The following is a 55652-nucleotide window of genomic DNA, read 5'->3' as shown; positions in this document are numbered from 1 at the left end:
CTCGACGGTCAGGCGAGCGAGGTTATCGACGACCTCACGAATCGCATGCAGGCGGCGGCGGAGCGCCTCGCCTTCGAGGAGGCCGCTGCCTGCCGCGACCAGGTGCGCGTGCTGCAGGCGGTGCTGCACAAGCAGTTCGTCGACAGCCGCAAGGACGAGGACGTCGACATCCTCGCCGCGATCGAGGCCGACGGCCTCACCTGCGTCAACATCGCCATGGTGCGTGGCGGCCGCCACCTCGGCGACCGCCCCCAGTTCCCCAGCGGCGCGGCGGTGTCGGGGGCGATGGACAGCCTGCTCGCCTTCGTCGAGCAGCACTACAGCCAGCACCCGATCCCCGCGCGCATCCTGGTCAACCTGCTGCCCGACGCGGTGAAGGAGACCCTCGCCGAGATTACCGACCGACCGCCGGGCGTGGTGTTGCCGCGCTTCGAAGCCGAGAAGGCCTGGATGGAGATGGCCGAGAAGAACGCCCACCTCGCCATCCAGGCGCGCGCGCGCGACACCGGCCGCATCGAGCAGCGCCTGGAGGCCTTGCGCAGCGCCCTCGACATGGACGAGGCGCCGCAGCGCATCGAATGCCTCGACATCAGCCACACCATGGGCGAGGCCACGGTGGCCTCCTGCGTGGTGTGCGAGGCCGGCGCCATGAAGCGCGCCGAATACCGCCGCTACAACATCACGGGCATCACCCCGGGCGACGACTTCGCTGCGATGCGCCAGGCGCTGGAGCGCCGCTACGGCAAGGTCGCGGCGGGGGAGGGCGTGTGCCCCGATCTGATCCTGATCGATGGCGGCAAGGGGCAGGTGAGTGCGGCGCGCGCGATCCTCGCCGAAGTGGGCCTGGAGTCGGTGGCGATGGTCGGCGTGGCGAAAGGGGAAGGGCGCAAGGCCGGGCTGGAGACGCTGATCTTCCCCGACGGCCGCGAGGGCCTCGCGCTCGGCGGTGAATCGGCCGCGCTGCACCTGATCGTCGAGATCCGCGACGAGGCCCACCGCTTCGCCATCACCGGCCACCGCGCCAAGCGCGGCAAGGCGCGGGTGGGCTCCAAGCTGGAGGATATCCCCGGTGTGGGCCCCTCGCGCCGCCGCAACCTGCTGGCCGCGTTTGGCGGGCTCGATGGGGTGCGCGAAGCGACGGTGGAGGATCTGTGCCGCGTCGAGGGCGTTAGCCGCAAGCTCGCCGAGCAGATCCACGCTGCGCTGCGTTGAGCGGCGGGGGGGGGCGTCTCCCTGGTGCGGGCGGCACCCGCGCCGCAGCCTCGCGGCGCAGTTTCAACAGGCCGGCGATGCGCGGCTCAGCTCAGCGCGTCCTTCACCCAGGCGTTGGCCTGCTTGGCGTCGAAGCTGCTGCCGTACTTCGCCTTCAGCGCGCCCATCACCACGCCCATCTGCTTCGGCCCCCGTTCGGCGAGGCCGGCCACGGTGTCGGCGATGAAGGCCTTGACCTCGGCTTCGCTGGCCATCGGCGGCAGGTAGGCGGTGAGGATGGCGGATTCCTGCTCCAGCACCGCGCGGCGCTCGGCATCCTTGATCACGCCCAGCGCTTCCTGGTTGTTCTTCAGGAACTTGCGGATAGTCTGCTGCACTTCGTCGTCGGTGCTTTCGCGGTTGCCGGCGTTCTTGCCGACCATCTCGGCTTCGCCGATCAGGGTGCTGAGCAAGGTCGCGCGCACGCCGTCGGCGGCCTTGCGGGCGAGCAGGGAATCCTTCTTCAGTTGGGCCATCAGGCTCATGGGTGACTCCATCGGGTTCGGTGGTGGGGCGCGCTGGGCGGAATGTGGGCCGGGCACGCGCTGGCAGGGGGCCGAGTTTAGCGCAGGGGTGGCATGGCCCGAACACCGGGACGCAATTCAGGCGCCTGCCGGGACGTGCGTCAGTTGCAGGGGGCATTCGACACGCAGCTGAAAGCAGCCGCGCGTGGTCTTCTCGATACGGATCGGCGCGTTGCGCTCGACCAGGCGGCGGCCGAGCAGGATCAGGCGGGCCTCGAGGTTGTCACTGATGTCGGGCAGCCGGATGCGGGGGTCGAGGCGCAGTTCGCGGTTGCTGAAGGCGGTGCGGCCGGTGTCGGCGTGGTCGCGCAGCAGGGCCCACAGGATGGAGCCTGCCACGCCCTTTATCAGGTAGTCGGTGTCGAGGAAGATGCTGTCGTTCTCGGCATAATGACGCACCTGCAGCGGTGGCCCCGACGCCGAGGGCTGCGCCGGTGGCGGGCGGGAGGCGGGGCGCGGCTCGTCGCGGTGATCGGCCGGGCCATGGTGCAGGAGCTGGATGGCCGCGCCCAGGCCGCCGGCGAGGGAGACCATGACGTCCTCGTCGTCATAGCCGAAGCGCTGCTCCTGTGCGCTCTCGAGGTAGAGGACGCCCAGCACGCGTGTGCCGGCACGGATCGGCACGGCAAGCTGGCTGTTGGCGCCGGGCAGGCCGGGCAGCGGGATCTCCGTGTCCATCTGGAGGGCGAGTCCACTGCGTTCGAGGTTTTCGCGGATGGCCTTGCCGTAGCTGTACTCCGCTGCGAAGTGGCCGATGCGGATGGGGGTGCGCTCGCGCGCGGCGACCCCGATCACGCCGTCGCCGAGCGTGATCTCCGAGCCGATCCCTGAGGTCTCGTAGCCCCGGCTCGCGATGGTGTACAGGCGACCGGCTGCCGCATCGAGCAGCAGGATCATCGCGTGATGGACGTCGAAGTGGCGCTCGAGGCAGTCCAGCGTGCCGCACAGGAGGGCGTCGAGGTCCATGCACAGGCACAACTCCTCCACGCTCGCGCGCAGGGCCGCGAGCAGGTTGGCGCGCGGCAGGGCAGGCGTCAGCGTGCGGCTGGGCACCTGGTCGATCTCGAGCACGCGATAGACGTCGGCGCCGAGCAGGCGGAACACGCCCGCCATGCCGGCATGCGAGGCGATCCCGGCGAGCTTGGCCTTCATGATCTCGAACAGCGGCCCTTCCTCCTCGGTGCGCAGGTACTGCAGCAACAGCCGGTAATGGCCTGCCGTGCTCGGATCGATGAGGGCCACGCGGGCCAGCGGATTGGCCAGGATGTTGCGGCGCGTGGTGTTGAAGAACTGCCACGACAGCGCCACGTGCTCGGCGTCCACATACTGCACTTGCGACAGGTAGGCCGCATTGGGCACGCCGTCCGCCGCACAGGTGGCGATCGTGCCGGGGATCGCGCCATCGAGACAGGCGCGGATGGCGTCGAGCTTGAGCTTCATGATCGCAGCACGTGGCCGGCCTCGGGCCCCGGGGTCTGCAGGCTGCCGAAAGTCGGCGTGAAGCGCACCGCCACGAGATCGGCGCCGTCGGCGTGCAGCACGCCGCGGATCACCGCGCCGGAGTAGCCGAACGCCTCCAGGCCGGTGGCGAAGCGATCGACGTAATCTGCCGCCAACTCGGGGTCACTGGCTTCGATGCCGGTAATGACCGCGTCAGTACCCTTGAACTGCAGGGTGCGGTGTGTGCGTGGCAGGCTGAACACCACCGCGATGCGTGCGTTGCGGCCGATGTCGGCGAGCACCTCTGCGCTTGCCGGTGCGGCGAGCAGCACAGTGAGCTGGCGCTGGTCGGCGGAGACGCGGCATCCCGTGCCGCGGGCCAGGTGGGGGATGCGACCATCGTCGCAAGTCGCGACCGTGATCGACACCTCGCTGCGCACGAAGTCGGCGAGGGCGTCATCAATCAGCGGGGCAGCGGCGAGGTCCATGGTGTCTTGATCATAGACACCATGGACCGGATCTCAACTCTCTCGCAGGCGGGCGGTGTGGGCTCAGTGTTGATCGGCGGGAAAGACGACGGCCATCCCCTGCGGCTGGGCACCGGGCGGAACGTAGGCCGGCGCAGGCTCGCCGGCCGGGCCGAGGGCACGCACGAAGCGGTAGAAGGCACGCAGGTCCGCTTCGTCCATGTCGCGCAGCGCAAACCAGGGCATCGGCGGGCGATAGCTGATCGTGCGCGCGTTGCGCACCCAGTCGTCCTCGCTCAGGCGAGCGAGCGCCAGGCGCAGGTTGCTGGGGTAGGTCGTGCCCCAGGCGCCACTCCAGCCGAGTCGGTCGCCGGTCAGCCACTGCTGCTCGGGGACCGCGCCGCCCGTCATCGCGTAGTTGGGCGTATGGCAGTCGTTGCAGCCTGCGATGCGGGCGATGTAGCGGCCGCGCTCGATCATCGCCTGTTCGGCTGCCGGCTCGGCGGCGCTTGTCACCGTGGCGGCGGTGGCGAGGAGGAGGGTGGCAAGGATGGGGGTGCGCGCTCGTTTCATGGTCGTTCGTCTCCTGCTGGTGGAAGCCCGCTGCGGGAAGCGTCTCCAGCGCGGGCAACTGCAGTGTGGCGACAAGGCTGAAACCGTGTTCCTAAAAAGCCGCTGCGAAGATCCTAAGTTTTTCCTAAGCGGGCGCACTCGGCAGCGTTAGGCCAGGCTGGTGGCGATGTAGTCGACCAGGCGGCGGGTCGCCTCGCTTTCGGTTTCGGTGCGCGTGTGCAGGCGCAGGTCGAGCTCGCCCATTGACGGGAAGCCGTCCCGCTCCTCGAGCACACGCACGCCCTCGGGAACCGTGGTCGCGGCAAGCAGCGTCACGCCGAGTCCGGCGCGCACCGCGGCGATGATGCCGCTGTAGCTGGAGCTCGTGTAGGTGATGCGCCAGCCCCGCTCGAGCCGGCCCAGGGTCTGGAGCACGCGGTTGCGATAGATGCAGGGTGCCGGGGCCAGCACCAGCGCGAGCGGCTGTTGCTGGTGGCGCGCGTGGTCCGGGCTGGTGATCCACAGCAGGGGTTCGGTCAGTACCTTGGTGCCGCTGCTTGCCGTCGGATCGTCGTGCAGTGCGATGACGAGGTCGAACTCGCCCTTCTCTTGCCGCAGGAGCAGGTTCTTGCTGAGATCGCAGGTCACTTCCAGCATCACGCCCGGGTGGGCCTGGGCGAACTTGCCGAGCACGACGGGCAGCAGCGAGGCGGTGTATTCATGCGGTGCGCCAAGGCGCACGCTGCCTGCGACCTTGGGCCGGCGGATGCTGCTCACCGCCTCGTCGTTGAGCGCGAGTATGCGCCGCGCGTAGCCGAGCAGCGTCGTGCCCTCGTCGGTGAGCTTGACGCGGTGGCTGCCGCGCACGAAGAGCTCGGCTCCCAGCAGTTCTTCCAGCCGTCGCACCTGCAGGCTGACGGCCGACTGCGTACGCCCGACCGCATCGCCGGCGCGGGTGAAGCTGCCCAGGTCCACGGCCTTGACGAAGGTTCGCAGCAGTTCGGTCGGGATGTTGCTCATCGGGATGGGGTATTTAGGGTTTAAATAATTTCATTTCAACTATCAAATCTACAAATGTCAAGGCAGCGCTAACATGCATCCCGTCATGCCTTCCCGGCCTCGCCACAACCCGCCCCACACCAAGGAGACATCATGAGCATTGTCAAATTCACCGAAGATCACGAATGGCTGCGCGTTGACGGCGACATCGTCACCGTCGGCATCACCGACTATGCGCAGAACGCGCTCGGCGACATCGTCTTCGTCCAGCTTCCCGACGTGGATACCCACTTCGATGCCGGCGACGAGGCTGCGGTGATCGAGTCCGTGAAGGCGGCGGGCGAGCTCAAGATGCCGCTCGCCGGCACCGTGGTCGAGGTCAACCCGGTGCTGACCGACGCCCCTGCGACGGTCAACGAGGATCCGCTGGGCACGGGCTGGTTCATCCGCATCCGCCTCGACGATCCGGCTGCGCTGGATGGCCTGCTCGACCAGGCTGCCTACGACAAGCTGACCACCTGACCGACCTGCCTCCGGATTTCGCCGCCATCATGAACATGAACGACACCCGCCTGTCCGCGACGCTCGCACAGCTCGAGCAGCGCGATGATTTCGTCGGCCGCCACGTCGGCCCGGACCAGGCCGAGACCCAGTCGATGCTCGCCGCCCTCGGCCTCGACTCGCTCGATCAACTGATCGAGAAGGTCATCCCCGCCTCCATCCTGTCGGCCGCGCCGCTGGCCTTGCCCGAAGGACGCACCGAGCCCGAGGCGTTGGCAATGCTGCGCGCGATCGCGGACAAGAACAGGGTGCTGCGCTCGTTCATCGGCACGGGCTACCACGACACCTTCACGCCGACGGTCATCCTGCGCAACGTGCTCGAGAACCCGGCCTGGTACACCGCCTACACGCCCTACCAGCCCGAGATCTCGCAGGGCCGCCTGGAGGCGCTGCTGAACTTCCAGACCATGGTCACCGACCTCACCGGCCTGGAGATCGCCAACGCCTCGCTGCTCGACGAGGCCACCGCCGCGGCCGAGGCCATGGCCTTCTGCCAGCGCCTGTCGAAGAGCAAGGCCAAGGCCTTCTTCGTCTCGCGCGACTGCCACCCGCAGACCATCGAGGTCGTGCGTACCCGCGCCGAGCCGCTCGGCTTCGAGGTCATCGTCGGCGACGCCGCGACCGATCTGGCCGCGCACGAGGTCTTCGGCGTGCTGCTGCAGTATCCGGCGAGCACCGGCGAGGTGGTGGATTACGCCGCCATCGTCGCCGCCGCCCACGACAAGAAGGCGCTGGTGGTGGTCGCCGCCGACCTGCTGGCGCTGACCCTGCTCAAGCCGCCGGGCGATTTCGGCGCCGACGTCGCCATCGGCTCGACCCAGCGCTTCGGCATCCCGATGGGCTTTGGCGGCCCGCACGCGGCCTACTTCGCCACTCGCGACGAGCACAAGCGCGTGATGCCCGGCCGCGTTGTCGGCGTGTCGATCGACAGCCACGGCAAGAAGGCCTACCGCCTGGCGATGCAGACCCGCGAGCAGCACATCCGGCGCGAGAAGGCCACCTCCAACATCTGCACCGCGCAGGCGCTGCTCGCCATCATGGCCAGCATGTACGTCTGCTACCACGGCCCGGCCGGCCTGACCACGATCGCGCGCCGCGTGCATCGCCTGACCGCGACCCTGGCCGCCGGCCTGCGCCGCCTCGGCGCCGACGTGCCGACTCAGGCCTTCTTCGACACCATCACCGTGCGCGTCGCCGATGCCGCCGCGGTGCATGCCGCCGCGCGCGCCGCGGGCATGAACCTGCGCGAGATCGACGCCATCACGGTCGGCATCGCGCTCGACGAGACCACCCGCCGCGCCGACGTCGAGGCGCTATGGAAGGTGTTTGGCGCGGGCGCCGCGGCGCTCGATTTCGATGCCGTCGAAGCCCAGGTGCAGGAGGCGCTGCCGGCCGCGCAACTGCGCAGCTCCGCCTTCCTGACCCACCCGGTGTTCAGTGCCCACCAGTCCGAGACCAAGATGCTGCGCTACCTGCGCAGCCTGGCCGACAAGGACCTCGCGCTCGATCGCACGATGATCCCGCTCGGCTCGTGCACCATGAAGCTCAACGCCACCACCGAGATGATCCCGGTGACCTGGACCGAGTTCGGCGGCCTGCACCCCTTCGCGCCGGCCGACCAGACGCAGGGCTATGCCCAGCTCACCGCCGAGCTCGAGCAGATGCTGTGCGCCTGCACCGGCTACGACGCGGTGTCACTGCAGCCCAATGCCGGCTCGCAGGGCGAATACGCCGGGCTGCTGGCGATCCGCGCCTACCACGCCAGCCGCGGCGAGGGCCACCGCGACGTGTGCCTGATCCCGAGCTCGGCGCACGGCACCAACCCGGCCACCGCGCAGATGGCCGGCATGCGCGTGGTCGTCGTTGCCTGCGATGCCAACGGCAATGTCGACGTCGCCGACCTCAAGGCCAAGGCCGCGCAGCACGCCGACCAGCTCGCCGCGATCATGATCACCTACCCGTCGACGCACGGCGTGTTCGAGACCGCGGTGCGCGAGATCACCGACATCGTGCACGCCCACGGCGGCCAGGTGTACATCGACGGCGCCAACCTCAACGCCATGGTCGGCCTGTGCGGCCCGGGCCACTTCGGCGGCGACGTCTCGCACCTGAACCTGCACAAGACCTTCTGCATCCCGCACGGCGGCGGCGGTCCGGGCGTCGGCCCGATCGGCGTCAAGGCGCACCTCGCGCCCTTCCTGCCGGGTCACGCGGCGGTCGGTCTGAAGGGCATCGGCGCAGTGGCGGCGGCGCCCTGGGGCAGCGCCAGCATCCTGCCCATCACCTGGACCTACATCACCCTGATGGGCCGCGATGGCCTGCGCCACGCCACGGTGACGGCGATCCTCAACGCCAACTACATCGCCCGCCGCCTCGAATCGCACTACCCGGTGCTCTATCGCGGCGAGCATGGCATGGTGGCGCATGAGTGCATCCTCGACCTGCGCCCGCTCAAGGACAGCACCGGCATCAGCGTCGACGACGTCGCCAAACGCCTGATCGACTTCGGCTTCCACGCGCCGACGATGTCCTTCCCGGTGCCGGGCACGCTGATGATCGAGCCGACCGAGAGCGAGTCGAAGGCCGAGCTCGACCGCTTCTGCGACGCGATGATCGCGATCCGCGAGGAGATCGCCAAGGTTGCCAGCGGCGACTACGACGCCGAGGACAACCCGCTGGTCAACGCCCCGCACACCGCCGAGGCCATTGTCGGCGACTGGACCCATCCCTACAGCCGCGAGCAGGCCGTCTATCCGCTCGCCAGCCTGCGCGCGAACAAGTACTGGTCGCCGGTCGGCCGGGTGGATAACGTGTATGGCGACCGCAACCTGGTTTGCGCTTGCCCGCCGCTGTCCGATTACGAAGAAGTCTGAGGAGCCCCGCACATGAACGCCTCTTTCATCGTCACCCTGGTTGGCGAGGATCGCCCGGGCCTGGTCAACGCGCTCGCCGAGCGCGCAGCCGCGAACGGCGCCAACTGGCTCGACAGCAGCATGGCACACCTGGCCGGCAGGTTCGCGGGCATCGTGCGGCTCGACGTGGCCGAAGCGAACGCCGAACGCCTTGAGGCAGCACTCCGCGGGCTGTCGTCGGCCGGTCTCAGCCTGAGCATCGAGCGCGGCAGCGCCGCGGCGGGCGCGGCCGGCGGCGAACTGATCCGCATGGCGCTCCTCGCCCACGACCGGCCCGGCATCGTGCGCGACATTTCCTCGGTGCTGGCGCAGCACGGGGCGAGCGTCGAGCGCATGGACAGCGCCTGCGAGAGCGCGTCCTTCAGCGGCGAGGCGATGTTCCGCGCCGAACTGGAGGTCCGCGTACCGGCCAGCGTGGCGCCCGCCGAGTTGCAGGCGGCGCTCGAGGCGCTGGCCAACGAACTGATGGTGGATCTCAAGCTGGAGGCCGGCGCCTGATCTGACCCAACACGCCGGCATGCGCCGGCTAGATGTACCGCCGGGGGACGGAAGACGCAGCAAGCGTGCCATCCCGCCGGCGCCATAACGACAAGGAGGCAGGAGACACCATGCAGCTCATCAACGATTTCTTCAACTGGCTCAACGGCATCGTGTGGGGCGTGCCCATGATCGTGCTGATCCTGGGTACCGGCCTCTATCTTCAGATCCGCCTCGGCTTCATGCCGATTCGGCGCATCCCGCAGGGCTTCCGCTTGATCTGGGGCAGCCGCAAGGCGGGCTCCCGTGCCGAGGGCGAGATCTCGCCCTTCGCCGCGCTGATGACCGCGCTCTCGGCCACCGTGGGTACGGGCAACATCGCGGGCGTGGCGACCGCGATCGCGGTCGGCGGCCCGGGCGCGTTGTTCTGGATGTGGATGACGGCCTTCGTCGGCATGGCGACCAAGTACGCCGAGGTCGTGGTCGCGGTGAAGTACCGCGTGGTCGATGACAAGGGCGAGCACGCCGGTGGCCCGATGTACGCCATCCGCAACGGCCTGGGCAAGCGCTGGGGCTGGCTGGCCGGTGCGTTCGCGATCTTCGGCGGGCTGGCGGGCTTCGGGATCGGTAACATGGTCCAGGCCAACGGCATCTCGAGCGCGATGGAGAACGCCTTCGGCATCGACCCCTGGGTCACCGGCGGGGTGCTGATGCTGCTCACTGGCGCGGTCGTGCTCGGTGGCATCAAGCGCATCGGCGCGGTCGCGGAGAAGCTCGTGCCGGCGATGTGCATCGGCTACATCGTGTGCTGCGCGGTGGTGCTGGTCACCTTCGCCGACCAGATCCCGGCCGCCTTCGACCTCATCTTCACCCATGCCTTCACGCCGATCTCGGCGGCCGGCGGCTTCGTCGGCGCGACCGTGATGATGGCGATCCAGCGTGGCGTGGCGCGCGGCATCTTCTCCAACGAGGCTGGCCTCGGTACCGCAGGCATCGCGCAGGCGGCGGGAACTACCAGCAACGCGGTGTATTCCGGCCTGATCGGCATGATGGGCACCTTCATCGACACCATCATCGTGTGCACGATGACCGGCGTGGCGATCATCGTCAGCGGCGTGTGGACTTCGGGCGCATCCGGCGCCGTGCTGACCTCGGCCAGCTTCGAGGCCGCGATGCCGGGCGTGGGCAAGTACCTGCTCGCGATCTCGCTGGCGGTGTTCGCCTTCACTACCATCCTCGGCTGGGCCTACTACGGCGAGAAGTGCTGGGAATACCTGCTCGGCACGGCGAGCGAGAAGCCCTTCCGCGTGCTGTGGATCCTGTGCGTCCCGGTGGGCGCGGTCACCAGCCTGGACTTCGCGTGGCTGGTTGCCGACACGCTGAACGCGCTGATGGCGATCCCCAATCTCATCTCGCTGCTGCTGCTCACGCCGGTCGTCGTCACACTGACCCGCGAGTACTTCGCCAACGGCGGTGCCGACGGCGGCGAAGCCCGGAAATCGGCCGCGCGCCCGAGCCGTTGAGCTTCCCCCGTTGAACGTCCTCCGCTGAACCTCACCTGTCGCACCCAACCAATTCAGGAGTCCCCCATGTTCGACAAGCACATGCAGATCGACGGCTACGACGCCGAACTCTGGACCGCCATCGAGGCCGAGCGCGCACGCCAGGAAGACCACATCGAGCTGATCGCGTCCGAGAACTACGCCAGCCCGCGCGTGATGCAGGCGCAGGGCACGGTACTCACCAACAAGTACGCCGAAGGCTATCCGGGCAAGCGCTACTACGGCGGCTGCGAGCATGTCGACGTGGTCGAGCAGCTTGCGATCGACCGCGCCAGGCAGCTCTTCGCCGCCGACTGGGCGAACGTGCAGCCGCACTCGGGCTCGCAGGCCAATGCCGCGGTGTATCTCGCGCTGCTGCAGCCGCACGACACCATCCTGGGCATGAGCCTGGCCCATGGCGGTCACCTGACCCACGGCGCCAAGGTGAACTTCTCCGGCAAGATCTTCAACGCCGTGCAGTACGGCGTCACCGACGAGGGCGTGATCGACTACGACGCGCTCGAGGCGCTGGCCGTCGAGTGCAAACCGAAGATGATCGTCGCCGGCTTCTCCGCCTATGCCCGCCACCTCGACTTCGCGCGCTTTCGCGCCATCGCCGACAAGGTCGGTGCGCTGCTGTTCGTCGACATGGCCCACGTCGCCGGCCTGGTGGCCGCCGGGCTGTACCCGAACCCGGTGCCCTTCGCCGACATCGTCACCAGCACCACGCACAAGACCCTGCGCGGCCCGCGCGGCGGCATCATCGTTGGCCGCGCCAATCCAGAGATCGAGAAAAAGATCGCGTCGATGGTGTTCCCCGGCACCCAGGGCGGGCCGCTGATGCACGTCATCGCCGCCAAGGCGGTGGCCTTCAAGGAGGCGCTCGAGCCTGCTTTCAAGGACTACCAGAAGCAGGTGATCGCCAACGCGCGCGCGATGGCGGCGGTGTTCGTCGAGCGCGGCTATCGGATCGTCTCCGGCGGCACCGACGACCACCTGTTCCTGGTCGACCTGATCGCCAAGGGCATCACCGGCAAGGCCGCCGACGCGGCGCTGGGTTCGGCACACATCACCGTCAACAAGAACACCGTGCCCAACGACCCGCAGTCGCCCTTCGTCACCAGCGGCATCCGCATCGGCACGCCGGCGGCGACCACGCGCGGCTTCGGCATCGACGAGGTCAGCGCGCTCGCCGGCTGGATCTGTGACATCCTCGATGACATGGACAACCCGGCGGTGATCGACGCGGTGCGTGCCAAGGTCGCCGCGCTGTGCGCACGCTTCCCGGTGTACGGGGCTTGAGAGACGGGCGCCGCGTGCGCTCACGCAGGGTCTCGAGCGGTTCGAGTCCCTGCGTGACCCCGGCGCCGACATGAAACTGCTATACAGGGAAGGCGCGCGCGGTGGTCTCGCCGCGAACGTCACCGAATGCTGAACGCCCTTCCGCAAATCGACAAGGAACCAAGATGAGCGACATTCAATCCGACGCCCCCTTGCTGCAAACCCCGCTTCACGATCTGCACGTGTCGCTCGGCGCCAAGATGGTGCCGTTCGCCGGCTACGCGATGCCGGTGCAGTACCCGGCGGGCATCCTCAAGGAACACCTCCATACCCGCAGCCAGGCCGGCCTGTTCGACGTCTCGCACATGGGGCAGGTGATGCTGCTTGGCCCCGACGCCGCGGCTGCACTGGAGACCCTGGTGCCGGTCGACATCATCGACCTGCCGCCGGGCATGCAGCGCTACGCCCTGTTCCTCAACGACAAGGGCGGTGTAATGGACGACCTGATGGTCGCCAACTTTGGCGACGGTCGGCTGTTCGTGGTCGTCAACGCCGCCTGCAAGGCACAGGACATCGCGCACATGCAGCAGCACCTGTCCGCGCGCTGCAAGGTCGAGGTGCTGGCCGATCGCGCCCTGCTCGCCCTGCAGGGGCCGGCGGCCGGCGCGGTGCTGGCGCGCCTTGCGCCCGAGACGGCGAAGATGGTGTTCATGAACGTCGCCACCGTGACCCTGCTTGGCGCCGAGTGCTACGTCAGCCGGTCGGGCTACACCGGCGAGGACGGCTTCGAGATCTCGGTGCCGGCCGACAAGGCCGAGGCGCTCGCCAAGGAACTGCTCAGCCACCCCGAAGTCGCGCCGATCGGCCTCGGTGCGCGTGACTCGCTGCGCCTGGAAGCTGGCCTGTGCCTGTACGGCCACGACCTCGATCAGCACACCTCGCCGGTCGAGAGCAGCCTGCTGTGGGCGCTGTCCAAGGTGCGCCGCGCCGATGGTGCCCGTCCCGGTGGCTACCCGGGCGCCGACGTGGTCTTCGAGCACATCGCCAAGGGCGTGGCGCGCAAGCGCGTGGGCCTGCGCCCGAACGCACGCGTGCCGGTGCGCGAGGGCGCGGAGCTGGTGGATGCCGACGGTCGCAAGGTCGGCATGGTCACCAGCGGCGGCTTCGGCCCGACGCTGGAGGCGCCGGTGGCGATGGGCTACGTCGATACCGCGCTGGCCAAGGTCGGCACCCCGCTGTCGGCGATGGTGCGCGGCAAGGCGGTGCCGATCGAAGTGGCCAGCACCCCCTTCGTGCCGCAACGCTACTACCGCGGCTGACGTACGACGGGACGGCCCGGCCCTTGCGGGCCCTGAGCGGCCGTCCCTCGATCAGGGGCGATCGACGCGATGAATCTTCTCCGGGCTCATCTTCGGCGACCACGGCAGGCCACTGTTCTGCCAGCCGTTCTGCAGGCGGAAGCCGGCTTGAGGCCCTTCCTTGATGGCGTCGCCCTGGAAGCCATGGATGACGTAGCGCGCATTCGGGAAGCCGTTCTCGCGCAGGAAGTCGGCGCTCGGCTTTCCTCGCTCGCTGCCCGAGCGGCACAGGGTGATGATCTCGGCGTCTGCGCTCAGGCCGCGCCTGGCCAGTTCCAGCTTCACCTGATTGATGAAGTCGGGATTGCGGTACAGGCGGAACACGCCGCGCTCGGCGTTCCACTGCGTGCGATCGACCAGCATGAACGGCACGTTGGCATGGGCGGCGTCGGTTGAGCCGACGAACATGATCTCGACCGGGTCGCGGACGTCGAGGAACAGCACGTTCTGCTCGGCCTGCTGGATCTTGGCGTAGGTCTCCTTGGCCGAGATGCCGATGTCGGCGGCGTGGGCGGCGAGGCTGGCGAAGCCAATGGCGGCGGCGATCAGGAGTCTTTTCATCTTGCGTGTTCTCCGGTGATGGATCGGGGGGTCAGGCCTGGCGGCGCAGGCTTGCGGCGATCGGCCAGGCCAGCGCCGCGGCCACGGCGCCGAAGGCCGCTGCGTAGAAGAACAGGTTCATCCAGTCCACCCAGTAGCCCATGTTGGCGAAGGACGACTGGGTCATGGCCGGGGTGATGAAGAAAGTGATCGCCGTGGCGATGACGCCGATGACAAAAGCCGGCGCGATCGCCTTCTTCCAGCCGGCGCCCGGGCGGGTGGCGGCGAAGACCATCAGGGCCAGCCACAGCACCGCGGTGCCGATGACGGCGGGCAGGGACTGCAGCCCGAGTTCGAACAGGATGTTCAGGGTCAGCCAGATCTCGTACATGTCGTCTCTCCCCTCAGACCCGGCCCTTGGCCACGGCCATGTAGGCGGGCTTGAGCAGGCGGTATTTCATGACCCAGGCGAAGTAGCTGTCCTGCAGCGGGTCGATCATCGGCAGCGAGGGCGTCAGGTTGTTCTCGTAGTCGAACTCGACCAGCAGCGCCGAGCCCTCGCGCAGCAGCAGCGGGCATGAGGTGTAGCCGTCGAAGACCTGCGAGGGCTCGCGGCCGGCGATCACCTCGATCAGGTGCTGCGCCACGATCGGCGCGCTCTTCTTGACCGTGGCGGCGGTCTTGCCCTTGGCGGTGCCGTTGATGTCGCCGATGCCGAACACGTTGGGAAAGCGGCGGTGGCGCAGGGTCTTGGGGTCGACTTCCAGCCAGCCGCCAGCGGCAAAGCCACCTTCCTTCCACGACAGCGGGCTGTTCTTCACCGAGTCGGGTGCGCGCATCGGCGGCACGACGTGGATGAAGTCGTAGTCGATCTCGGTGCGTTCGCCTTCCGGGCTGCTCACGGTGGCGCGGCGGGCGCCGATGTCCACCGCCACCAGCTTGCTGTTGAAGGTGACCGGGATGTCCAGCCCCGCCCAGCGGCGCAGGACCTCCTCGTTGATGCGCGGCACGCTGAAGATGTTGCCCAGCGCGGAGTGGAAGTCGATCGTCGAGGCTTTGCGCGTGCCAGCTTGCTGCAGGCGGTCCGCGAGCATGAAGGTCATCTTCAGTGGCGCGCCAGCGCACTTCAACGGCGTCGCGGGCAGCGTCATCAGGGCGCGCCCGCCTTTCTGGCGGAACGTGTCCATCGCCTGCCAGGTCGCTTCGGCCGCCGCCGGGCTGGGATAGACGCAGCCCAGGCCGTGGGTGCCGATCGCGGCGACGTCCATGCCTTCGATCTGGGCGAAGTCCAGATGCAGGCCGGTGGCCACCACCAGGTAGTCGTACTCGATGCGGATGCCGCTGTCGGTGACGACCGCGTTGGCCTCGGGATCGAACTCCGCCACCATCTCGCGCACCCACTCCACACCGGCGGGCACCAGGTCGACATTGCGGTCGCTGACCTTGCCGACCGGCCAGATGCCGGTCGCCACCAAGGTGTAGCCGGGCTGGTAGTTGTGGATCTCCTTGCGGTCGATGATCGTGATCCTGGCGCCGTCCAGCTCGCGCGACAGGCGGCTCGCAAGGGCGAGGCCACCCAGACCGCTGCCGGCGATGACGATGCGCGCCGAAGTGCTCAGGGAAGCCTGGGCCGGACGGGCGCCCACGGCGAGGCCGCTGCCGGCGACCACCGGCAGCACGGATGCGCCGAACAGAAGGCGACGTCGGGTGGCATCGACGTCGGGCGTTGCGCAGGGGGATTCAGGCGTATCGGACATGTGTCTCTCCTTCCCGGTCGGGGATCTGTGCCATGCGCGCAGCCCCGTTTCTATCGTCGCTTCTTTTCCAATCATATAAGTATTTGATCAAATGGCCATGTTGTGATCAGGGCTATGTGACCGAGGTCACAGAGCGCCGCCCTGCAAGGAAGCGAGGCGGCCGACCGCCAGGCTGCCCGGACCCTGGCGCGCGAACTTCACCATCAGAACCATCTCGACGATCAGCAGCAGGGTGTAGAAGCCGACGAAGCCGGCGAGCGAGCCGTAAAGACTTTCCACCGTCAGCGTGGACACCGACAGGTGGGTGGGCAGCACGCCGTAGATCGTCCACGGTTGGCGGCCGTACTCGGCTACGAACCAGCCCATCTCGCATGCCAGCCACGGGATGGGCAGAAACCACAGGGCCCACTTGAGCAGCCAGCGACGCTCGGCGAAATCGCCCTTGATCGAGGACCACAGCGCCAGTCCGAACAGCGCCAGCATTGCGAAGCCCAGCGCCACCATGAACCAGGGAATGTGGATCAAGACTCGTGCCAGGGCCGCGAAATCGGCTGGATATGAGACGAATCAAGGCGCTGGCGGGCCAGTGGGCGGCTCGGGCGGCGTTTCCCGCCTCTGCGGTGTGCTGCAGGAATGGCAGAAAAGTGCCGAAATAATGCCAAGTTGGCAGTAAAGTGGGGCGCCTCGCTGAGGGAGGTGCTCCGAACCCAGTCCGTGAAGCGCCGCAACAATGCCGCTGTGACCCGCGCGGATCGTGGGCTTTCGGGGCGCGAGGGCTTTCTGGCCGGCCCTTGGTACAGTCCTCCGCGGAACTGGGCACAGGGTTTGCTTATATAGGCCCAGAGGCGGGGTCGAGTCGTGCACACCAGCTGGATCGTTCCCCTCTGCGATCACCCCCCCGGTGGTGGTGGCCGACGTTTTCCCCCGGCCCCGCTTCTCTTTTCAGCGCGCAAGCCTGCGCCAAGACATCGACCCCCGGAGACGCAGACCATGTCCGATACGCTCAAGGAGCGCCGCCGACTCCTCATCGCCAGCTCCAGTGCTGGAGCGGTTGCCGCAGCCGCGACCGCCGTCCCCTTCGTCGCCAGCCTGACGCCGTCCGAGCGTGCCCGCGCGGCCGGTGCCCCGGTCGAGGCCGAGGTCGGCAAGCTCGCCCCCGGCGAGATGATGACCGTGGAGTGGCGCGGCAAGCCGGTGTGGATCCTGCGCCGGACGCCGGAGATGATTGCCGGCCTCGAAGCGCACGAGGCACGGCTCGCCGACCCCGCGTCGGGCGAGCAGCAGCAGCCCGGCTATGCAGCCAATCGCCACCGTTCGATCAATCCCGAGTACCTGGTGGTGATCGGCATCTGCACCCACCTTGGCTGCTCGCCATCGGAGAAGTTCGCCTCAGGCGCGGCCAGCGGCATCGGCGCGGACTGGCCCGGCGGCTTCCTGTGCCCGTGCCACGGTTCGATCTTCGATCTGGCCGGACGCGTGTTCCTCAGCCAGCCGGCACCGACCAACCTCGAGATTCCGCCGCACAAGTGGCTGTCCGGGAGCCTGGTGCTGATCGGCGAGGACGACTCGACCACCGCCTGAGCCGGTGGCGGCCCGTCGTAAGCTGCCAACCCCTGGCGCGCGCCGCATTGCGCGAGGCGAAGTCAGCCAGCGCTGCGGCATTCCGCGGCGAGGGCGTTGAAGGCGTCGGCCTGGGTCATGAAGATGCGCCCGGACAGCCACGCTGTCACCCCGGCCCGGTCCAGGCGGTCGCGCACCGGACCTTTCAGTTCCGAGAGATGCAGCCGCAGGCCCTTGGCGCGCAGTTCGCGGTCGAGCTGCATCAGGACCTCGAGGCCGGTGAGGTCGATGCCATTGACCCCGCTCATCATCAGCACCACGTGGCGCAGGTTCGGGCGGCGCGCCAGGGCCGATGACAGGGTCTCGGAGATCCAGCGTGAGTTGGTGAACACCAGGCTCTCATCGACACGGATGGATAACACTTCCGGCAGCGTCTCGACCTCGAAGCGATTGACGTTGCGGAACACGTCGGTGCCGGCCAGGCGCCCGACCTCGGTCCAGTGCGGGCGGGCGGTGCGCTGCAGCAGCAGGCCGACGGCACCGACCACACCGGCGAGCAAGGCCTCCTTCACCCCCACCGTCAGTGTCAGCACCGCCACCATCAGCATTAGCGCGAACTCGGTACGCGAGTAGCGCCACGCCAGCACGAAGGGCGCGAAATCCACCAGCGACAGCACGGCGATGACGATCGTCGCCGCAAGCACCGCGCGCGGCAGGTCGTGCAGCACGTCGCCCAGCAGCGCGATCGCCACCGCGAGGAAGAGCGCGGTCCATACGCCGGCCATGCGCGTGCGCGCGCCGGCGTCGAAGTTGACGATGCTGCGCGCGAAGCCGCCGGTGACCGGCATGCCGCCGGACACGCTGGCCGCGGCGTTGGCCGCCGCCAGGCCGAAGAGTTCGCGTCGGGGCGACACCTTCTCGCCGCGGCGTGCGCCGAGGGCCTCGGCCACGGCGAGGCTCTCGACATACGCCACCAGTCCCAGCAGTACCGCCGGAGCGAGCAGTTCACGCCACACCGGCAAGGGCGCCGTCCACGGCATCGGGAAGGCCAGGCCCTCGCCGAGGCTGATGCCGCCCGACAGGACGACTCCCTCATTCAGGTGCGGGAAGCCGGCGACCCAGGCGATCGCAGCCGCGACCACGACGATGGGCGCGGTACGCGCCAGCAACTGCGCGGTCCGGGGCCTGAAGCCCAGGCCTTGCAGCACGGGGTTGCCGTGCCGGCGCAGGGCCCACAGCATCGCGAGCGCCAGCACGCCGATGAGTGCGGTGGTCGCATGGGGCAAAGGGTGACTGGCGCCGGCGAGCGACTGCCACAGTGCGACTACCGTGCTGCCGCCAGCCTGCACCCCCAGCAGTGCTGGCAACTGGCCGATCGCGATCACCAGCGCCGCGCCGGTGATGAAGCCGTGCAGCACCGGGGCGCCGAGCAGCGCCGCCAGCGTCTCGAGGCGGAACAGCGCGGCGACCAGGAACACCGCCGCCATCTCCAGCGCCAGCACCAGCGCCGCCAGGTGCGGCGTGACCTGATGCGCGGCGGCGACGCCGCCGACCGCCTGCGCCGTCATCATCGCCAGCACCGCGACCGGCCCCACGGCGAGGCTGGTGCTGGAGCCGAAGGCGGCGTAGGCGACGATCGGCAGCAGGCTCGCCATCACGCCCACCACCGGCGGCAGGCCGGCGAGCATGGCGTAGGCCAGGCTCTGCGGTACCAGCAGGATGGTGACGATAACTGCCGCGATCAGGTCGTCGGTCAGTGCGCTGCGTCGGTAGTCGTGCCAGCGCGCGAGCAGGGTGCGGGGGGCGGCGGCCGTCGTCGCGGGCATCGGGTGGCGCGCCTACAGCAGGTCGATCGGGATCTTCAGGTAATGCACGCCGTTATCCTCGGCCGGTGGCAGGTTGCCGGCGCGCACATTGACCTGGATCGCCGGCAGGATCAGCGTCGGCATGGCCAGCGTGCGGTCGCGCGCGGTGCGCATGGCGACGAAGTCGGCCTCGGTCACGCCGTCATGGACGTGGATGTTCTTCGCCCGCTGCTCGGCCACCGTGGTTTGCCACACCGGGGCGCGGTCGTCGGGCGGATAGTCGTGGCACAGGTGCAGGCGCGTTTCGGGCGGCAGCGACAGCACCTTGCGGATCGAGCGGAACAGCGTGGCCGCATCTCCGCCGGGGAAGTCGCAGCGCGCGGTGCCGTAGTCGGGCATGAACAGGGTGTCGCCGACGAAGGCGTCCTGGCCGACGATGTAGGTGAGGCAGGCCGGCGTGTGGCCGGGAGTGTGCATCACCTCGACCTCCAGCCCGCCAATGCGGAAGCGCTCGCCGTCCTCGAACAGGTGGTCGAACTCGGCGCCGTAGGTGTTCATGTCCTTGGCGTTGAAGATGTCCTTGAACACGCCCTGCACCTGGCGGATATGCGCGCCGATGCCGATCTTGCCGCCGAGCTGCTGCTTGAGGTAGGGCGCGGCCGAAAGGTGGTCGGCGTGGGCGTGGGTCTCGAGCAGCCAGTCGACTTGAAGCCCGGCGTCGCGCACGTGGGTGATGACGGCGTCGGCCGAGGTGCGCGATGTGCGTCCCGACTTGGGGTCGTAGTCGAGCACGCTGTCGATGATCGCGGCGCGTGCTGTCGCCGGGTCGGACACCACGTGGGTGACGGTGTTGGTGGCGGCGTCGAAGAAGGACCGGATGTCTGCCTGGGGCATGGGAAATCTCCTCATGTCGGTTCGTGGCTGAGTGGGCGTCTCACTCGGGCACGCAGATCTGGCCGCGGCTGGCGGCCCGCAGGGTCTTGAAGGCCAGCAGCGCGACGACGCCGCTCAGCACCGCGAGCATCAGCCAGGACAGCCCTGCATAGAAGGCCTGGCCGCTGCGCGCACTCATCTCGAAGGTGGCGATCGTCATGGCCGCCAGCGGGAAGGAATAGGCCCACGCCGAGATGAAGAACGGCAGGCGGAAGAAGCGCACCGCATTGCTCGCCAGCCAACGCAGCGCAACGCCGATCTCGACCGGCCCGCCGCCGGTGTGATGGGCCTTGAACCAGGCAATGGTGAGGCCCGCAATGCCCATCACGGTGGAGAGCAGGGCGACCGGGAAATGCGCAAGCCGCCCGCAATGAGCGTCGTGCGCAGCGGCGGGCGTGGTGGAGGAGGCGGGGGCGTTCATCGGTCTTCCTCGCAGTGATACAGCCCCACGCGCAGGCTCCCGCGATCGTGCTGGATTCCAGTCAGGCTGACTTCAAGCGCGGACGCTTGCGCCAGCACCGTGGTGGCGGTTGTGGCAGAGAGGAGGAATGCGAGCAGATGGGAGCTCATGGCGTGGGGCATCCGTTGATGATCAAGTGCGGTAGATCATCAGAATCCGATGACCTTGCGGTTCGGCTCCAGCAGAGCGGCGCCCATGTCGGCCGGCTTGGCCGGCTTGATGCCGTCCTTCAGGTCTTCGGCTTGCTTACCGCTGTTGGGCAGGTAGAGCGCGCACACCGAGGCGGTGGCGCCCTTCTTTAGCGCGCCGTCGAGCAGTTGCGCCGGTGTCACGTTGTTGGGCTTGAGCGCTTGGCCGCCGGCCCCCTTGAGGGCGAGGTCGCCGGCGTGATCGCAAAGCAGGATGTCGACCTGCGCGCCCTGTTCCTGCATCTGGTTGGCCAGCACCATGGCCATGCCCTGGGTCATCGGGCTCTGGGCGTTGAGGACAACGGTGACGGCGGGCTTGTCGGCGAGCGCGGCGGTGGAACCGAGGGCGATGGCGAGGGCAACGAGGGTTTTGTTCATGGTGGGATTCCTGTGGTGAGTCGGAAGGCGCCCGCAGGCCGGCGGCTACGAGTGGGTTTGCGGACGGGGTCCGGGCCGATCGGGATCAGCGGGCGAGTCATGCTGCAGGGCAGGGTGCTTACAGCGACCTGGTGGAGAAGTACCAGTCGACCGTGTTGTAGCCCTCGGTGGCGCGCTTGTCGGCCGCCTCGGCGGTCTTGGGCGGGGAGACGATCACGTCCTTGCCCGGGCACCAGTTTTCGGGCGTGGCCACACCGTGCGTGTCCGAGGTCTGCAGCGCCTGCAGCAGGCGGACGAACTCGTCGATGCTGCGGCCGTTGCTCATCGGGTAATACACCATGGCGCGCAGAACGCCGTTGGGGTCGATGAAGAAGGTCGCGCGCACGGCCTGGGTGTCGGCGGCGCCCGGATGGACCATGCCGTAGGCGCGGGCGACGTCCATCTTGATGTCCTCGATGATCGGGAACGGGATGTCGACGCCGAATTTCTCCTTGATGTTGCGCGTCCAGGCCAGGTGTGAGAACAGGCTGTCGATCGACAGGCCGAGCAGTTCGCAATTCATCTCGGCGAACTTGGGCGCGGCATTGGCGAAACCGATGAACTCGGTGGTGCACACCGGGGTGAAGTCGGCAGGGTGCGAGAACAGGATCAGCCACTTGCCGCGATAGTCCTCGAGCGAACGCTCACCGTGGGTGGTGCGGACACTGAAGGCAGGGGCCGGTTCGTTCAGGCGGGGGAAGCTGAATTGCGGTGCGTTTTCCATGATCGTGCTCCGTAGTGGTCTGGCTGAGGTATGGCAACGAAAGAATAAGTGAACTCTAATATTTGAGGGAAATTTGATTCCGAGATCTTCGGCATAGCAATTTCCAATGACGGTTCGATCCTGGAGTCATTGCTGTCAATCGATAACAGCAATTGACGTGCCACGAAGCACCGCCCAGTGCCTTTGCCGGCAGCCAGTGCATTACGGGGCCATCGCCCCGCGTCGGTGGTGTGGGCAGGTCTGCCAAGCTGTGACATGAATGGCGGCAGTGGCCGGGAATGGCAGTCATGGCCGTGGGTTCGGGCGCGCCCGGCGTGAAGTCCTGCGCGATCGCCGCCGCTGCCGCGGACCTGGCATGCGACTTGATAGGGAAGGGCTGACGGGCGTGGGCGGCTTCCTGCGCGAGCGCCCTTCAGTCCTTCCCGGAATCCGCGACATGCATCCAGACGACTTCCCGCAGGGCCCCGCCGCTGGGCTCGTTTTCATCCCCGTCGAAGGCCGGAGGAGCTCACTGATCGGCTATCTGCTAATGGCGACCGGATGTGGCGATGCACTCGTCATCGATCCGCCGCGCGGGGCGCGCCGAGCTCGACCAGATCGGTACGCAGTTTTCCCGGCTCGGCGTGCCTTACTCGAGGATCATCAGCAGCCCCTTCTGCCGTGCGCGGGAGAGTGCACGTCGGGTGTTCGGAGAGCCCGTCGAGGTCGACGCGCTGCTGATGTACACCGCGACGATGTCGGCGGCGGACAAGGCGCCGGCGGTTGCCCGCACGCGCGAGTGGCTGTCGACGCCCCTTGCGGCGGTGGGCGATAACCGGGTCGTGGTGGCGCACGGTCCGAACATTGCCGAGATCATGGATTACCTGCCGCGCGAGGCGACCCTGGTGATCTTCAGGCCGCAGGGTGCCGCCAATGAGGACGGTTTCGAGTACGTGGCGAGCATCGAACCGGAGCACTGGGCCGAGCTGTTGCAGGCACTGGGGCTGGAGCGGTGAGCATGGGACACCACGGCGGCGTGCGAGTTGGCGGGTCGTCTGTGGTCACGGCTTGGCATCGGAGGCGGCGGTCATGAAGGCCGGACGCAGCCTGCAGCTTCTGCTGCTGTTGCCGGTCAGCGTCGTGCTACTGGTGGCGCTGCTGGTGAACTACGGCGCGCTGTCCAGCGTGCGCGAGCAGTTCGACCTGTCCACCGGGGCGCAGGACAGCGATCTGGTCGTGATCGAGGAGGCGGCGCGATTCTCGCGTGACATGGGCCTCATCCAGCGCCAGATGGCGATTGCCTTCGATGGGGCAAGAACGGAGATGCTCGATGAGCTGCAGCTCTATCGCATGCACACGCGTATCGTCGAGGAGCTCGACGCCCTGGGCGAGCGGGTTCGCCATCTGGCCGAGTCAGGGCTGGTCATCGACGCCAATCATGACAGTGCGCGCCGGCTGATGGCGTCGATTGGCGAGTACAGGGGCTTCATCGCCATGACGACCGACGTGCTTGCCGTCAACCCCGCGGTCGCGGCCGATTTTCTCGAACAGGCACAGGCCCAGCACCGGGAGTTCTCGATCTTCTCGAGCCAGATCGTATCCCTGCTCGCCGAGCGCGCGCGCGATCGGAATGCGGCGCAGACCGCTCGCTTCGAGGGCGCCTTCCGTGGCGCGCTGCTGAGCGGGCTGATCCTGATGATCGGCCTGTTCGTGGTCGCGAGCCTGCTCGGTCGTCGCACGGGTGCGCGCATGGTCGATATCGCCGATGCATTGAGCACGCTCGCGCGCAGTGCCGAGGCGAGGATCCCGCTACCGCGCATCGAGGCGATGTACGCGGGTGGGCAGGGCGAGTTCGCGCGCATCGCCGGTACGCTGCTCAGTTTTCGCAATGCCATCGAGCGCCAGCGTAGCGCCGAGGAGCAGGCCTTTCAGCTCGCCTTCTACGATCCGCTGACCCGCTTGCCCAACCGGCGGCTGCTGCGCGAGCGCATGCGCAGCGTGCTGCTCGCCTGCGAGCAGCTATCGGGCCACGCAGGTATCGTCGTCCTCGACCTGGACGGCTTCAAGCGCATCAACGACGCCTATGGCCACGGTGTTGGCGACAAGCTGCTCGTTGAAGTGGCCGCCCGCCTGGCGCAGGTCGTCGGCGAGGGCAATACCCTCGCGCACCTGGGGGGTGACGAGTTTGCCATCCTGCTCGGACCGCTCAGCATGGATGCGGGCACCGCGGTGGGCGAGGTCGAGTCCTGCGCCGAACGGGTCTCTGCCGCACTCGAGCAGGCGTTCGAGATCGATGGCGTGCCCTTGTACGTGACGGCCAGCATTGGCGGCAGCCTGTTCGGCGCCGTCCTCGCCAACCTGGATGATCCGCTCAAGCATGCAGAGAACGCGATGTACCAGGCCAAGAGCGAAGGCCGCGGCAACCTGCGCTTCTTCGATCCGGTCATCCAGGCACAGCTCGAGGAGCGGGTCACGCTCGAGTCCGAGCTCAGCTCGGCGATCGAGCGTGACCCGCTCGAGCTCTTCTACCAGGTGCAGGTCGGCGAGCATGACCGGCTGCAGGGGGTCGAGGCCTTGCTGCGGTGGCGGCATCCGCTGCGGGGACTGGTGCCGCCCGCTGCCTTCATCGGCCTTGCCGAGGAGTCGGGCCTGATCCTGCCGATCGGCCATTGGGTGCTCGAGACGGCCTGCGCGCAGCTCCTTGCCTGGGCCAGGGATGCGCGAACCGCGCAATTGAGCATCGCGGTCAATGTCAGCGCCCGGCAGTTCCGCCAGGACGATTTCGTGCAGCAGGTCCGTGCGGTGCTCGAGCGCACTGGGGCGCCGCCCCGCAGGCTGAAGCTCGAGCTGACCGAGAGCACCGTGCTCGAGGACATCGAGGCGACGATCGTCAAGATGAAAGCCCTGCGCGCGCTCGGGGTGCGCTTCTCGATGGACGATTTCGGCACCGGCTACTCCTCGCTGCAGTACCTCAAGCGCCTGCCGCTCGATCAGCTGAAGATCGATCAGGCCTTCGTGCGCGACATCATCGATGACCCGGACGATGCCGTCATCGTGCAGGCAATCATCGCGATGAGCCACGCGCTCGGGCTCGAGGTCATCGCCGAAGGCGTGGAGACGCGCGACCAGCAGCAACTGCTCGGGCAGCAAGGCTGCAGGTTCTTGCAGGGCTACCTGTTCGGCAAGCCTGTTCCGCTCGACGAACTGGCGCTGCGGCTGCGTTGAGGCGTGGGGTGACGCCGCTGTCCGGCGCCCCACACGACGGTGTTCAATCCCAGGCCAGCGCGCCGCCCGTCTGATACTCCGTGACCCGCGTCTCGAAGAAGTTCTTCTCCTTGCGCAGGTTGGCCTGCTCGTCCAGCCAGGGCAGCAGGTTCTGCGCGCCGGGGAAGGGCTCGGCCAGGCCGAGCTGGCGGGCGCGGCGGTTGGCGATGTAGCGGAACTGGCCCATGTGCTGCGCCGCCGAGTAGCCGAGGATGGGCTCGCGCAGCAGATAGCCGGCGTAGGCGGCTTCGGCGGCCTCGGCTTCCTCCCACAGGCGGGCGAGCGCCGCCGGGTCGAGCTGCAGGTTTTCCTCGGCGATGAGTGTGCGCACGGTGCGGATGCCGAACGCGCAGTGCAGCACCTCGTCGCGCATGATGTACTGCAACTGCTCGGCCGTGCCCTTCATCAGCCCGCGCCGCTGCAGCGCGAAGATGGGGGTGAAGCCGTTGTAGAACCAGCAACCCTCGAAGATGGCGGCGAAGAAGAGGTAGGAGAGCGCGAATTCGTGCAGCTTGTCGCGGTCGGTGAGGTCGAAGTCGGCCCGCATCACGCGCTCGAGGCGGCGGTTGGCGAGCGCGATCTTGCCGTGGATCTCGGGCACGACGCGGTAGCGGTTGTAGATCTCCTGCTGGTCCAGACCCAGGCTTTCGATGCAGTGCTGATAGGTCCAGGTATGCAGGGCTTCCTCATACACCTGGCGGGCCTGGTAGATCTGCAGTTCGGGCGCGCTCATCTTTTCCATCACCGCGAGGCCGATGTTGCGCATGGCGAGGATGTCCGAGGTGGTCAGATAGGACAGCACGTTCTCGAACACATGGCGCTCGGCCGGGGTCAGGCGATGGTGGTAGTCGTGCACGTCCTGCGCCATGGAGATTTCCAGCGGCGTCCAGTGGTTCTTGTTGGCGTTGAGGAAGAACTCCCACGCCCAGGGGTACTTGAAGGGCGCGAGCTGGTTGATGTCACCCTTGCCATTGACGATGCGCTTGTCGGCAGCACGCACCGGCGCCAGTGCGCCCGGCCGGGCGTCGGCGGCGGACAGGGCGGGGCTGCGTGCGGCGCGGGCGTCCACACCGGAGGGGGCCGTGGTGGCGGTGGGCTCTGGTGTCGTGGCGGGCTTGGGGGCGCTGAGGACCGGGGCATCCCAGTCGTCGAAGAAGGCGGTCATTGGCAGGCCTCGCAGTCGGGGTCGAGGATGGAGCAGGCTTTGGGCGCCGGGTCGGCGCTGGCGGTGGCCGGCGTGGTGGTGCCGGTCTTCTCCATGGCGGTGGCGCCCAGGGTGCGCAGGTAGTAGGTGGTCTTGAGCCCGCGCAGCCAGGCCAGGCGGTAGAGCTCGTCGAGCTTGCGGCCCGACGCGGCGGCGACGTAGAGATTCAGCGACTGCGCCTGGTCGATCCACTTCTGCCGGCGCGAGGCGGCTTCCACCAGCCAGTGCGGCTCGATCTCGAAGGCGGTGGCGTAACGCGCCTTGAGTTCGGCGGGAATGCGCTCGATCGGGGCGAGCGAGCCGTCGAAGTACTTGAGGTCGGCCACCATCACTTCGTCCCACAGGCCGAGTGCCTTCAGCTCGCGCACCAGATGCGCGTTGACCACGGTGAACTCGCCCGACAGGTTGGACTTGACGTACAGGTTCTGGTAGTCCGGCTCGATCGAGGCGGACACGCCGACGATGTTGGAGATGGTCGCGGTCGGCGCGATGGCGACGCAGTTCGAGTTGCGCATGCCATGGCGGGCGATGCGTTCGCGTAGCGGGCCCCAGTCGAGCGCGGAGGAGCGGTCCACTTCGAGCAGGGCGCCGCCGCCCCCGTTGACACCCGTGTTGCTGAGTCGACCACGGCCCTCGGCCAGCAGCGCGAGGCTGTCCTGCGGCAGGATGCCCCGGTCCCACAGGCTGCCGCGGAAGCTGGAATACGGCCCGCGTGCCTCGGCCAGCTCGGTCGAGGCCCAGTAGGCGGCGTGGCAGACGGCTTCCATGGAACGATCGGCAAACTCGACCGCGGCATCCGATGCGTAGGCCAGCTCCATCATGTGCAGCGCGTCGGCGAAGCCCATGACGCCCAGGCCCACCGGGCGGTGGCGCAGGTTGGCGGCGCGTGCCTTGGGGGTGGCGTAGTAGTTGAGGTCGATGACGTTGTCGAGCAGGCGCATCGCGACGCGCACGGTGTGCTGCAGCTTGCCGTGGTCGAGCGTCCAGCGGCCGTCGCCGTCGCGCACCAGATGGGCGGGCAGGTTCACCGAGCCGAGGTTGCACACCGCGGTCTCGTCGGCCGAGGTGTTGAGCGTGATCTCGGTGCACAGGTTCGAGCCATGCACCACGCCCACGTGCTGCTGCGGCGAGCGCAGGTTGCAGGCGTCCTTGAAGGTGATCCACGGATGGCCGGTCTCGAACAGCATGGTCAGCATCTTGCGCCACAGCTGGATGGCCGGCAGGCGCTTGAAGAGGCGGATCTCGCCGCGCTCGGCCTTGTCCTCGTAGGCGCGGTAGGCCGCCTCGAAGTCCTGGCCGTAGCGCTCGTGCAGGTCGGGCACGTCGGCCGGCGAGAACAGCGTCCATTCGGCGTTCTCCAGCACGCGCTTGATGAACAGGTCGGGGATCCAGTTCGCGGTATTCATGTCGTGGGTGCGGCGGCGCTCGTCGCCGGTGTTCTTGCGCAGCTCGAGGAACTCCTCGATGTCGAGGTGCCAGGTCTCGAGGTAGGCGCACACCGCGCCCTTGCGCTTGCCGCCCTGGTTCACCGCCACCGCGGTGTCGTTGACCACCTTGAGGAAGGGGATCACGCCCTGGCTCTGGCCATTGGTGCCCTTGATGCGGCTGCCGAGCGCGCGCACCGGCGTCCAGTCGTTGCCCAGGCCGCCGGCGAACTTCTGCAGCAGGGCGTTCTCCTTGATCGACTGGTAGATGTCCTCGAGGCTGTCGGCCACCGTCGTCAGATAGCAGGACGACAGCTGCGCATGGCGGGTGCCGCTGTTGAACAGCGTCGGCGTGCTGCTCATGAAGTCGAAGCTCGACAGCAGCTCGTAGAACGCGATGGCCTGCGCCTCGCGGTCGATCTCGTTGATCGCCAGGCCCATCGCCACCCGCATGAAGAAGGTCTGCGGCAGCTCGATGCGGCGGCCGTCGATATGCAGGAAGTAGCGGTCGTAAAGGGTCTGCAGGCCGAGGTAGTCGAACTGCAGGTCGCGCTCGGGCCGGATCGCCGCGGCCAGGCGGGCGAGGTCGAAGTCGGCCAGGCGCGGATCGAGCAGCTCCGCCTCGATGCCCTGGCGGATGAAGGCGGGCAGGCAGGCGGCATAGCCGTGCTCGGGGTCGGCCATGTCGGCCTGCGCGGTTTCGCGCCCGATGACCTCGACGCGGATGGCCGACAGCAGCAGGCGGGCGGCGACACGGCCGTAGTCCGGCTCGCGCTCGATCAGCGTGCGCGCGGCCAGCACCAGCGCCTGGCGCACGGCGGCGACCGGCACGCCGTCGTAGAGGTTGTGCAGGGCGTGTTCGAGCACGGTGTCGGCGGACACCCCGTCCAGTCCCGCGCAGGCCTCGCGGCACACGGTGAGCAGGGCGGCGCGGTCGAGCGGGCGGCGCGCTTCGCCATCGACGACGTGCAGCACGGGGCCGGCGCCGCCCGCCTGCGCGTCGGCGTCCTTCTGCGCCGCGCGTTCGGCAGCGCGGCGTTCGCGGTAGAGCACGTAGGCGCGCGCGACGTCGTGCTCGCCCGAGCGCATCAGCGCCAGCTCGACCTGGTCCTGGATGTCCTCGATGTGCAGCATGCCGCCGTCGGGCAGGCGACGGGTGAGGGCGCCGACCACGGTATCGGTGAGTCGGGCCACGATGTCGCGCACGCGCGAGGACGCTGCGCCCTGGCGGCCCTCGACGGCGAGAAAGGCCTTGGTCATGGCGACGGCGATCTTGTTCGGATCGAAGGCAACGACGGCGCCATTGCGGCGGATGATCTGGAAGGCGGCGAGTTGCATGGCGCTATCACGTGCTTCGGCGGGAAGTCGGTCCACGGGTGGTCCTCGTCTGGGTGAGTGCGGATGAAACGGGTTACTGAGGGAAGGCGAGCTTCAGGCGGCCGCGAGGCTGATTGCGCTGGGGGCCGGGCAAGAGTGGGCGTCGTCGCCGGCGTGGGACTCGGCCCGCAGATCCAGCGTCAGGGGGGCGGTGTGGCTGCCGCCAGGCCGACGGAAGCCGCCGGCGGCAGCCATGTGGAGTACCGCCGGGCTGACGCTGTGACACACGATCCGGCCTGCGCCGTGCAGGCGGGCCAGTGCAATGACGTGGTTGAACATTGCTCGGCCCAGTCCGCGCTGGCGATGAGTTGCGGTGACGCTGAGCCCGAAGTCGACCTCCCCATCGCGCACCGCGACATGGGCGAGGGCGACGATGTCGCCTTGTGCGGTGCCCAGACCATGCACATGGTCGCGTGCGAAATCGAGCGTGGCGACGTAGGCGGCGATGCCTTCGTCGCGGATGCCGTGGCTGAAGCGCAGCAGGCGGTCATCGGCATCCAGCGCAAGAAGGTGTTCGAGGATGCGGGGGGCGTCGGCGGGGCCGAAGCGGAACATCGGCCTCAGAACGGCGCCCGTGGAATCGGTCGGCGGTGTCAGCGTTGCAGCGGGGCGGTCGACGGTGGACATGGCGGAGATCCGGTGCGGGCAGGGCGGATCTCCGACGCACGGGCGTGATGCGTCACGCGCATGGCAATGCCATGCGGTGCTGCCGTGCCATCAGGAAAACGAGCAAGTGAAATGGTGTGAGCCATGCCTCTTGTCAGGGACACCCCGCCCCAAACTGTTGAAGGTGATGTGCATGGCAGGTCTCCTGGCTCACGGGTCATCGCCTTGCGCCAGCCTTCCCGGAAAGATTCCAGTGGCAGAGAGGGCGCAGGACTCGCCGATTACAGTTGCGGGGGCAGCTCCGGGTTGGGCGCGCAGGGCGCCGCACCGGATTCCCTTTTCATGCCTGCCGATGACGGCAGACAACCATGAACGGGGCGCAGGGTAGCGCTGGCGCGCAGGGAATGTCAAACAGCTCGGCCACCGAGGCGGTGGATGTCGGCACCCCGCCATTGACCCGCACTCTGCCAGCGCGGCAGACTCCTGCCATCCGCACCGCCGCAAGTGACACATCATGCCGATCGATCCGCGTTCCAGTCCGCGTCCCCTCCCCGAGCTGGTGTCCTTTCTCGAGACCCTCGCCGAGCCACACATCCTGTGTGACCGCGACTACCGCATCATCGCGGCCAACGCGGCCTACCGGCGCGCCTTCTCGGAAGGGCGCAGCGTCGTCGGCAGGTCCTGCTACGACGTCAGCCACCACTACAGCGTGCCCTGTGATCACGCCGGCGAGTCCTGCCCGCTGGCGCGCAGCCTGAAGTCGGGCCAGCGCGAGCGCGTGCTGCATCTGCATCACACGCCGCGCGGGGAGGAGTACGTCAACATCGAGCTGTCGCCGGTGCGGGATTCGAGCGGTGAGATCGCCTGGTTCATCGAGAAGATGGAGCCCATGCATGTCGCGCGCGGGGTGTCCGACCACCGCGGCCTCATCGGCCGCTCGCCCGCCTTCCAGCGCATGCTCGAGTTGATCGCGCGCGTGGCCCCGTCGGATGCCAGCGTGTTGCTACAGGGCGAATCGGGGACGGGCAAGGAGCTGCTGGCGAGCGCGGTACACGAGGCCAGCCGGCGCGCCGAAGGCCCCTTCGTGGTGGTCGATTGCTCGGGCCTGCCCGAGACCCTGTTCGAGAGCGAGGTGTTCGGCCATGAACGCGGGGCCTTCACCGGCGCCACGGCGCGCAAGCCAGGACTGGTCGAGGCCGCCAGCGGCGGCACGCTGTTCCTCGACGAGGTGGGCGACATTCCGCTCAGCATGCAGGTGAAGCTGTTGCGGCTGCTCGAGACCGGCACCTATCGTCGCGTCGGTTCCACCGAGTTGCGCCGGGCCGACATACGCCTCGTGTCGGCCACGCATCGGCCACTCAAGCGGATGATCGCCGAGGGCAGCTTCCGGCAGGATTTGTACTTTCGCATCAACACCTTTCCGATCGCGGTGCCGGCCCTGCGCGAGCGCGAGGGCGACCTGGCGCTGCTGGTCGACTCCCTGCTCGAGCGCGTCGCGCCGAAACGTCGGCTGCGCCTGTCAGCCGCGGCCTTGCGGGTGCTGCAGGCCTATCCCTTCCCGGGCAACGTGCGCGAACTGCGCAATGTGCTCGAACGCGCCAGCCTGATGTGTGACGGCGAAACGATCGGTGTCGAGCACTTGCCAGAGGAGGTGCTGGTTCCCGAGGACCCGCATGCGCCCGCACAGGGAGACACGAGCGCAGCACCCGCCAGCAGCGCGACGCGGGCAGACCTGGACCTGGCGGAGGTGCAGCGACAGGCGCTGCTGCGCGCGGTGCGAAATCATCGCGGCAGCCGAAGCGAGCTTGCCCGGCGGCTGGGTCTCAGCGAACGGACCTTGTACCGGCGCCTGAAGGAACTGGACCTTACGGGGGGTGAGCCCTGAAGTGGGCGACTTCCGTGCAAGGACCCCGCCTGCCATGGGCGGGACTGCCATAGAGGGTGGGGCAAGCACACGCACGCGCGCCTGGCGCAGGTGCCGGCTCGAGGACTCAGCGACGGAAGTCTCGGTGGCAGGCCTTGCAGCTGTCCTGAACCGCTTCGTACGCGCGGCGCACCTCGGCCGCGTTGCGCCCTTCGGCCGCCTCGAACAGGCCGTCGGTGGTGGCGATGAAGTGCTCCCGCCGCTGTTCGAACTCTGCCGTCTTCTGCCACACCGCCGGCCTGGCCTTGGTCGGCGGGTAGTTGGTGTCGGCGCCGAAGTGAGCCCAGGGCTTGTCGCGCAAGGCCTTCAGCTCCAGCGCCATGCGCGCGAAGGTGTCGGCATCGTAGCGATCGGTGCGCAGCATCGTGCCCATCGGTTCGAAGGTGCGCAGCATGGCCTTGAAGGCCTCCTGGCGCTGCGTCACCGGCTTGTCGGGGTGGGTGTCCTCGACCTGCTGGGAGCAGGCGGCGAGGGCGAGCGTCGACAGGACGAGGAGGGCGAGGCGGGCAGGGGTGGTCATGGTGGGCATCAGCAATATCCGCAGAAGTAGGGGGCGCCGGCGTTGAGCGAACGGATTCTAAGGGATGCTGCTGTGCAAGAAAGTTCCCGGCGTTGCGCTCGCAGCCCTGGCTTGGGATCGATCCATCCCGCTGCGGCTGCGCATCGGCCTTGTTCAACGAGGGGGCGCACGCTAGGGTTCAGCCATGAGCCCATCCCGTCCCGACGCGCCCAGCGCCTTCGCCCCGACCACCGGCCTGCCGGGCCTCGATACCGTGCTCAGCGGCGTCGCCCGCGGCGACAACATCGTCTGGCAGGTGCAGTCGCTCGACGACTACCAGGCCCTCGTGACCCCCTACGCCGAGGCGGCGCGGGCACAACGGCGGCGGCTGATCTATTTCCGCTTCGCCTCCCACCGCGCCTTGCTCCAAGCTGACGGCGGTGCCGAGATCCACCACCCGCAGCCGCAGGCGGGCTTCGATGCTTTCGTCGACCAGGTGCATTCGGTGATCGAGGCGGCCGGTCCCGAGACCATGTACATCTTCGACTGCCTGTCGGAACTGGCCGATGCCTGGCAGTCGGACCGGATGATGGGCAACTTCTTCCGCCTGACCTGCCCGCGCCTGTTCGACCTTGATACCGTCACCTACTTTGCCGTGCTGCGCAACCGCCATGCCCGCGCCGGCATGGGCATGATCACCGACACCACGCAGTACCTGCTCGACGTCTTTCGCTGCCGCGATCGGCTCTACATCCGCCCGATCAAGGTGCAGCACCGTTCGGCGGCGGTGATGAACCTGATCCATGCGTGGGAGCCGGGTGACCATTTCCGCGCGGTGGCCGACAGCGGTACGGTGGCCGAGATCCTCGCCGGGTCAGGATGGCCGGGGCTGGGGGACGAACAGATCCGCAGCCACTGGCAGCATCTGTTCGATGCCGCGCGCACGGTCGCCGCCCTGCGCCACGCCGACGCACCGGATACCGGGGCGGAGGCGCAAGCCTTCGCGCGCCTTGCGCGCATGCTGTTTCCCGACGAGACCGGCCTGCAGAGGCTGATCGAGCGCTACCTCACGCTCGACGACCTGCTCGCGGTGCGTGCGCGCATGATCGGCATCGGCACCATCGGCGGCAAGGCGGCCGGCATGCTGGTAGCCCGCGCCGTGCTGCGCCGCGACGCGCCCGAACTGCACGGGCGGATGGAGGCCCACGACTCCTTCTACGTCGGCACCGAGGTGTTCGACACCTTCTTCGTGCAGAACGGCCTGTGGTGGGTGCGCCGTCGCCAGCGTGAGGCGGCTGGCTTCCTGCAGGGGCTGGCGGGCGAGGAGGGCGCCCGCGCCCGCATCCGGCGGGGCTTCTTTCCCGACAGCACGGTACGCCAGTTCGAGGCCATGCTGGATTACTTCGGCGAATGGCCCTTCATCGTGCGCTCGAGTTCGCGCCTCGAGGACCGCTACGGCAACGCCTTTGCCGGCCAGTACGACAGCGTGTTCTGCGTCAATCAGGGGCCGCGCGAGAAGCGGCTTGCCGATCTGCTGGACGCGGTGCGGGAGGTCTACGCCAGCACGCTGTCCGAGCAGGCGCTGCGCTACCGCCGCCGCCGCGGGCTGCTCGACGAGCACGAGCAGATGGCGCTGCTGATCATGCGCGTGTCGGGCACCGCCGGCGGGCGTTACTTCCATCCGCATGCCGCGGGCGTCGGCCTGTCGGTGAACCCCTATCCATGGAACCCGCGCATCGACATGAAGGCCGGCGTCGTGCGCCTGGTGGCCGGCCTCGGCACCCGCGCAGTGGATCGCAGCGATGACGATTACACGCGGCTGGTGGCGCTCAATGAACCGGATCTGCGCCCCGAGACCAACTTCGGCGCCATCGCCCGCCATGCCCAGCGGCGCATGGATACGCTCGATCTGGAGCGCAACGCGGTGATCAGCGGGCCCTTTGCCGAGCTGGTGCACGGCCAGCCGGATTTTCCCTTCGAGCTCTTCACCAGCCGTGAGGATCACGACCGCCCGGCCTTTCTCACCTTCGATGGTCTGATCGCGCGCACGCGCTTCGTCGATGACCTGCGCACCCTGCTCGCGGCGCTGCATGCGGCCTATGCCCATCCGGTGGAGATCGAGTTCGCGCTCAACTTCACGGCCGATGGCGGCTACCGCATCAACCTGCTGCAATGCCGGCCGATGCAGGTGCGCAGCGTGGAAGGCGTGCCCGATGCCGAGCCGCCGCCCGATGCACCGAAACTGCTCGCGGCCCGCGGCGCGGTGATCGGGCCGAGCCGGGTGATCCATCCGGATCGCGTCATCCATGTGCGGCCAGCGGCCTTCGGCGTCCTGAATCAGGCCCAGCGCCTGGCCGTGACGCGGGTGATCGGCCGCCTGAATGCGCGCTGCGACGGACGCTGCGTGCTGATGCTGGGGCCCGGGCGGTGGGGCTCGAAGGACCCCTTCCTCGGCCTGCCGGTGATGTTCTCCGAGATCAATCACGTCGCGGCGCTGTGCGAGATCGTCGCCATGCACGACAACCTGGTGCCCGACGTCTCCCTGGGCACGCACTTCCTGAACGAACTGATCGAGGCCGACCTGCTGTACTTCGCGCTGTTTCCGAAGCTGCCCGGCAACGAGCTGGACGAAGCCGCGATCCTGGCCTGGCCGAACCAGCTGGCGCTGCTGTCGCCCGCCGACGCCGAATGGGAGGCGGTGGTGCACGTGGCGGATCTGGCTGCGGGCGAACTGACGCTGTACGCCGACGCACTCGGACAGCGCCTGGCCGTCACCCGAGCGCCTGCGGCGGGCGAGGCGGCGCGCGCCTGAGCTGGGGTCAGGATGGGGCAAGGCGAGGGGGGCAAGACGAGAGGGGCGAGGCGAGGGTGTTCGCCGGCCTGACCGCGCGGGCGGCAAGAGGAAATTTCGCTGAGGGGCGTCGGCGCTTGATTCAGTTCAAGCCGAAACCGTGGATGAGTCGATAGCATGAGCGGCACTCGATTTTCCTCGGAGAAGTCCGCATGCGTTCCAAGCTCTCACTCGCCATGCTCCTGGCCGCCGTACTGGCCGGTCCCGCGCCCGTTCTCGCGGCCGACGCAGAACGCGCGGCGCCCAAGCTCGCAGACCCCGCCGACGAACTGCCCCGGCCCACCGACGAGCGTCTGCGCGCGGACATGAACACCTTGCGCAACACGATCGAGCAGCGTGTGCAGGCCCTGGGGCTGCAGGCGATGGTCGAGGCCGACTATGTCGAGCTTGCTGCCGAGATCGAGCGCCAGGTCGCGGCGATCAGCGCAGGCCGCGATTTCCACAACCGCGCCGGGCGCCACCTGCAGTGGCTGCTGGGCGACCTCGTCGATGGCGCCGGGCTGATGCGTGACGCACCGCGTGCGCCGGCCAAGCGCCTGGGCCTGATGCGGGTCGTCGAGACGCTCAATTTCTATGGGCGTGAGTACGACCATCCCGACTGGGCAAGCTTGAAGCTCTGAGCGGCTTGTCCGCTGAGGGCGCCAGCCCTTGCGAGCGGACTGGCAATCGATGGGCGCTGATATACTCCGACTTCTCCATTCACGCGAGTTGCCCGTCGGCATGCCGCTCAACATTCCGAATGCCCTGACCTGGGCACGCATCGTGCTGATTCCGATCTTTGTCGGCATCTTCTACCTGTCCGACAACCTGATGCCGGTGGCCACCAAGAACCTGGTGGCGACCGTCATCTTCGTCGTCGCGGCGGTGACGGACTGGTTCGACGGTTATCTCGCGCGCGCCCTGGGGCAGACCTCGGCCTTCGGCGCCTTTCTCGACCCCGTGGCCGACAAGCTGATGGTCGCCGCAGCGCTCATCCTGCTGGTCCAGTTGTCCCGTGTTGACGCGCTCATCGCGGTGGTCATCATCGGCCGCGAGATCACGATCTCGGCGCTGCGCGAATGGATGGCGCGGGTGGGGCAGTCGGCCAGCGTCGCGGTCGCCTACGTCGGCAAGCTCAAGACTGCCGCCCAGATGATCGCCATTCCCATGCTGCTCTTCAATGCGCCGCTCCTCGGTATCGACATCCGGCTCATCGGCAACATCCTGATCTACGTGGCTGCCGCCCTCACGCTGTGGTCCATGGGCTACTACCTGCATCGCGCGATGCCGCTGCTGCTCGACAAGCGTAGCGATCGAGGTTGACGAATACAAATTTTTGCCTATAATGGCGGTCTTTCCCGAGCGGGAATAGCTCAGTTGGTAGAGCGCAACCTTGCCAAGGTTGAGGTCGCGAGTTCGAGACTCGTTTCCCGCTCCAAGAATTCGCCGGCCAGGCGTTTGCCTGGCACGGAGGCTCCGGCAGGATCGGGAGCAGCCGGCCGAAACGGTCGTGGCGCGATGGCAGAGTGGTTATGCAGCGGCCTGCAAAGCCGTGTACCCCGGTTCGATTCCGAGTCGCGCCTCCAGCAGTAAAGTGGTTTTGTAGTGGTTGCGATGCGGTGCGGAAGTTGATATATTTCGCGCCCTGTCGTCAAAGCGGGAATAGCTCAGTTGGTAGAGCGCAACCTTGCCAAGGTTGAGGTCGCGAGTTCGAGACTCGTTTCCCGCTCCAGAATCCGAAGCCGGATGAGTACAATGTGCTCATCCGGCTTTTTCGTTCTGGGGTCCCGCTCCGTGCCCTCGCACGCCCCCGCTTTTCCCCTTCCGACCGACGCCGTGCTGCCCGACTACGGGGCAGGTGGCATCTACGGCCTCGCCAGCAGCCTGCGCGCCTGGCTGCACGACCGCCACGCGGGCTGGGAGGTGGGCGAGGTCGCCGCAGGCGAACGGGCGGTGGTCCTGCTGCTGGTGCTCGATGGGCTCGGCGATCGCTTCCTGACTACGCTCGGCGCCGGTTCGCTGCTGCAGGCGCATCGCCGAGCGTGCCTGAGCTCGGTCTTCCCCAGCACGACCGCCAGCGCGCTCACCACCTTGCTCACCGGGGTGTCGCCGGCGGTGCATGGGCTCAACGGCTGGTTCATCCACGACCGCCGTTTTGGCGGGGTGATTGCGCCGCTCCCGTTGATGCAGCGCGGCGGTGAGGAACTGGCCGCCCTTTGCCTGATGTCGCGCCTGTGTCCGACGCCGCCGATGTTTCATCACGCCTGCCGCCCGGTCAATCTGGTGTCGCCGGCCGACATCGCCTTCTCGCGCTTCTCGCGCCATCACGCCCGCGGCGCCCACGTCGAGCCCTACCAGGGCCTCGAGGACTTTGGATATACGATCCTGGCCATGGTCGATGCGCTGTCGGCCAGCGGCGGCCTGGTCCACGCGTACTACCCGAAGTTCGATGCCTTGAGCCACCATCACGGCTGTCGCTCGATCGAGGCCCGGCGCTGCTTCGCGCGCCTCGACGCCCTTTTCGGCTGGCTGCTGGATCGGCTGGCCGGTCGTGACGTGCGTGTGGTCGTGACCGCGGACCACGGCTTCATCGACAGCCCGGTCGAGCGGCGCATCGATCTCGCGCCCGATGGCGAGGTGGCCGACATGCTGGCGGCGCCGCTGTTCGGCGAGCGCAGGCTGGCCTTCTGCGAGGTACGCGACGGCGCCGAGCGCGATTTCGAGGCCTGGGCGCGCACGAGCCTCGCCGGCAGGGCGGTGATGATCAGTGGGGCGGAATGTCTGGCCTCGGGGCTGCTCGGCCCGGGCAAGCCGAACGCGCGCCTTGCCGAGCGGGTGGGCACCCATGTGCTGTTAATGGAGCCGGGCTGGACGATCGTCGATCAGGTCGAGGGCGAGGAGCCGTTCGAGCTCATCGGCGTGCATGGCGGGCTGACAGCGGACGAAATGCGGGTGCCGCTGATCACGGCGCGCACCTGAACCTGCGCGGCGCCTGACGAGGGCGCCGGCGAGTCTCAGTGCAGGTCTTCCTCGGGGGGCAGCACCGGCAACACCATGATGCCCTCCTCGAGCAGGGCGTCGACCTCGTCGCGCGATGCCGCGCCGCGGATGTTGCGCACCTCGGCTTCGCCGTAATGAATCCGGCGCGCTTCCTCGGGCAGGCGCTCGCCCACGTCTTCCGCGCTGCGGGCGAGCTGGCGCAGGGTGGTGAGGGCTTGCGCCAGTGCCTCGGGAAGACCCGGTGTGGCACCGGCGGGGACGCTGGCGCGGGGCGCTGCAGGCGCCGGGGCCGAGCCCTGGTTCGTCGTCTCGGTGCGCTTTGGCGAAGATCGCTCACGCGCCGCTGCGCCGGTCTGGACGTAGGGGGCGCTGGGCAGGCGCCGGATGTGCGTGCTCGAACAGACCGGACAGCTCACCAGTCCACGAACGAGTTGTTCCTCGAAGCTGGCGCTGGTCGCAAACCAGCCCTCGAAGACATGCTCTTCGGGACAGGAGAGGTCTAGAACGATCACGGTTGACTGCCCCCTGAACGGGTCTGCATGCACGGCTGCAGGCTTGCACATGCCTGCAGCCGATGGACAGTCAGCGTTGGCAAATGGTGCCCGGAGCGGGGGTCGAACCCGCACGCCTTGCGGCGAGGGATTTTAAGTCCCTTGTGTCTACCAATTTCACCATCCGGGCACATTGTCTTCAGCGGCCCTGCTCCGGCAGCACGATGTTGACTTCGAGCACTTCCATGTTGTCCTGCTTGTCGAGATGCACCTTGATGTCGTCGGGATTGACGGCGACGTACTTCGAGATGACCTCGATCAGCTCACGCTGCAGGGCTGGCAGGAAATCGGCGGTGGCGCTGCCGCCGGCGCGCTCGTGTGCGATCAGCAGCGACAGGCGGTTCTTGGCGATCTCGGCGGTCTTCTTCTTTTCGCCGAAGAGGCGGGCGAGGAAGGACATGTCACTTGCCTCCGAACAGACGCTTCATCAGCCCCGGCTTTTCGTAATTGACAAAGCGAAGGGGGCGATCCTCGCCCAGGAAACGGCCGACGACGTCGGAATAGGCTTCGGCGACGTCGGTACCCTTGAGATGAATCGCAGGCGTGCCCTGGTTGGAGGCATGGAGTACGGACTCGGACTCCGGGATGACACCGATCAGCGGCACGCGCAGCAGCTCCTGCACGTCCTTGTAGGACAGCATCTCGCCGTCCTCGACGCGCTTGGGCGAGTAGCGGGTGATGAGCAGGTGCTCCTTCACCGGCTCGCCGCCGTCGCGCGCGCGCTTCGACTTGGACTGCAGGATGCCCAGGATACGGTCGGAGTCGCGCACCGAGGACACCTCGGGGTTGGTGGTGACGATGGCCTCGTCGGCAAAGGTCAGGGCCATCACCGCACCGCGCTCGATGCCGGCCGGGGAGTCGGCTACCACGTAGTCGAAGGCCATGTGCTCGAGCTCGCCCAACACCTTCTCGACACCTTCCTCGGTCAGCGCGTCCTTGTCGCGCGTCTGTGAGGCGGGGAGGATGAAAAGATTCTCGCAGTGCCTGTCCTTGATCAGCGCCTGGTTCAGGCGCGCCTCGCCGTTGACCACGTTCACAAGGTCATACACCACGCGCCGCTCGCAGCCCATGATGAGGTCCAGGTTGCGCAGGCCGACGTCGAAGTCGATCACGGCGGTCTTGAAGCCGCGCAGGGCGAGCCCGGACGCAAAGGCTGCACTGGTGGTGGTCTTGCCGACGCCGCCCTTGCCTGACGTTACAACGATGACTCTCACGATATCCCCTTGTTGATGCAGTGCGCTGGCTCAGTCGAGCTTGAGCGCTTCGATGTTGAGTGTGTGTTCTGTGCCGCTCAGTCGAACCATGGTGGGTCGGGCGGCAAGCGTCTCGGGTATGCCGCGTTCGAAGGTGCGGAACACGCCGGCGATGGAGACCAGTTCGGGGCCGAAGTTGCTGGCAAGGATGCGGGCGCTGTGGTCGCCCTGCGCGCCGGCGATGGCCCGGCCGCGCAGCGGGCCGTAGCAGTGGATGCTGCCGTCGGCGATGACTTCGGCACCCGGGCTGACGCCGCCGAGCAACACCAGGTCGGCGCCGCGCGCATAGACCTGCTGACCGGAACGCAAGGGACGGTCCACGAACATCGTCGGCGCCACCGTGGCGGCCGCGGGCGGCGGCGCGACTGGCGCTGCTGCCGGTGCGGGGGCTGCCGGGACGGGCTTCGGGGTATCTGCAGCGGCGGGACGATCGCCGAGCATGGCGCCGTCGAGCAGTGCCAGCCCAGCCTGGCGCGCGCCGGCGTGGAAGGCCTCGGGCAGGCGGCAGACGCCGATCGGCTGCAGGCGGTAGCGCCTCAGCAGGGATTGCAGCCCCGCCCAGTCGATGCGCTCGGGGGTGTCGCGCAGCGCCGCGAAATCAAGGATGACCGCCTCGCCGTTGAAGAAGTCAGGCATGCCGCCGAGCATCTTGTGCAGGGCGTCGGCGAGCACATTGGGCTCGGCCGCCTGCAGCACGGCAACGGTGGCCCCCAGCGTCGTACTGCGGAATTCGATCGGGCGGGCAGGCGCAGAGGCTGGCATGGACGGTGAGGGCTTCAAAACTCGAGGAGTGTACTGATGGCCACGCGTTCGGGCAAGCAGACCCGCCCCCGTGCGCCCGATCAGTGCAGCGTGGGCGGACGGAAGAGGGCGTCGACGTCGGCCGCATCGAGGCGGTAGGTGTGGTTCGACAGATCGTCGTGCACCACGACCTCGCCGTGCTCGGCGAGCAGGGCGCGGATCTCGTCCTCGCCAAGCGCGCGCAGCATACTGGCGACCTTCTCGGGATCGGCAGGCCAATCGTGCGTGACCGGTCTGGCATCGAACAGGCGCACGTTCTCCTCGGCGAACAGGCGGCGCAGGATCTCCTGCGCGTCCAGGCCGAGCAGTTCGTCGTCGCGCACGGTTTGGGCGAGCTGCTGTATCCGCGACCAGCCGTCGGCATCCCTCGCGTCGGCGCCGGGCAGCTTCTGCACGAAGAGGGCGACCGCGGCGTCTGCGCTGCAGGCCAGCCACAGGCCGGCGGGTTGTTGCTCGGACTGCGCGAGGTAGTGCTCGAAGGTGGCGGCGATGCTCGTGCCCTCGAGCGGGACCAGGCTCTGATAGGGCTGGTCCAGCCCGGGAATGTCGAGCGAGAGCTGCAGCCTGCCATCGCCGACCAGCGCCCCGAGTTCGCCGCTGGCGGCTGCGGCGGCGGGAATGGCGTCGGCCTTGGCATAGCCGCGCAGGTTGAGCGTCTCGGCGCAGTCGACCACGAGCAGGCTCACCGGCCCATGGCCGCTGATCTGGAAGGTCAGGCGCCCGGGCTGCTTCAGGTTGCCGGCAATGACCGCGGACACGGCGCTCATCTCGCCCAGCAGGCGGGCGACGGCGGGGGCGTAGGAACGGCCCTGCTGCATCGCCTGCCAGACATCGGTCAGGCGCACGACGGCGCCGCGGATGTCCAGGTCTTCAAGCAGGAAGCGCTGGACGTAGCTGGGGGGGAGGGAGTCGCTCATGGAGTGGGGTCCGGGTGGAGTGCGGCCGGGTGGTATGCGCAGTGCCGACCAGGCGGTCGGACAGGCTTCAGCCCTGGGTCTTCATTTCGAAGGCGTCGGGGTCGAAGCCGACAAGGAGCTCGCCGTCAGCGAACTCGATCACCGGACGACGGATGAGGCTGGGCTGGGCCTGCATCAGCGCGATGGCGGCGGTCGTGTCGGTGACCGCCTGCTGCTCGGGCGACAGCTTGCGCCAGGTCGTGCCGCGCCGATTCACCAGCGCCTCCCAGCCGCCGAGGCGCTCGCACCAGCGCTGCAAGGTGGCCGGGTCGATGCCCGCCTTCTTGTAGTCGTGGAACAGGTAGGCGACGCCGGCGCCTTCGAACCAGGCGAAGGTCTTCTTCATCGTGTCGCAGTTCTTGATGCCATGGATGACGATGCGCATCGCGTAAGGGCTCCTACTTTGCGCCGCGGGCGCGGGCGAAGGCATCGGCCAGCGCGCCGCCGGCCGCCGGCTGACGGTCGGTCTGCGCGCGGCCGCCGGTCGGCTTCGAGCGCTGCGCGTCGCGGTCGGCAGGCGCCGGGCGGCGGTTGTCGGGGCGCGCGCCGCCGCGTGCCTCGCGCGCGTCCTGGCGGGCGGGTTCGCCACGGCGCGGCGCGGCCTCGTCGCCGAGGCGCATCGTCAGGGCGATGCGGTGGCGCGCAATGTCGACTTCGAGCACCTTCACTTTCACCACCTGGCCAGCCTTGACCACGCTGTGCGGGTCCTTGACGAAGGTGCTGGACAAGGCGGAGATGTGCACCAGGCCGTCCTGATGCACGCCGATGTCGACGAAAGCGCCAAAGTTGGTGACGTTGGTGACGACGCCCTCGAGCAGCATGCCCGGCTGCAGGTCCTTGAGCGTCTCCACCCCTTCGCGGAAGCTGGCGGTGCGGAACTCGGGGCGCGGGTCGCGGCCGGGCTTCTCGAGCTCGGCGAGGATGTCCTGCACGGTCGGCAGGCCGAAGCGCTCGTCGGTGAACTCGCTCGCCTTGAGGCTCTTGAGGAAGCTGCCGTTACCCATCAGCTCGCGCACGCTCTTCTTCACCTTGGCGAGGATGCGCTCGACCACCGGGTAGGCCTCCGGGTGCACCGAGGAGGCGTCGAGCGGATCGTCGCCGCTGGGGATGCGCAGAAAGCCCGCGGCCTGCTCGAAGGTCTTGGGGCCGAGGCGCGGCACGTCCTTCAACGCGCTGCGGCTGCGGAAGGGGCCCTTGGCGTTGCGGTAGTCGACGATGTTGCCGGCGAGCGTGGCGTTCAGCCCCGAGATCCGCGCCAGCAGCGGTGCCGAGGCGGTGTTCACATCCACCCCGACCGCGTTCACGCAGTCCTCCACCACCGCGTCCAGGCTCTTGGCCAGCCGGCCCTGATTGACGTCGTGCTGGTACTGGCCGACGCCGATCGACTTGGGATCGATCTTGACCAGCTCGGCGAGCGGGTCCTGCAGGCGGCGGGCGATCGACACCGCGCCGCGCAGGCTGACGTCGACGTCGGGGAACTCCCTTGCCGCCAGTTCGGACGCCGAATACACCGAGGCACCGGCCTCCGACACCATGACCTTGGTCAGATGCAGCTCCGGGTAACGCTTCATCAGCTCCGCCACCAGTGCGTCGGTCTCGCGCGAGGCGGTGCCATTGCCGATCGCGATCAGCTCGGCGTCGTGCTTCTTCGCCAGCGCGGCGATGGTGGCGATCGAGGACTCACGGTCGCGGCGCGGCTCGAAGGGATACACGGTCGCGGTGTCGACCAGCTTGCCGGTGGCGTCGACCACCGCCACCTTGACGCCGGTGCGGATGCCCGGATCGAGGCCGATAGTGGCGCGCGTGCCGGCGGGGGCGGCGAGCAAGAGGTCCTTGAGGTTGCGCGCGAAGACGCGGATCGCCTCTTCCTCGGCGCGCTCGCGCAGCTCGCCCATCAGGTCCAGCTCGAGGTGGATCGAGATCTTCACGCTCCAGGCCCAGCGCGCGGTCTCGGCCAGCCAGCGGTCGGCCGGGCGGCCCTCGTTGCGGATGCCGAAGCGCACGGCGATGCGGCCCTCGCAGGGGTGAGGGGCGTCCGGGTCGGGGCGCTCGACTTCCAGCGACAGGCGCAGCACGCCTTCGTTGCGCCCGCGCAGCAGCGCCAGCGCGCGATGCGAGGGCATGGTGGCGATCGGCTCGGCGAAATCGAACCAGTCGCGGAACTTGGCACCTTCGGCCTCCTTGCCCTCGATCACGGCCGAGCGCACCTGGCCGTGTTCATGCAGGTAGGCACGCAGTTCGCCCAGCAGCGTGGCGTCCTCGGCGAAATGCTCCATCAGGATCTGGCGCGCGCCATCGAGCACCGCCTTGGTGTCGGCAAAGCCCGCGTCGGCATTGAGGTACTTTGCCGCCTCGGTCTCCGGCGCCAGCGTCGGATCGGCCAGCAGGGCCTCGGCCAGCGGGCCAATGCCCGCCTCGCGCGCGATCTGCGCCTTGGTGCGGCGCTTGGGCTTGTAGGGCAGGTAGAGGTCTTCGAGGCGCTGCTTGGTATCGGCGTGTTCGATCTCGGCGCGCAGCTCGGCGGTCAGCTTGCCCTGTTCCTCGATCGAGGCGAGCACGGTGGCGCGGCGGTCCTCGAGTTCGCGCAGGTAGCCCAGGCGTTCTTCCAGGGTGCGCAACTGGGTGTCGTCCAGACCGCCGGTGACTTCCTTGCGGTAGCGGGCGATGAAGGGCACGGTGGCGCCGTCATCGAGCAACTGGACGGCAGCGATGACCTGGCGCGGCGAGACGCCGAGTTCTTCGGCGATGCGGTGTTCGATCGGGGGGAGCATGGGCGGGCGAGGGCGTTGGCTGAAACGAAGGGCGGGATGGTGCAGCAAGCGTCCGCATGGGGCAAGGCCTGCGTCCCGACCGCCAGGCCGGGACGGCGCGCGGGCAGGTTAGAGCGCGACCAGGGTCTGGCGACCCCACCAGGTCTCGCCCGCGGCCAGGCGAACCGGCGCGTGCGCCGCGGCGGCCTCGACGCACAGCATGTGGCGAAAGCCGTCGGCAGGCAGATCGGGCAGCGCGGCGCTGCGCTCGAGCCAGGGGTTCCACACCACGACGTCGGCAAAGCCGTCAGCGTTGATGCCCAGGCTGCGGTCGTATTCGCGCAGCAGCAGCGGGCGCTTGACGTCGCGATAGATGCGGTCGGTCTCGGCTTCGACCAGCAGCACGTCGCCGCTGTCGCGCTTGACCCGGTCGGCATCGGTCTTGTCGCTGTAGTGATAGCCGTGCAGGCCTTCGAGGCGTGATTCCTCGACCTCGCGCACGGCGAGGTAGCTGTGCAGAGCGGCGGTGAATTCCAGCGCCGCGCTGCCGGTGTTCTCGACCTCCAGCTCGAGTTCGAGGCGGCTGTCCTCGATCAGGATGCTGAGCTCGGCATGGAAGGCGTGGGGCCACAGCGCGCGCGTGGCGTCCGAGTCGGCAAGGCCGAGCGTGACAAGGGCGTATTCCTTGCTGCCGCGCTCGGTCTCGACCGTCCACATCGCCGTGCGCGCGAATCCGTGCTTGGGCAGGCTGCCCTGGTCGGCGAACTGTGGGAAGCACACCGGCATCCCGCCGCGGATCGGCGCGCTCCCGTCGAGCACCGCACTGGGGCTCAGGTAGAGGCGCTCACCACCGCCCGGCGGCATCCACGACAGCACCTGGCCGCCGAACAGGCTGACCACCGCCTGCGCACCCGTCGCCGTCTGCAGCCGCAGCGCGGGCAGGCCGTGAAAGTCGATGCGCTCGATCCCGAATGCCATCGCCTCAGTCCTGCAGCGGCAGCACGCCGAGCTTCACGGAGCTGTCCTCGGGGTCGTTGCTGAGCACGAAGCCGAGGCGCTGCACGAACTTGAGCATGCGCTCGTTGTTGGCGAGGAAGACGCCGTTCATGTAGCCGATGCCGCGGCTGCGCGCGGTCTCGATCAGCACGCCCATCAGCTTGCGCGCCAGGCCACGGTGCTGCCAGTCGTCGGCCACCACCACGGCGAACTCGCAGGACTCGCCATCCGGGTTCACCGCGTAGCGGCATACGCCGATTTCCTGCTCGACGCCGTCGGCATTGAGCGTGGCAACGAAGGCCATCTCGCGGTCGTAGTCGATCTGGGTCAGGCGCGCGACCATCGCAGGCGGCAGCTCGCGCATCGTGTTCATGAAGCGGTAGTACTTGGTCTCGGCCGACAGCCTGCGCACGAAGTCGATCTCGAGCTCGGCGTCCTCGGGCTTGATCGGGCGGATGGTGACCACCGTGCCGTCGGGCACGATCCAGGTGCTGATCAGGTGCGAGGGGTAGGGGTGGATCGCCATGTGGTCGTAGCGATCGGCCGTCGGCGAGACGTTGTCGACCATGATGCTGGCGTCAACCGCGACCGCACCGTGCTCGTCGACGATCAGCGGGTTGATCTCCATCTCGGTGATCCACGGCAGCTCGCACACCATCTCCGACACGCGCAGCAGGATGAGCTCGAGCGCGTTCATGTCCACCGCGGGCATGTTGCGGAACTCGCCCAGGCGCGAGGCGATGCGCGTCGAGCGGATCATGTCGCGCACCAGGAAGCTGTTGAGCGGCGGCAGCGCCACGGCGATGTCGCGGTTGGCCTCGACCAGGTTGCCACCCTCACCGAAGGTGATCGCGGGGCCGAACACCGGGTCGCGCTTGACGCCGACGACCAGTTCGCGGCCGTTGCGCTTCTGGATCATCGGCTCGATGGCGATGCCGTTGATCGAGGCGTCGGGCTGGACGCGCTTGACCTCGTCGAGGATCTCCTGGTAGGTCGAGCGCACCGCGGCCAGGCTGCGGATGTTCAGGCGCACGCCGCCGACGTCCGACTTGTGGGCGATGCTGGGCGAGTCGATCTTCATCACGATCGGCAGTCCGATCTCGGCCGCCAGCACCATCGCCTCGGCGGCCGAGCGCGCCACCACGGTCTGCGCGATGGGAATGCGGAAGGCCGCCAGGAGCGCCTTCGATTCCATCTCGTTGAGCTTCTTGCGCCGCTCGGACAAGGCCATCTCGATCACCAGCCGCGCGCTTTCGATCGACGGCGCGGGCAGGTGCGATAGCGAGGACGGCGTCTGCATCAGCAGCTTCTGGTTCTGGTAGTAGGCCGAGATGTGGCTGAAGAGCTCGACCGCGGGCTCGGGCGTACGGAAATGCGGGATGCCGGCGACGCTGAACTTGCGTCGTGCCTCGCCGACCAGCTCCTCGCCCATCCAGCAGGTCACGACCGGCTTGTCGGCGGTCTTCTCGAGCTCGATCACCGCTTCGGCCACGCCGGTCGGGTTGCTCATCGCCTGCGGCGTCAGCATCACCAGCACGCCATCGACATTGGGGCCCTCGAGCACGGCCTTCAGGGCCTTGCTGTAGCGCTCGGGGTCGGCGTCGCCGAGGATGTCGACCGGGTTGCCGCGCGACCAGCCGGCGGGCAGCGCGGCGTTGAGCTTCTCCATCGTGCCTTCGGAGAACTCGGACAGCGGAATGCCGATGTCGGATGCACGGTCGGCCGCCATGACGCCCGGCCCGCCGCCGTTGGTGATGATCGCCAGGCGGTTGCCGCGCGGGCGGAAGTGCGAGAACAGCGCATTGGCCGCGGCGAACAACTGACCCATGTTGTAGAGGCGAATCACGCCCGCACGACGCAGCGCCGCATCGAAGATGGCGTCGTCGCCCATCGGTGCACTGGTGTGCGACAGGATGGCGCGCGAGGCCTCGGGATGGCGACCGGCCTTGATCAGCAGCACCGGCTTGACGCGTGCCGCGCCGCGCAGCGCGCTCATGAAGCGGCGGGCGTCGCGGATGCCCTCGACGTAAAGGAAGATGCTCTCGGTACGCGGGTCCGAGATCATGTATTCGAGCACTTCGCCGAAGTCGATGTCCGAGGACGAACCCAGCGACACCACGGCCGAGAAGCCGACGTTGTTGGGCTTGGCCCAGTCGAGGATGGCCGCGCACAGCGCCCCCGACTGCGAGATCAGGCCGATGCTGCCCTTGAGCGCGGTGGCGTGGGCGAAGGTGGCGTTGACGCCGAGCTGCGGGCGCATCACCCCGAGGCAGTTGGGGCCAAGCAGACGGATCTTGTGGCGGTGGGCGGCGTCGATCACCTGGCGCTCGAGCAGCGCACCGCGCGGGCCAGCCTCGGAGAAACCGGCCGAGAGCAGGATGGCGGCCTTGACGCCGGCGCGACCGCAGCTCTCGACGATGGCCGGTGCCTTCTCGGCACGGACCGCGATCACGACCAGGTCGAGACGGTGCGGTACCTCTTCCACCGACTTGTAGCAGGTGATGCCGTGCACCTGGTCGTGCTTGGGGTTGATCGCGAACAGCCTGCCCTTGTAGCCCGCATCGAGCATGTTGCGCAACAGCACGTTGCCGAGCGATGCCTCGCGCTCGCTGGCGCCGATGATGCCGACCGAGCGCGGCTCGATCAGCGGTGACAGATAGTGCTTCTCTTTCATGATTGAGACCCGCAAGTGGGTTGGATTCGGTTGGGCGAGGGACAGGGCGCGGCAGTGCGCGTCAGCCTGTGAGTTCGCCTGATTATACTGCGGTGCACAATAAGCCCTTCGGCGCTCTGTTGCATTTCGCGCACTATGTCATGTTTGCGCGGCATCTTAGACGCGTTCTACTCAATGGCCGAGGGTGAAATGAAAGCGCGCGCCTTCGCCCGGCTGCGCATCGACCCAGATGCGCCCCTCGTGGCGGGTGACGATGCGCTTCACCGTCGCCAGCCCGATCCCCGTCCCCGGGTAGTCCTCGCTGGCATGAAGGCGGGTGAAGGGCTCGAACAGGCGCTCCGCGTAGCGCATGTCGAGCCCGGCACCGTTGTCTTCGACGCAGAACACCGTGCGGCCGCCCTCGCGTTCGGCACGGAAGGCGATGCGCGGCGCAGCCGCGGCGGCACAGAACTTCCAGGCATTGCGCAGCAGGTTGTCGAGCAGCACGTGCATCAGGGCAGGATCGGCATTGACGCTGAGCCCGCGCGTGATCACCACGTCGACGTTGCGCGTCGGGTCCTCGGCGTGCAGATCGCGGATCACCGATTCGGCCAGCTGCGACAGATCCACCGTCTCGCGCTGCAGCGCCTGGCGCGTGAGGGTGGCGAGGCCGATCAGCGCGTCGATGAGGATGGCCATGCGCTCGGCGGCCTTGCGGATGCGGCCGAGGTGCTCGCGCTGCCGGGCGTCGAGCAGCTCGGCCGTCTCGTCGGCGAGAATGCGCGAGAAGCCGTCGATCGCACGCAAGGGCGCACGCAGGTCGTGTGACACGGAATAGGAGAAGGCTTCGAGTTCGCGGTTCGCTGCTTCCAGCTCGGCCGTGCGTGCGCGCACCCGCGCTTCGAGCTCCTGGTTGAGGTTGCGCAGCGTCAGTTCGGCGATCTTGCGCGACGAGATGTCGTCGATGGTGCCGGCGATCCATGCCGGTGCGGTGTCCGTCGCGCTCACCAGGCGGCCGCTCACGCCGACCCAGCGGATCTCGCCGCCCAGCGTCCGCAGGCGTAGCTCGTCCGCCCACTCGTGCAGCGCCCCGGCGAGCAGCTGCTCGAAGGCGGCTTGAGCACGGGCTCGATCGTCGGGGTGCAGGAAGTCGGTCAGCGGACGGTTCAGGCTTTGGCCGACGTTGAACCCGGACAGCACATGCCAGTAGTCATTGAGAAAGCTCAGGTGGCCGTCGTCGTCGGTGCGAAACAGCACTTGCTGGACCGACTGCAGCATCTCGAGGCAAAACGGGTCACCCTGCGCTGCAAGCAGACGTGTGGTCGCGGAGGGCGCGGCCGGCGATGGGCGCTCGGTGGACTCCCTCGGGTTCGCATCGCTGGATGGCGGTCGAGCGGTCACGGTGGCAATGACGTGTTGGGCGGGAGGTGTTCGCCGGCTGGGCCGGGCGAAACGACCTCCTGTATAGCACAGTTCGTGCGCCGCGGTCCGCAAGGCGCGTGCGCCCGCATAGAATCGCCAGCCACGACGATCGATGACCGACCGGGTGGTGCATGCCCCCGTGCCGCAGGGCGGCCCGCCCTGTCCTTGTCGCCTGTGCCCTTGCGTCCCATCCACCCTGCCGAGCCTTCCCACCATGACCGCTACGTCCCATGCCCACCTCCCTGCACCCTCGAACTGGGTGCTGCGCTTCGCCTCCCTCATTGCCGCTGGCGGGTCGGTGCTCGACTACGCCTGCGGCAGCGGCCGCCATGCGCGCTGGCTGGCGGCGCAGGGCTGGTGGGTCGAGGCGGTCGACCGCGACCTCGCGGCCCTGCAGGCGCTGCAGGGCGTTGCCGGCGTAAGCACGCTGGCGCTTGATCTCGAAGGCGAGGACTGGCCGCTCGGTGGTCGTCGCTACGATGGCCTGGTGGTGACCAACTACCTCTATCGGCCGCGCTTCGACGACATGCTGGCGCTGCTCGCGCCGGGCGGCGTGCTGATCTACGAGACCTTCATGGCCGGCAACGAGCGCTTCGGCAAGCCGTCGCGCCCGGACTTCCTGCTGCAGCCCAACGAGTTGCTCGAGCGGCTGCGCGGCGACTGGACCCTGATCGCCTTCGAGCAGGGCGAAGTGCACGGCGCCCGCCCGGCCGTGCTGCAGCGCGTGTGCGCGATACGAGGTCAGGTCGCGCCACGCCTGCCCTGAGGCCGAACGGATCAGCCGAGGGCGATGATGCGCCGCGCCAGCTCGCGCACGCCGTTGGGGCCGAGATCGTCCGTGTGCAGGCGCGGGGCCTTGGCGTAGCCGGCGTAGTTGCCGTCCTGCGAGCGGCGATAGAGCGGGTCGTAGTGCAGGTCGATGAGCTCGCCGAAGAGCGCCGGCAGGGCGCCGGCGGCGGCGAGCGCGTGCCAGCGCGCCAGGGTCTCCTTGCTCTGCAGCTCCCGCAGCCGTTGCAGGTTGCGCTGCAAGCCGGCGACGTCGTCGCCCAGGTAAGCGTAGTCGCGGACGAGGAACTCGAGGCGGGCCTCGCGCGTGGCGTCGATCATCACGCAGGGTGCGGCGCGCATGCGCATGATCAGCGGTTCGGGCACGAAGACCAGGCCGATCTTGCGGCTTTCGGCCTCGACGTACACCGGGCGTGTCGGGTCGAGCGCCTCGAGTCGTGCGTTCAGCATCGTCTCGAAGTGCTTCTGCGCGGGTTGGGGGCGGTCGGGCAGGGCGCCGAGCACCGAGCCCTTGTGGGCGGCGAGCGCTTCCAGGTCGAGTGTCTGTGCGCCCAGCTCGGCGAGCGCCTCGAGCACGCGCGTCTTGGCGCTGCCGGTCGGGCCGCACACCACGCGCAGGTCCAGCGTCGGCGTGATGTGTTCGATGCTGGCGATGACGTGGTGGCGGAAGGCCTTGTAGCCGCCTTCGAGCTGGCAGGCATCCCAGCCCACCATGCGCAGCCAGGTGGTGAACGAGCCGCTGCGCTGGCCGCCGCGCCAGCAGTAGATCAGCGGCCGCCAGGTCCTGGGTTTGTCGCGCAGGGCGGTGCCCAGGTGATGGGCGATGTTGGCCGCGACCATCGCGGCGCCGATCCGGCGCGCGTCGAAGGCCGATTGCTGCTTGTAGATCGTGCCGACGATGACGCGCTGGGCGTTGTCGAGCACTGGCAGGTTGATCGCGCCGGGCAGGTGGTCCTCGGCAAACTCCGCCGGCGTGCGCGCATCGATGATCTCGTCAAACCCGGACAGCTGTGCTACGGTCGCGACGCCTTTCTGCATGGTCAATGCGGCCTCATCCGACGCCTGCGCCGGCCTGCCGCCACTCCTTACACAAGATGAATGAAATCAAACTGACCCAATTCTCCCACGGCGGCGGATGCGGCTGCAAAATCGCGCCCGGCGTGCTGTCCGAGCTGCTCGCCGCGATGCCCGCCGGCCTGGTCCCGGCCGACCTGCTGGTCGGCACCGATACGGCCGACGACGCGGCCGTCTACCGCCTCAACGACGGCCAGGCGATCGTCGCCACCACCGATTTCTTCACCCCCATCGTCGATAACCCGCGTGACTTCGGCCGCATCGCGGCAACCAATGCGCTGTCCGACGTCTATGCCATGGGCGCCACGCCGCTGTTCGCCCTCGCGGTGGTCGGCATGCCGCTCGACAAGCTGCCGCGCGAGGTGATCGGCGAGATCCTGCAGGGCGGTGCCGAAGTCTGCCGCGAGGCGGGAATCCCGATCGCGGGTGGGCATTCGATCGACGTGCTCGAGCCGATCTACGGCCTGGTCGGCGTGGGCGTGGTCGATCCGGCGCGGGTGCGCACCAATGCTGGCGCGCAGGCCGGCGACGTGCTGATCCTGTCGAAGCCGCTCGGCATCGGCATCCTGTCGGCAGGGCTGAAGAAGGGCCTGCTGTCCGACGATGGCTATGCGCAGATGCTGCGCTGGACGACGACGCTCAACCGCGCCGGGGCGCGCCTGGCCGACATCGACGGGGTGCACGCGGTGACCGACGTCACCGGCTTTGGCCTCGCCGGCCACCTGCTCGAGATGTGCCGCGGCGCGAAGCTGGGCGCCACGCTGCAGTTCGACGCCCTGCCGGTGATCACCGAGGCGCTGGCCCTGGTGCGTGACGGCACCGCCACCGGGGCATCGGCGCGGAACTGGGCGAGCTACGGCGACAGCATCGCGCTTGCGGCCGGGGCGCCCGATTGGCAGCGCAAGCTGCTGACCGATCCGCAGACCTCGGGCGGGCTGCTGATCGCCTGCGCGCCGGAGGCGGTGGAGGCCGTTCAGGCCGCCATTCGTGCCGAGCAGGGCGAGGCCGGCAGCGTGGTGGGGACGATGGTGGCGGGGCCGGCGCGGGTGCAGGTCGCTTGAGCGCCCCGCGCGCTGAGCCGCGCGCGGTCCATCGCTTTTACTCCTTGCGGGCCTGCGCGCGCTGCGTCTGAGTCAACAGCGGCGCCAAACCGTTCCACACCGTGTCCAGCACCAAGGGCTGGGCCTCGGCGCTGGGGTGGATGCCGTCGGGCAGGAACAGCTCGGGTTGGTCGGCGAAGCCCTCCAGCAGGAAGGGCACCAGCGCTACGCCCGTGTCCTCGGCGAGGTCCGAGAAGGTCTGGGCAAAGCGGCGCGTATAGGCCGCGCCGTAGTTCGGCGGCATCTGCATGCCGACCAGCAGCACGCGGGCGCCCGCGGCCTGGGCCTCGGTGATCATCGCCTTCAGGTTGTCGGCGATCAGCTGCGGACGCAGGCCGCGCAGGCCGTCGTTGGCGCCGAGCTCGAGGATCAGGATGTCGGGTCGGTGGCGCTCGAGCGCGGCGGGCAGGCGGGTGCGCCCACCGGACGAGGTTTCACCCGATACGCTGCCGTTGATGACCTCGTGCTGGAACCCTTTGTGCTGCAGGCGCGTCTGCAACAGGGTGGGCCAGTCCTCGCCGGGCTTGAGGCCGTAGCCGGCCGACAGGCTGTCGCCCCAGACCAGGATGGTCGATGCGGCGTGTGCCATGCCGGCGAACAACAACATGACGAAGAAGGTAGCGATGGATCGTAGCGGCATAGAGATCTCCAGTCCGGTCATCGAAGTCGATGGCCTGTCCAAACAGGTGCGGCTGGCCGACGGCCAGGGCGATCTGCACATTCTGCAGGACGTCAGTTTTGCGGTGGGGGCGGGGGAGTCGGTGGCCATCGTCGGCGCATCCGGCTCGGGAAAATCGACGCTGCTGGGATTGCTTGCCGGGCTGGATGTTCCCGCGCGCGGCACGGTGCGGCTGCAGGGCACCGATCTGTTTGCCCTCGACGAGGACGCGCGCGCGGCACTGCGCGGCGAGTCGATCGGCTTCGTGTTCCAGTCCTTCCAGTTGCTGCCGGCGCTCACCGCACTCGAGAACGTGATGCTGCCGCTGGAGCTGGCCGGCGTGGCCGACGAAAAGGCGGTGGCGACGCAGTGGCTGCAGCGCGTCGGACTGGGCAGCCGGCTGCGCCACTACCCCAAGCATCTGTCGGGCGGAGAGCAGCAGCGCGTGGCGCTGGCGCGCGCCTTTGCCCCCAATCCGCGTCTGTTGCTCGCGGACGAGCCGACCGGCAACCTGGATGCGGAGACCGGCCAGGCGATCATCGAGCTGATGTTCAGCCTCAACCGCGAGGCCGGCACGACCCTGATCCTGGTCACGCATGACGAATCGCTTGCCCGCCGCTGCGGGCGGGTGCTGCGCATGCAGGCGGGCCGCCTGAGCGAGCCGCTGCGGGCCTGAGCACGCCGGCCCTCAGGCCGACGCGGGACCGAAGATGTCGAGGATGCCGTCCAGGCCGCAGTGATCGAGACAGCAGTGCGCCACGTCGCGCAGCACCGGCTTGGCATGAAAGGCGACGCCGAATCCGGCGGCGCGCAGCATTGGGATGTCGTTGGCACCGTCACCGGCGGCGATGACCTGCTCCGCCTTGAGGCCGAGCTCGTCGCGTGCGCGCTCGAGGTGCGCCGCCTTGCCCTCGCCGTCGACGATGTCGCCGATCACCTTGCCGGTGAGCTTGCCGTCGACCACTTCCAGCTCGTTGGCCCAGGCGTAGTCGAAGCCCAGGCGAGTCTTCAGCCGCTCGGTGAAATAGGTGAAGCCGCCCGACACCAGCATGCTGCGGATGCCGGCGCGCTGCAGGCCCTGCAGCAGGCGCTCGGCGCCCGGGTTTAGCTGCAGGCGGTGATCGAAGACCTCGGCCAGCGCGTGCTCGTCGAGGCCGGCGAGCAGGGCGACGCGGCGCGTCAGCGATTCGCGGAAATCGATCTCGCCCTGCATCGCCGCCTCGGTGATCGCCGCCACCTCGCGCTTGAGGCCCTGCATGTCGGCGATCTCGTCGATGCACTCGATGTTGATCAGGGTCGAGTCCATGTCGGTCACGAACAGGCCGAAGTCCGTCAGCTTGCGCCCTTCGGGCAGCCACACATGGTCGAGCCCGCCGGCATTGCAGGTGGCGACCAGGGCCTCGTGCGGCTTTGCGCCCACGAGCCTGAACGAGCGCGGCGTGATCTGCTCGATCTCGCGCGCCTCGGTGAGCTTGGCGACGTTCTTCAGCGCGACGCTGTCGACGTCGCTGGCCAGCACGACCAGGTTCATGCGCGCCGCTCCGCCCGCGGCAGCACCTCACGCAGCATCGCCGCGGACTTGCGGATCATGTCCTCGGTGGTGTCCCAGCCGACGCAGGCGTCGGTGACCGAGCAGCCGTACTTGAGCTGCGACAGATCGTCCGGAATCGGCTGATTGCCGGCCTCGATGTTGCTCTCGATCATGAGGCCGACGATCGACTGGTTGCCTTCGCGGATCTGGTGCATCACGTCCTTCATGACCAGCGGCTGGTACTCGGGCTTCTTCCACGAGTTGGCGTGCGAGCAGTCGACCACGACGTTCTTGGGCAGCTTGGCCTTGGTCAGCGCCTGTTCGGCCAGCGAGACCGACACCGTGTCGTAGTTGGGGCGCCCGCCGCCGCCGCGCAGCACGACGTGGCCGTAGCGGTTGCCACGAGTGCGCGTGACCGCCGACTGGCCCTGGCTGTTGATGCCGAGGAAGCTGTGCGGGCTGGCCGCCGAGATGATGGCGTTGATCGCCACCTCGAGATCGCCGTCGGTGGCGTTCTTGAAGCCGACCGGCGTGGACAGGCCCGAGGCCATCTCGCGGTGGGTCTGCGACTCGGAGGTGCGCGCGCCGATCGCGGTCCAGGAAATGAGGTCGCCGTAATACTGCGGCGCGATCGGGTCGAGCGCCTCGGTGGCGGTGGGCAGGCCGATCTCGCACACGTCGAGCAGGAACTTGCGCGCGCGCTCCATGCCGACGTCGATGCGGAAGGAGTCGTCCATGAACGGGTCGTTGATGAAACCCTTCCAGCCGGTCGAGGTGCGCGGCTTCTCGAAATAGACGCGCATCACCAGCAGCATCGTGTCGGAGACCTCGTCGGCCAGCGCCTTCAGGCGGCGCGCATAGTCCAGCCCGGCCACCGGATCGTGGATCGAGCACGGCCCGACCACCACGAACACGCGCGGGTCCTTGCGGTCGAGGATGTTCATGACCGCCTTGCGGCCCGCGACCACCGAAGCCGCCGCGCGCTCGGTCAGCGGCACGCGCGCCTTGATCTCCTCGGGCGAGGGCATGTGGTCGAAGGCGAGGACGTTGAGGTTTTCGGTCTGGGTGAGCGGCATTGCTGGGGGCTCCGGTTGCGGCCTGGGAAGCTCGCAATTGTAACGCCCACGCTCGGCGCTGTCGTGGCGGATTTGGTGGCGGCCGCACAGGGCAGGGCGGCTAGACGGCGCTCGGCGGTGGGTCCGCCGTTTCGATACCCCTCTGGGTCAAGATAGTTGTCGCCTCGATAGAATCTGAAACCCGAGGGCGA

Annotated in this window: 51 protein-coding genes, 4 tRNA genes and 1 riboswitch (1 of these 56 running past the window's edge); of the genes, 21 read left to right on the top strand and 34 right to left on the bottom strand. The window is 68.3% G+C overall.

The window, feature by feature from the left end; translation table 11 throughout:
* On the top strand, positions 1 to 1212 hold the 3' portion of the coding sequence (gene uvrC / locus PLC66_RS05135) for an excinuclease ABC subunit UvrC (protein ID WP_324538166.1). Its footprint begins 606 nt before the window's first position; 1212 of the gene's 1818 nt are visible here — the last part of the coding sequence; its start codon lies beyond the left edge, outside the window; its stop codon occupies positions 1210 to 1212.
* Positions 1213 to 1298: 86 nt separating this feature from the next.
* Here the strand turns inward: uvrC and PLC66_RS05130 are convergent, their stop codons facing one another.
* From PLC66_RS05130 to PLC66_RS05110, 5 genes are all read right to left on the bottom strand, one after another.
* Entirely contained in the window at positions 1299 to 1736 is a 438-nt protein-coding gene (locus PLC66_RS05130) for a GatB/YqeY domain-containing protein (protein ID WP_324538165.1), read from the bottom strand.
* A 117-nt stretch (positions 1737 to 1853) separates the two neighbouring features.
* Positions 1854 to 3215 (bottom strand): GAF domain-containing protein, encoded by a 1362-nt coding sequence (locus PLC66_RS05125; RefSeq protein ID WP_324538164.1) that lies wholly within the window; start codon positions 3213 to 3215, stop codon positions 1854 to 1856.
* Positions 3212 to 3703: a pyridoxamine 5'-phosphate oxidase family protein gene (locus PLC66_RS05120; RefSeq protein ID WP_324538163.1), complete on the bottom strand. Its 492-nt coding sequence runs from the start codon at positions 3701 to 3703 to the stop codon at positions 3212 to 3214. The genes PLC66_RS05125 and PLC66_RS05120 overlap by 4 nt, the downstream gene beginning before the upstream one ends.
* A gap of 63 nt (positions 3704 to 3766) precedes the next feature.
* The gene (locus tag PLC66_RS05115) at positions 3767 to 4255 is read right to left on the bottom strand and encodes a cytochrome C (RefSeq protein ID WP_324538162.1); all 489 of its coding nucleotides are present in this window, start codon (positions 4253 to 4255) and stop codon (positions 3767 to 3769) included.
* A 147-nt stretch (positions 4256 to 4402) separates the two neighbouring features.
* Positions 4403 to 5254: a LysR substrate-binding domain-containing protein gene (locus PLC66_RS05110; RefSeq protein WP_324538161.1), complete on the bottom strand. Its 852-nt coding sequence runs from the start codon at positions 5252 to 5254 to the stop codon at positions 4403 to 4405.
* Between the two features lie 132 nt (positions 5255 to 5386).
* Between PLC66_RS05110 and gcvH the strand changes: the two genes are divergently transcribed.
* The 6 genes from gcvH to gcvT all read left to right on the top strand — a co-directional run bounded on the left by gcvH (position 5387) and on the right by gcvT (position 13324).
* Positions 5387 to 5755, top strand: coding sequence for a glycine cleavage system protein GcvH (gene gcvH, locus PLC66_RS05105; protein WP_324538160.1), 369 nt, complete (start codon positions 5387 to 5389; stop codon positions 5753 to 5755).
* A gap of 29 nt (positions 5756 to 5784) precedes the next feature.
* Positions 5785 to 8667 (top strand): aminomethyl-transferring glycine dehydrogenase, encoded by a 2883-nt coding sequence (gene gcvP, locus PLC66_RS05100; protein WP_324538159.1) that lies wholly within the window; start codon positions 5785 to 5787, stop codon positions 8665 to 8667.
* Positions 8668 to 8679: 12 nt separating this feature from the next.
* The gene (locus PLC66_RS05095; RefSeq protein ID WP_324538158.1) at positions 8680 to 9204 is read left to right on the top strand and encodes a glycine cleavage system transcriptional repressor; all 525 of its coding nucleotides are present in this window, start codon (positions 8680 to 8682) and stop codon (positions 9202 to 9204) included.
* Positions 9205 to 9314: 110 nt separating this feature from the next.
* Positions 9315 to 10706 carry an alanine/glycine:cation symporter family protein gene (locus tag PLC66_RS05090; protein WP_324538157.1) on the top strand — a complete coding sequence of 464 codons (1392 nt, stop codon included), beginning with the start codon at positions 9315 to 9317 and terminating at the stop codon, positions 10704 to 10706.
* 66 nt (positions 10707 to 10772) lie between these two features.
* Positions 10773 to 12026, top strand: a complete 1254-nt coding sequence (gene glyA, locus PLC66_RS05085; RefSeq protein WP_324538156.1) for a serine hydroxymethyltransferase — start codon at positions 10773 to 10775, stop codon at positions 12024 to 12026.
* Between the two features lie 164 nt (positions 12027 to 12190).
* Positions 12191 to 13324, top strand: coding sequence for a glycine cleavage system aminomethyltransferase GcvT (gene gcvT, locus PLC66_RS05080; protein WP_324538155.1), 1134 nt, complete (start codon positions 12191 to 12193; stop codon positions 13322 to 13324).
* 51 nt (positions 13325 to 13375) lie between these two features.
* Here the strand turns inward: gcvT and PLC66_RS05075 are convergent, their stop codons facing one another.
* The 4 genes from PLC66_RS05075 to PLC66_RS05060 all read right to left on the bottom strand — a co-directional run bounded on the left by PLC66_RS05075 (position 13376) and on the right by PLC66_RS05060 (position 16185).
* Positions 13376 to 13924 (bottom strand): rhodanese-like domain-containing protein, encoded by a 549-nt coding sequence (locus PLC66_RS05075; protein ID WP_324538154.1) that lies wholly within the window; start codon positions 13922 to 13924, stop codon positions 13376 to 13378.
* 31 nt (positions 13925 to 13955) lie between these two features.
* Positions 13956 to 14294 (bottom strand): hypothetical protein, encoded by a 339-nt coding sequence (locus tag PLC66_RS05070; RefSeq protein WP_324538153.1) that lies wholly within the window; start codon positions 14292 to 14294, stop codon positions 13956 to 13958.
* Between the two features lie 13 nt (positions 14295 to 14307).
* Entirely contained in the window at positions 14308 to 15660 is a 1353-nt protein-coding gene (locus PLC66_RS05065; protein WP_324538152.1) for an NAD(P)/FAD-dependent oxidoreductase, read from the bottom strand.
* A 126-nt stretch (positions 15661 to 15786) separates the two neighbouring features.
* Entirely contained in the window at positions 15787 to 16185 is a 399-nt protein-coding gene (locus PLC66_RS05060) for a cytochrome ubiquinol oxidase subunit I (protein WP_324538151.1), read from the bottom strand.
* A gap of 465 nt (positions 16186 to 16650) precedes the next feature.
* Here PLC66_RS05060 and petA point away from each other — a divergent pair, with 465 nt between their 5' ends.
* The gene (gene petA / locus PLC66_RS05055; protein ID WP_324538150.1) at positions 16651 to 17241 is read left to right on the top strand and encodes a ubiquinol-cytochrome c reductase iron-sulfur subunit; all 591 of its coding nucleotides are present in this window, start codon (positions 16651 to 16653) and stop codon (positions 17239 to 17241) included.
* Positions 17242 to 17303: 62 nt separating this feature from the next.
* Here the strand turns inward: petA and PLC66_RS05050 are convergent, their stop codons facing one another.
* The 6 genes from PLC66_RS05050 to PLC66_RS05025 all read right to left on the bottom strand — a co-directional run bounded on the left by PLC66_RS05050 (position 17304) and on the right by PLC66_RS05025 (position 21747).
* Complete coding sequence (locus tag PLC66_RS05050; RefSeq protein ID WP_324538149.1) at positions 17304 to 19046, bottom strand: SulP family inorganic anion transporter; 1743 nt, start codon at positions 19044 to 19046, stop codon at positions 17304 to 17306.
* 12 nt (positions 19047 to 19058) lie between these two features.
* Positions 19059 to 19919, bottom strand: coding sequence for an MBL fold metallo-hydrolase (locus PLC66_RS05045; RefSeq protein ID WP_324538148.1), 861 nt, complete (start codon positions 19917 to 19919; stop codon positions 19059 to 19061).
* A 40-nt stretch (positions 19920 to 19959) separates the two neighbouring features.
* Complete coding sequence (locus PLC66_RS05040) at positions 19960 to 20379, bottom strand: SLAC1 family transporter (protein WP_324538147.1); 420 nt, start codon at positions 20377 to 20379, stop codon at positions 19960 to 19962.
* Complete coding sequence (locus PLC66_RS05035; protein ID WP_324538146.1) at positions 20376 to 20528, bottom strand: hypothetical protein; 153 nt, start codon at positions 20526 to 20528, stop codon at positions 20376 to 20378. Before PLC66_RS05035 ends, PLC66_RS05040 begins: the two co-directional genes overlap by 4 nt.
* 39 nt (positions 20529 to 20567) lie before the next feature.
* The gene (locus tag PLC66_RS05030; protein ID WP_324538145.1) at positions 20568 to 20984 is read right to left on the bottom strand and encodes a DsrE family protein; all 417 of its coding nucleotides are present in this window, start codon (positions 20982 to 20984) and stop codon (positions 20568 to 20570) included.
* Between the two features lie 118 nt (positions 20985 to 21102).
* Positions 21103 to 21747 (bottom strand): peroxiredoxin, encoded by a 645-nt coding sequence (locus PLC66_RS05025; RefSeq protein WP_324538144.1) that lies wholly within the window; start codon positions 21745 to 21747, stop codon positions 21103 to 21105.
* A 548-nt stretch (positions 21748 to 22295) separates the two neighbouring features.
* Between PLC66_RS05025 and PLC66_RS05020 the strand changes: the two genes are divergently transcribed.
* Both PLC66_RS05020 and PLC66_RS05015 read left to right on the top strand, forming a co-directional pair.
* Complete coding sequence (locus PLC66_RS05020; protein ID WP_324538143.1) at positions 22296 to 22742, top strand: histidine phosphatase family protein; 447 nt, start codon at positions 22296 to 22298, stop codon at positions 22740 to 22742.
* A gap of 73 nt (positions 22743 to 22815) precedes the next feature.
* Complete coding sequence (locus PLC66_RS05015; RefSeq protein WP_324538142.1) at positions 22816 to 24951, top strand: putative bifunctional diguanylate cyclase/phosphodiesterase; 2136 nt, start codon at positions 22816 to 22818, stop codon at positions 24949 to 24951.
* Between the two features lie 43 nt (positions 24952 to 24994).
* Here the strand turns inward: PLC66_RS05015 and PLC66_RS05010 are convergent, their stop codons facing one another.
* From PLC66_RS05010 to PLC66_RS05000, 3 genes are read right to left on the bottom strand one after another with little or no spacing between them, the layout of a single operon-like run.
* A complete protein-coding gene (locus PLC66_RS05010; RefSeq protein WP_324538141.1) occupies positions 24995 to 26155 on the bottom strand; it encodes a ribonucleotide-diphosphate reductase subunit beta in 1161 nt (386 codons plus the stop codon).
* Entirely contained in the window at positions 26152 to 28992 is a 2841-nt protein-coding gene (locus PLC66_RS05005; RefSeq protein ID WP_324538140.1) for a ribonucleoside-diphosphate reductase subunit alpha, read from the bottom strand. Before PLC66_RS05005 ends, PLC66_RS05010 begins: the two co-directional genes overlap by 4 nt.
* 57 nt (positions 28993 to 29049) lie before the next feature.
* A complete protein-coding gene (locus PLC66_RS05000) occupies positions 29050 to 29622 on the bottom strand; it encodes a GNAT family N-acetyltransferase (RefSeq protein WP_324538139.1) in 573 nt (190 codons plus the stop codon).
* A gap of 157 nt (positions 29623 to 29779) precedes the next feature.
* A riboswitch (cobalamin riboswitch) is annotated at positions 29780 to 29987 on the bottom strand.
* A gap of 128 nt (positions 29988 to 30115) precedes the next feature.
* Between PLC66_RS05000 and PLC66_RS04995 the strand changes: the two genes are divergently transcribed.
* Positions 30116 to 31486, top strand: coding sequence for a sigma-54 interaction domain-containing protein (locus PLC66_RS04995; protein WP_324538138.1), 1371 nt, complete (start codon positions 30116 to 30118; stop codon positions 31484 to 31486).
* 106 nt (positions 31487 to 31592) lie between these two features.
* Here the strand turns inward: PLC66_RS04995 and PLC66_RS04990 are convergent, their stop codons facing one another.
* On the bottom strand, positions 31593 to 32054 hold the full coding sequence (locus PLC66_RS04990; RefSeq protein ID WP_324538137.1) for a c-type cytochrome: 462 nt from the start codon (positions 32052 to 32054) through the stop codon (positions 31593 to 31595).
* 175 nt (positions 32055 to 32229) lie between these two features.
* Here PLC66_RS04990 and PLC66_RS04985 point away from each other — a divergent pair, with 175 nt between their 5' ends.
* From PLC66_RS04985 to PLC66_RS04955, 7 genes are all read left to right on the top strand, one after another.
* On the top strand, positions 32230 to 34836 hold the full coding sequence (locus tag PLC66_RS04985) for a PEP/pyruvate-binding domain-containing protein (RefSeq protein ID WP_324538136.1): 2607 nt from the start codon (positions 32230 to 32232) through the stop codon (positions 34834 to 34836).
* 191 nt (positions 34837 to 35027) lie between these two features.
* Positions 35028 to 35495, top strand: a complete 468-nt coding sequence (locus PLC66_RS04980; RefSeq protein ID WP_324538135.1) for a hypothetical protein — start codon at positions 35028 to 35030, stop codon at positions 35493 to 35495.
* A gap of 100 nt (positions 35496 to 35595) precedes the next feature.
* Entirely contained in the window at positions 35596 to 36177 is a 582-nt protein-coding gene (pgsA, locus tag PLC66_RS04975) for a CDP-diacylglycerol--glycerol-3-phosphate 3-phosphatidyltransferase (RefSeq protein WP_324538134.1), read from the top strand.
* A 39-nt stretch (positions 36178 to 36216) separates the two neighbouring features.
* Positions 36217 to 36292, top strand: a tRNA-Gly gene (locus PLC66_RS04970).
* A 74-nt stretch (positions 36293 to 36366) separates the two neighbouring features.
* A tRNA-Cys gene (locus PLC66_RS04965) sits at positions 36367 to 36440 on the top strand.
* 70 nt (positions 36441 to 36510) lie between these two features.
* Positions 36511 to 36586: transfer RNA gene (locus PLC66_RS04960), tRNA-Gly, on the top strand.
* Positions 36587 to 36690: 104 nt separating this feature from the next.
* Positions 36691 to 37833, top strand: a complete 1143-nt coding sequence (locus tag PLC66_RS04955) for an alkaline phosphatase family protein (RefSeq protein WP_324538133.1) — start codon at positions 36691 to 36693, stop codon at positions 37831 to 37833.
* 35 nt (positions 37834 to 37868) lie between these two features.
* Here PLC66_RS04955 and PLC66_RS04950 read toward each other — a convergent pair whose 3' ends face one another.
* From PLC66_RS04950 to PLC66_RS04900, 11 genes are all read right to left on the bottom strand, one after another.
* On the bottom strand, positions 37869 to 38366 hold the full coding sequence (locus PLC66_RS04950) for a DUF1178 family protein (protein ID WP_324538132.1): 498 nt from the start codon (positions 38364 to 38366) through the stop codon (positions 37869 to 37871).
* A gap of 84 nt (positions 38367 to 38450) precedes the next feature.
* A tRNA-Leu gene (locus tag PLC66_RS04945) sits at positions 38451 to 38535 on the bottom strand.
* A 9-nt stretch (positions 38536 to 38544) separates the two neighbouring features.
* The gene (gene minE / locus PLC66_RS04940) at positions 38545 to 38805 is read right to left on the bottom strand and encodes a cell division topological specificity factor MinE (RefSeq protein WP_324538131.1); all 261 of its coding nucleotides are present in this window, start codon (positions 38803 to 38805) and stop codon (positions 38545 to 38547) included.
* 1 nt (position 38806) lies between these two features.
* On the bottom strand, positions 38807 to 39619 hold the full coding sequence (minD, locus tag PLC66_RS04935) for a septum site-determining protein MinD (RefSeq protein WP_324538130.1): 813 nt from the start codon (positions 39617 to 39619) through the stop codon (positions 38807 to 38809).
* 30 nt (positions 39620 to 39649) lie between these two features.
* Positions 39650 to 40420, bottom strand: coding sequence for a septum site-determining protein MinC (minC, locus tag PLC66_RS04930; RefSeq protein WP_324538129.1), 771 nt, complete (start codon positions 40418 to 40420; stop codon positions 39650 to 39652).
* Positions 40421 to 40500: 80 nt separating this feature from the next.
* The gene (gene hslO / locus PLC66_RS04925) at positions 40501 to 41376 is read right to left on the bottom strand and encodes an Hsp33 family molecular chaperone HslO (RefSeq protein ID WP_324538128.1); all 876 of its coding nucleotides are present in this window, start codon (positions 41374 to 41376) and stop codon (positions 40501 to 40503) included.
* A gap of 67 nt (positions 41377 to 41443) precedes the next feature.
* Positions 41444 to 41800 carry an ArsC family reductase gene (locus tag PLC66_RS04920; RefSeq protein ID WP_324538127.1) on the bottom strand — a complete coding sequence of 119 codons (357 nt, stop codon included), beginning with the start codon at positions 41798 to 41800 and terminating at the stop codon, positions 41444 to 41446.
* A gap of 13 nt (positions 41801 to 41813) precedes the next feature.
* On the bottom strand, positions 41814 to 44186 hold the full coding sequence (locus PLC66_RS04915) for a Tex family protein (protein WP_324538126.1): 2373 nt from the start codon (positions 44184 to 44186) through the stop codon (positions 41814 to 41816).
* 108 nt (positions 44187 to 44294) lie between these two features.
* Complete coding sequence (locus PLC66_RS04910; RefSeq protein WP_324538125.1) at positions 44295 to 45143, bottom strand: D-hexose-6-phosphate mutarotase; 849 nt, start codon at positions 45141 to 45143, stop codon at positions 44295 to 44297.
* 4 nt (positions 45144 to 45147) lie between these two features.
* Complete coding sequence (locus PLC66_RS04905) at positions 45148 to 47835, bottom strand: bifunctional acetate--CoA ligase family protein/GNAT family N-acetyltransferase (RefSeq protein ID WP_324538124.1); 2688 nt, start codon at positions 47833 to 47835, stop codon at positions 45148 to 45150.
* A 171-nt stretch (positions 47836 to 48006) separates the two neighbouring features.
* A complete protein-coding gene (locus PLC66_RS04900; RefSeq protein WP_324538123.1) occupies positions 48007 to 49092 on the bottom strand; it encodes a sensor histidine kinase in 1086 nt (361 codons plus the stop codon).
* Positions 49093 to 49450: 358 nt separating this feature from the next.
* Here PLC66_RS04900 and PLC66_RS04895 point away from each other — a divergent pair, with 358 nt between their 5' ends.
* Entirely contained in the window at positions 49451 to 50002 is a 552-nt protein-coding gene (locus PLC66_RS04895; RefSeq protein ID WP_324538122.1) for a class I SAM-dependent methyltransferase, read from the top strand.
* 11 nt (positions 50003 to 50013) lie between these two features.
* On the opposite strand, the gene mnmH is transcribed toward PLC66_RS04895, so the two are convergent.
* Positions 50014 to 51060 (bottom strand): tRNA 2-selenouridine(34) synthase MnmH, encoded by a 1047-nt coding sequence (mnmH, locus tag PLC66_RS04890; protein WP_324538242.1) that lies wholly within the window; start codon positions 51058 to 51060, stop codon positions 50014 to 50016.
* Positions 51061 to 51116: 56 nt separating this feature from the next.
* Between mnmH and selD the strand changes: the two genes are divergently transcribed.
* The gene (gene selD / locus PLC66_RS04885; protein WP_324538121.1) at positions 51117 to 52157 is read left to right on the top strand and encodes a selenide, water dikinase SelD; all 1041 of its coding nucleotides are present in this window, start codon (positions 51117 to 51119) and stop codon (positions 52155 to 52157) included.
* 37 nt (positions 52158 to 52194) lie between these two features.
* Here selD and PLC66_RS04880 read toward each other — a convergent pair whose 3' ends face one another.
* Positions 52195 to 52836: an arylesterase gene (locus tag PLC66_RS04880; RefSeq protein ID WP_324538120.1), complete on the bottom strand. Its 642-nt coding sequence runs from the start codon at positions 52834 to 52836 to the stop codon at positions 52195 to 52197.
* Here PLC66_RS04880 and PLC66_RS04875 point away from each other — a divergent pair.
* The gene (locus PLC66_RS04875; protein WP_324538241.1) at positions 52820 to 53530 is read left to right on the top strand and encodes an ABC transporter ATP-binding protein; all 711 of its coding nucleotides are present in this window, start codon (positions 52820 to 52822) and stop codon (positions 53528 to 53530) included. The two genes, PLC66_RS04880 and PLC66_RS04875, sit on opposite strands and share 17 nt — an antisense overlap.
* Before the next feature lie 12 nt (positions 53531 to 53542).
* On the opposite strand, the gene serB is transcribed toward PLC66_RS04875, so the two are convergent.
* Together serB and PLC66_RS04865 are read right to left on the bottom strand one after the other, a co-directional pair.
* Positions 53543 to 54385 (bottom strand): phosphoserine phosphatase SerB, encoded by an 843-nt coding sequence (serB, locus tag PLC66_RS04870; RefSeq protein ID WP_324538119.1) that lies wholly within the window; start codon positions 54383 to 54385, stop codon positions 53543 to 53545.
* Positions 54382 to 55461 (bottom strand): 3-deoxy-7-phosphoheptulonate synthase, encoded by a 1080-nt coding sequence (locus PLC66_RS04865; RefSeq protein ID WP_324538118.1) that lies wholly within the window; start codon positions 55459 to 55461, stop codon positions 54382 to 54384. The genes serB and PLC66_RS04865 overlap by 4 nt, the downstream gene beginning before the upstream one ends.
* Positions 55462 to 55652: the final 191 nt, after the last annotated feature.

Source organism: Thauera sp. (genome assembly GCF_035444905.1).
Classification (GTDB): Bacteria; Pseudomonadota; Gammaproteobacteria; order Burkholderiales; family Rhodocyclaceae; genus Thauera.
Note: the sequence above shows the minus strand (reverse complement) of the source record. Positions and strands in the feature narration are given on the sequence as shown.

Bases quoted from the DNA above. Each gene is read 5' to 3' on its own strand.
- PLC66_RS05130 (WP_324538165.1), bottom strand. From the start codon at position 1,736: ATGAGCCTGATGGCCCAACTGAAGAAGGATTCCCTGCTCGCCCGCAAG.
- PLC66_RS05125 (WP_324538164.1), bottom strand. From the start codon at position 3,215: ATGAAGCTCAAGCTCGACGCCATCCGCGCCTGTCTCGATGGCGCGATC.
- PLC66_RS05120 (WP_324538163.1), bottom strand. From the start codon at position 3,703: ATGGACCTCGCCGCTGCCCCGCTGATTGATGACGCCCTCGCCGACTTC.
- PLC66_RS05115 (WP_324538162.1), bottom strand. From the start codon at position 4,255: ATGAAACGAGCGCGCACCCCCATCCTTGCCACCCTCCTCCTCGCCACC.
- PLC66_RS05110 (WP_324538161.1), bottom strand. From the start codon at position 5,254: ATGAGCAACATCCCGACCGAACTGCTGCGAACCTTCGTCAAGGCCGTG.
- gcvH (WP_324538160.1), top strand. From the start codon at position 5,387: ATGAGCATTGTCAAATTCACCGAAGATCACGAATGGCTGCGCGTTGAC.
- gcvP (WP_324538159.1), top strand. From the start codon at position 5,785: ATGAACATGAACGACACCCGCCTGTCCGCGACGCTCGCACAGCTCGAG.
- PLC66_RS05095 (WP_324538158.1), top strand. From the start codon at position 8,680: ATGAACGCCTCTTTCATCGTCACCCTGGTTGGCGAGGATCGCCCGGGC.
- PLC66_RS05090 (WP_324538157.1), top strand. From the start codon at position 9,315: ATGCAGCTCATCAACGATTTCTTCAACTGGCTCAACGGCATCGTGTGG.
- glyA (WP_324538156.1), top strand. From the start codon at position 10,773: ATGTTCGACAAGCACATGCAGATCGACGGCTACGACGCCGAACTCTGG.
- gcvT (WP_324538155.1), top strand. From the start codon at position 12,191: ATGAGCGACATTCAATCCGACGCCCCCTTGCTGCAAACCCCGCTTCAC.
- PLC66_RS05075 (WP_324538154.1), bottom strand. From the start codon at position 13,924: ATGAAAAGACTCCTGATCGCCGCCGCCATTGGCTTCGCCAGCCTCGCC.
- PLC66_RS05070 (WP_324538153.1), bottom strand. From the start codon at position 14,294: ATGTACGAGATCTGGCTGACCCTGAACATCCTGTTCGAACTCGGGCTG.
- PLC66_RS05065 (WP_324538152.1), bottom strand. From the start codon at position 15,660: ATGTCCGATACGCCTGAATCCCCCTGCGCAACGCCCGACGTCGATGCC.
- petA (WP_324538150.1), top strand. From the start codon at position 16,651: ATGTCCGATACGCTCAAGGAGCGCCGCCGACTCCTCATCGCCAGCTCC.
- PLC66_RS05050 (WP_324538149.1), bottom strand. From the start codon at position 19,046: ATGCCCGCGACGACGGCCGCCGCCCCCCGCACCCTGCTCGCGCGCTGG.
- PLC66_RS05045 (WP_324538148.1), bottom strand. From the start codon at position 19,919: ATGCCCCAGGCAGACATCCGGTCCTTCTTCGACGCCGCCACCAACACC.
- PLC66_RS05040 (WP_324538147.1), bottom strand. From the start codon at position 20,379: ATGAACGCCCCCGCCTCCTCCACCACGCCCGCCGCTGCGCACGACGCT.
- PLC66_RS05035 (WP_324538146.1), bottom strand. From the start codon at position 20,528: ATGAGCTCCCATCTGCTCGCATTCCTCCTCTCTGCCACAACCGCCACC.
- PLC66_RS05030 (WP_324538145.1), bottom strand. From the start codon at position 20,984: ATGAACAAAACCCTCGTTGCCCTCGCCATCGCCCTCGGTTCCACCGCC.
- PLC66_RS05025 (WP_324538144.1), bottom strand. From the start codon at position 21,747: ATGGAAAACGCACCGCAATTCAGCTTCCCCCGCCTGAACGAACCGGCC.
- PLC66_RS05020 (WP_324538143.1), top strand. From the start codon at position 22,296: ATGCACTCGTCATCGATCCGCCGCGCGGGGCGCGCCGAGCTCGACCAG.
- PLC66_RS05015 (WP_324538142.1), top strand. From the start codon at position 22,816: ATGAAGGCCGGACGCAGCCTGCAGCTTCTGCTGCTGTTGCCGGTCAGC.
- PLC66_RS05010 (WP_324538141.1), bottom strand. From the start codon at position 26,155: ATGACCGCCTTCTTCGACGACTGGGATGCCCCGGTCCTCAGCGCCCCC.
- PLC66_RS05000 (WP_324538139.1), bottom strand. From the start codon at position 29,622: ATGTCCACCGTCGACCGCCCCGCTGCAACGCTGACACCGCCGACCGAT.
- PLC66_RS04995 (WP_324538138.1), top strand. From the start codon at position 30,116: ATGCCGATCGATCCGCGTTCCAGTCCGCGTCCCCTCCCCGAGCTGGTG.
- PLC66_RS04990 (WP_324538137.1), bottom strand. From the start codon at position 32,054: ATGCCCACCATGACCACCCCTGCCCGCCTCGCCCTCCTCGTCCTGTCG.
- PLC66_RS04985 (WP_324538136.1), top strand. From the start codon at position 32,230: ATGAGCCCATCCCGTCCCGACGCGCCCAGCGCCTTCGCCCCGACCACC.
- PLC66_RS04980 (WP_324538135.1), top strand. From the start codon at position 35,028: ATGCGTTCCAAGCTCTCACTCGCCATGCTCCTGGCCGCCGTACTGGCC.
- pgsA (WP_324538134.1), top strand. From the start codon at position 35,596: ATGCCGCTCAACATTCCGAATGCCCTGACCTGGGCACGCATCGTGCTG.
- minE (WP_324538131.1), bottom strand. From the start codon at position 38,805: ATGTCCTTCCTCGCCCGCCTCTTCGGCGAAAAGAAGAAGACCGCCGAG.
- minC (WP_324538129.1), bottom strand. From the start codon at position 40,420: ATGCCAGCCTCTGCGCCTGCCCGCCCGATCGAATTCCGCAGTACGACG.
- hslO (WP_324538128.1), bottom strand. From the start codon at position 41,376: ATGAGCGACTCCCTCCCCCCCAGCTACGTCCAGCGCTTCCTGCTTGAA.
- PLC66_RS04920 (WP_324538127.1), bottom strand. From the start codon at position 41,800: ATGCGCATCGTCATCCATGGCATCAAGAACTGCGACACGATGAAGAAG.
- PLC66_RS04915 (WP_324538126.1), bottom strand. From the start codon at position 44,186: ATGCTCCCCCCGATCGAACACCGCATCGCCGAAGAACTCGGCGTCTCG.
- PLC66_RS04910 (WP_324538125.1), bottom strand. From the start codon at position 45,143: ATGGCATTCGGGATCGAGCGCATCGACTTTCACGGCCTGCCCGCGCTG.
- PLC66_RS04905 (WP_324538124.1), bottom strand. From the start codon at position 47,835: ATGAAAGAGAAGCACTATCTGTCACCGCTGATCGAGCCGCGCTCGGTC.
- PLC66_RS04900 (WP_324538123.1), bottom strand. From the start codon at position 49,092: ATGCTGCAGTCGGTCCAGCAAGTGCTGTTTCGCACCGACGACGACGGC.
- PLC66_RS04895 (WP_324538122.1), top strand. From the start codon at position 49,451: ATGACCGCTACGTCCCATGCCCACCTCCCTGCACCCTCGAACTGGGTG.
- mnmH (WP_324538242.1), bottom strand. From the start codon at position 51,060: ATGCAGAAAGGCGTCGCGACCGTAGCACAGCTGTCCGGGTTTGACGAG.
- selD (WP_324538121.1), top strand. From the start codon at position 51,117: ATGAATGAAATCAAACTGACCCAATTCTCCCACGGCGGCGGATGCGGC.
- PLC66_RS04875 (WP_324538241.1), top strand. From the start codon at position 52,820: ATGGATCGTAGCGGCATAGAGATCTCCAGTCCGGTCATCGAAGTCGAT.
- PLC66_RS04880 (WP_324538120.1), bottom strand. From the start codon at position 52,836: ATGCCGCTACGATCCATCGCTACCTTCTTCGTCATGTTGTTGTTCGCC.
- serB (WP_324538119.1), bottom strand. From the start codon at position 54,385: ATGAACCTGGTCGTGCTGGCCAGCGACGTCGACAGCGTCGCGCTGAAG.
- PLC66_RS04865 (WP_324538118.1), bottom strand. From the start codon at position 55,461: ATGCCGCTCACCCAGACCGAAAACCTCAACGTCCTCGCCTTCGACCAC.